Genomic DNA, 56303 nt, shown 5'->3' on the forward strand with positions numbered 1-56303 from the left:
GACCGAGCCGGTGACGGCGGCCGGCTGGCGGATGGAGCCGCCGGTGTCGGTGCCCAGCGCCAGCGGGGCCTCGAACGCGGCCACGGCTGCGGCGGACCCGCCGCCGGAACCGCCGGGGATCCGGTCCAGGTCCCACGGGTTGCGGGTGGGACCGAACGCGGAGTGCTCGGTGGAGGAGCCCATGGCGAACTCGTCCAGGTTGGTCTTGCCGAGCATCGGCAGGCGGGCGGCACGGATGCGGGAGATGACCGTGGCGTCGTAGGGGCTCATCCAGCCCTCGAGCATCTTCGAGCCGGCCGTGGTGGGCTGGCCCTTGGTGACGATCAGGTCCTTGATGGCAATCGGCACGCCGGCGAGCTCGTGCAGCTGCTCGCCGGCGGCGCGGGCCGCGTCGACGTCGGCCGCGACGGCGAGCGCCTCATCGGTGTTCACGTGCAGGAACGCGTTGACGTCGCGGTCCACCTCAGCGATGCGGTCCAGGTGCGCCTGGACCACCTCAACGGAGGAGACCTCGCGGGCGGCAAGCTTGTCGGCCAGCTGCGCGGCGCTGGCGGTGATCAGTTCACTCATGGTTCCGTCCTACTCCTCGTCCAGGATGGCCGGGACCTTGAAACGGCCGTCGGCGGCGTCGGGGGCGCCGGAGAGCGCTTCCTCGTTGCTCAGGGTCTGCCCGACGACGTCCTCGCGGAACACATTGGCCAGCGGGATGGGGTGCGAGGTGGCGGGGATGTCCGCGCCGGCCACTTCGCTTACGGATTTGATCGAATCCACGATGACGTCGAGTTCGCCGGCCATCTTGTCCAGCTCGTCGTCGGTCATCTCAATGTGGGCCAGCCGCGCAAGATGCGCCACGGCCTCACGATTGATCTCAGACATGCGTCTCCCATGCGTTCAGTGCAGTTTGGTCTTCGGCTTGCGCCGGTTCCGTTCCAGTCTACGGCGTCGGACGCGCCCGACGGCGGCGCAACGGGCCGGGCGGTCCCCCGCAGGCCCGCACCTTCCGGCGCCGTCGGAACCGGCCGGCGGCAGGCGGTCGGAGCGGCAGCCTCAGAGCCTGAAGCGGAAGACCATCAGCGGCAGGTCCATGCCCGGCACGGTCCAGTCCCGCTCGGGCTGGCGTTCGAAGCCCATGGCCAGGTAGAGGGCGTGGGCGCCGGTCATCGAGGGCATGCTGGTCAGGCTCACCGCTTCGATCCCGTCCAGGGTACGGGCATAGGCGATAACCGCTTCCACGATGGCGCGGCCCACGCCGCGGCGCCGCACCGCCGGATCCACGGCGAGCATCCGGAACTCCAGTTCGCCTTCGACGGCGATGTCCGTGTACGGCTGGCCGGTAAAGGTCAGGGCGGTGGAGCCCACCACGCGCCCGTCGAGCTCGGCCACCCAGAGGCCGGCGGCGTTGGCCGCCCGGTCCTCGACGTCCTCAAGCTTGGGCAGGTAGCCGTGGTCGGCGTCGATGTGGCCGTCCTTGATGTAGGCGTCACGGGTGATGCGGCGGATTTCGTCGAAGTCGGCGGGCACGGCTTCGCGGACGGTAATGCTCATGGCGGGTGCGGTGTCCTAACACGCAGGTAAAAGTCGGCCCTGCAATCCTACGCCTGGCCGTGGTCCGCCCCTGACCGGACGTGGGCCCCGTCTCAGGGGCCCGCCGCGGTGGAATCAGCGCCTGCGGGCGCCTGCGCAGGCCACGCAGGTCCGCGCCTCGGGCCGGATTTCAAGCCTCGCCGTCGGTATCTCGGAGCTGCAGCGTTCACAGATTCCGTAGGAACCGTGGTCCAGCCGACGTCGTGCCTCGGTCAGCTCGGCGAGCGAGGCCTCCGCCGCCGCCAGCATCGACATCTCGTTGGCCCGCTCAATGGTGACCGTGGAGCCTTCGGGGTCGTGTTCGTCGTCGGCCGGGGTGTCCTGGGCGGCGATGGTGACCTCGCGGATCTCGGCCAGCGCGGCGTCGATCTGCTCCCGGGCGTGCGCTGTCCGTTCATCGATCAGGGCCGCGAACCGTGCGGTGTCGAGGCCCTCCGGGGTGGGAACCGGACGGGCGGCCGGGCGGGCGGTGCCGCGCGCGGTCCGCCGGGTGGTGGTGGCTGTCTTCCTGGGCATGGTGCAACCTCCCTAAGCCGAAGCGGGCGTTCGATTCATTATCCGCTTCGGACCCGCAAAAAACCGGTCTGCCGGCCGGGTCTTCCCTGAGGGCTTAATGTGCCTTTGGCCGGCTCCGGGCCCAGGTTGCGGCCCGCTCTGGACCCGGCAGGGCCCGACTCCTAGACTGCTTGCCAAACGGGTCCGGCCCGGAGCCTCCGGCAGCTTCATGGTTCCGGTGCGGCCGTGCCCTTCCTGCTGCGAAGGATGGCTGCCGTGTCAACTGTCGAGTACACCGGTGACTCCGGCACGACCGTTCCGCCGCGGGTGGTTCCCGTCTCCCGGGGACGCATCGTCGTCGGCTGGCTGACGTCCACCGACCACAAGATCATCGGCAACATGTATCTGATCGCCTCCTTCGTATTCTTCTGCATCGGCGGAGTGATGGCGCTGATCATCCGGGCCGAGCTGTTCGAACCGGGCATGCAGATCCTGCAGTCCAAGGAGCAGTACAACCAGCTGTTCACCATGCACGGAACCATGATGCTGCTGATGTTCGCCACTCCCCTGTTCGCGGGATTTGCGAACGTGATGATGCCGCTGCAGATCGGCGCCCCCGACGTCGCGTTCCCGCGCCTGAACGCCCTGGCCTTCTGGTTCTTCCTGTTCGGCAGCCTGATTGCCATGTCCGGATTCATCACGCCCCAGGGCGCCGCATCCTTCGGCTGGACGGCCTACACCCCGTTGTCCAACACGACGTTCTCCCCCGGGCTGGGCGGTGATCTGTGGGTCTTCGGGCTGGCACTGTCCGGCTTCGGCACGATCCTCGGCGCGGTGAACTTCGTCACCACGATTGTGTGCATGCGCGCTCCGGGGATGACCATGTGGCGGATGCCGATCTTCACCTGGAACACCCTGGTGACCTCCATGCTGGTGCTGATGGCGTTCCCGCCGCTGGCCGCGGCGCTGTTCGCGCTGGGCATGGACCGGCGCTTCGGTTCGCACATCTTTGACCCGGAAGCTGGCGGAGCGATTCTCTGGCAGCACCTGTTCTGGTTCTTCGGCCACCCCGAGGTGTACATCATCGCGCTGCCGTTCTTCGGCATCATTTCCGAGGTGATTCCGGTGTTCAGCCGCAAGCCGATCTTCGGCTACAAGGGGCTGGTCTTCGCCACCATCGCGATCGCGGCACTGTCCATGACGGTGTGGGCGCACCACATGTACGTGACCGGGTCGGTGATGCTGTCCTTCTTCGCGTTCATGACCATGCTGATCGCGGTGCCCACCGGCGTGAAGTTCTTCAACTGGATCGGCACCATGTGGCGGGGATCGATCACCTTCGACACCCCCATGCTGTGGGCGATCGGGTTCCTGATCACGTTCCTGTTCGGCGGCCTGACCGGGGTCATCCTGGCCTCTCCGCCCATGGACTTCCACGTGTCCGACACGTACTTCGTGGTGGGCCACTTCCACTACGTTGTGTTCGGCACCGTGGTGTTTGCGATGTTCGCCGGCTTCTACTTCTGGTGGCCGAAGTGGACGGGCAAGATGCTGAACGAACGGCTCGGGAAAATCCACTTCTGGCTGCTGCTCATCGGTTTCCACCTCACCTTCCTGGTCCAGCACTGGCTGGGCGTCATGGGCATGCCCCGCCGGTATGCGGACTACCTGGTGGAGGACAACTTCACTGCGATGAACCAGGTCTCCACGGTGGGCTCCTACCTGCTGGGAATCTCCCTGATCCCGTTCTTCTGGAACGTGTATGTGACCTGGCGCCATGGCCGGAAGGTGGAGGTGGACGATCCCTGGGGGTTCGGCTGCTCGCTTGAGTGGGCGACGTCGTGCCCTCCGCCGCGGCACAACTTCGTCTCCATACCGCAGATCCGTTCGGAGCGCCCGGCGCTGGACCTGCACCATCCCGAGCTGCGGCCACGGCCGCAGGGCGCGGCGTCCGGCCCGGCGGACAAGCTGCTGGGTGCCGCCGATATGGGCACCACGGAGCCCCGCAACCCTGATCCGCGCCAGTAGATAAGCGGGCTGCCGGGCCTAGGGAAAAGCCGGCCCCGCCCTTGAGCGGGTCCGGCTTCCGGCTGCGGGATCAGTGTCCGGCAACCGCAGACCACATGGGCGTGGAAGGGTCGCGGGTGAGCTTCGTCCGGTCCACCACGATGACGTGCCCCTTCCAGTAGTGGAAGCTGTCCACCACGGCGTTGTCCAGCACCTGGGCGATGACGCCCAGCTTGCCGCAGCCGTCGCAGTTGCTCGCCCCGAGGACCTTCAGCTTTACCGTGCCGCCGACGCCCTCCTGCTGGACGACCATTCCCGGCACCAATCGGAGATCCCCCATCTCCTACCCCCATTTCGATAGTCCGCGGCCGTGAGCCGGCGGAAATTGTGTCTCCTGCCGTCGAAGTTCCCGATACCACGGGTATCGGATCATCGGGGCAGGCGCTGGTACAAACAGAGACGGATCGCCCATTTTTGAACGGACGGCCAGATCCATCGCTGATCAGGGCCCCTGACGGTCCCTTTCGGCAGACGATTCGTCAGCTGCGTGTACCTAAGTTGTACACCCGGAGAAGGTAAATGCACCTGCATGTGACCGGCAATAATACGTGTCGAAGACATATCGGCCGGGAGGATGTCAAAACGTATCGGCGGCGGGGAATATCGGGTGCACAATGACCGGCGACGGCGGTTTGTTACAACTGCGGAGTGTCACAGCCGACGATTGCTGCAGAGCTCCATTCCCGCTTTCCGAGCGGCGCCCCTCCACTTCGGATCCAGGCCCTCCACTTCGCGTATTTCCTCCGCCTGGAACCGGAGGATGTGCGCAAACCGGAGGGGAACCGCCCTCAAACCGGACGGGAACCGCCCCCGAACCGGACGGAATCCGCCCCGACCGGAGGGAAACCGCCGCACTCCTCGTCCGTCGGTTTCGGGTTTGAAGCTGCGGGGAGGACTAACCGGCGCTCATCACCCCGCCGGGTGCCTCCGGGCGGGCGACGGCGACGCCGGCCTCCTCAGCGATCAATGCGCCGGCGGCGTAGTCGTACTCGTTCAGGCCCTGTTCGAGATAGGCGTCCAATGTTCCGTCGGCGACCAGGCACAGGTCCAGGGCGGCGGAGCCCAGCCGGCGGATGTCGGCGAATCCCTCGGCCAGGGCAGGGAGGGCGGCGTACTGTTCCCGTCGTCGTGCGGCGTCGTACGAGAATCCGGTGCCCAGCAGCCGGCCCTTCCGCTCCGGATCCGGGCCGGTGAGCCGGGACCGGGCTCCCCCGGACTCCAGCCAGGCGCCCTGCCCGGCGGCAGCGTAGTAGATCCGGCCCAGCGCCGGGGCGTGCACAACGCCGGCGAGCCAGGCGCCGTCGTCGTCCACCGCCGCCACCGAGGTGGCGTAGAGGGGGATGTTGCGGATGAAGTTGGTGGTGCCGTCCAGCGGGTCGATGGACCAGCGGATGCCCGAGGGCTCCTCGGGGATGTGGACGGACAGCTCCTCGCCCCCGATGACGTCGCGGGGACGCAGGCGCAGCAGCACCTCGCGGACCGCTCTCTCTGCCGCGGTGTCAAAATCTGTGACCCAGTCCCCCGCCGCGCTCTTGTTGACGGCGTTCAGCTGCCCGGCGTCGCGCCCGGCCAGCACCGCGGCGCCGGCGGCGGCCGCCTCGCGGGCCACCGCGAGCAGCACCAGCGGATCACGGCCCGAACCGGTGTTCATGCCTCCCCCGCTTCGGCGCCCTCCGCAGGATCTGCCTCCGCTGCCGCATCGGCGGCGCCGTCGCCCGCCCCGCCCCCGGCCGGTTCCGCGGAGCCGGTTTCAAGCAGCACCCGGAAGCCGTCTTCGTCCAGGACGGGAACGCCCAGCTGCTCGGCCTTGTCCAGCTTGCTGCCGGCGTTCTCTCCGGCGACCAGGTAGTCGGTCTTCTTCGACACCGAGCCGGAGGCCTTGCCGCCGCGGCTGATGATGGCTTCCTTGGCCTCGTCGCGGCTGAAGTTCGGCAGTGTTCCGGTGACGACGATGGTCTTGCCTTCGAGCGTGCGGGGCATGGACTCGTCACGCTCATCGGCCATGCGGACGCCGGCGGCGGCCCAGCGCTCCACGATCTCCACGTGCCAGTCCTCGGCGAACCATTCCTTCAGCGCCGCGGCGATGGTGGGCCCGACGCCGACCACGTGGGCGAGCTGCTCCTCGGTGGCGGCGCGGATCGCGTCCATGGAACCGAAGCCGGTGGCGAGCGCCCGGGCCGCGGTGGGGCCGACGTGCCGGATGGACAGTGCCACAAGCACCCGCCACAGCGGCTGGCTCTTGGCCTTTTCCAGCTCGTCGAACAGCTTGCGGGTGTTGGCGCTGGGCTCGGAGGGCTTCTTGGCGGTGCCCTTGGTATAGAAGTACGGCACCAGCTCGGTGCCCTGCACCACGCCCTTGACCCGCTTGGGCCGCTCGATGCGCACGTCCGCCAGGTCCTCGATGCGCAGGTCGAACAGATACGCCTCGCTGGTCAGCGGCGGCTGCTCCGGCTCGGCCGGGGAGGTCAGCGCGATGGCGGCCTCCCAGCCGAGGGCTTCGATGTCGAAGGCGCCGCGGCCGGCCAGGTGGAAGACCCGCTCGCGCAGCTGCGCGGGGCAGGAACGCGCGTTGGGGCAGCGGATGTCGACGTCGCCCTCCTTGGCGGGCGCGAGTTCGGTACCGCAGGACGGGCAATGGGTGGGCATGACGAACTCGCGTTCGGTGCCGTCGCGGAGCGCGACGACGGGGCCCACGATTTCCGGAATGACGTCGCCCGCCTTGCGCAGCACCACGGTGTCGCCGATCAGCACGCCTTTGGCTTTGACGACGTCCTGGTTGTGCAGCGTGGCCATCTCCACGGTGGAGCCCGCGACCTTGACCGGTTCCATGACGCCGTACGGGGTGACCCGGCCGGTGCGGCCGACGTTGACCCGGATGTCGAGGAGCTTCGTATTCACTTCCTCGGGCGGGTACTTGTAGGCCACGGACCACCGCGGAACGCGGGACGTGTGGCCGAGGGCCCGCTGGAGGGCGAAGTCGTCGACCTTGATGACGATGCCGTCGATTTCGTGGCTGAGGTCGTGCCGGTGCTCGCCGTGGTGGGCGATGTAGGCCAGGACCTCCTGGTAGCTGTCGAACACCTTGTAGTACGGCGAGGTGGGCAGCCCCCAGGCCTTGAGCAGGTCATAGGTTGCGGACTGGCTGGCGGCGGTCAGGCCCTCGCGGGCGCCGATACCGTGCACGTACATGGTCAGCGGACGCTGGGCGGTGACCTGGGGGTCCTTCTGCCGCAGCGAGCCGGCCGCCGCGTTGCGCGGGTTGGCGAAGGGCGCCTTGCCGGCTTCCACCATGGACTCGTTGAGCGCCGCGAACTCCTTGGAGGGAATGAAGACCTCGCCGCGGATCTCCACTTCGGCGGGCACGTCGTCGCCGGCCAGCCGGCGCGGGATGGCCGCGATGGTCAGCGCGTTGTGGGTGATGTCCTCGCCGGTGGTGCCGTCGCCGCGGGTGGCGGCGCGGACCAGCTCTCCGTTGCGGTACAGCAGGTTGATGGCCAACCCGTCGATCTTCAGCTCGGTGAGCCACTTGATCCGCGTCCCGGGCGAGATCTGCTCGACGTTTGCCTCGGCCCGGTGCACCCAGGCATCAAGCTCTTCGAGGGAGAAGACGTCCTCGAGGCTGTACATGCGCTGCAGGTGCTGGACCGGGGAGAACGCGGCCGACACCTCGCCGCCGACTTCCTGGGTGGGCGAGTCATTGGTGACCAGCTCCGGATGCAGGGCCTCGATCTCCTCCAGCCTGCGGTAGAGGTCATCAAATTCGGCATCGGAGACCAGCGGCGCGTCTTCGTTGTAGTACGCGAACCGGTACTTGCGGATCTTATCCGCCAGTTCCTCGTATTCCCGGCGCAGATCGGCGGCGGGTGGGGCGTCGGTGCTGACGGATTCGACGGCGGCCTGGGTGTCCGCCTGCTCCGCGGAGGTCTTCGCTGTGCTCACCTAAACCATCTTGCCGTATCCGCGCCCGTGGAGGCAGTCGCCGGCAGGGCATGTAGAACTACCGACCCCCCCGGTCCGGCGGGGGCGATGCTTGCAGTACGGCGTGGTCCCTGCTAGGCCTATGGGTACATATACGACGGCCGACAGGACCTGCGGCGGCGGGGCCGACCAGTTGTCCGATGAAGGGAAGATCGCAGTGGCGAAGCAGAACCCCAAGGTGGAGGACGTTGACGAGAAGGACATAAAGGTCACGGGCAAACCCAAGGACTGGGCTGCAGGGGTTCCTGCCGTGTACCACTCCATGAAGCCGGCCATCGAGAAGATGGGGCTCTCCCGGGCTCTTGGCACAACCTTCCGCATGAACCAGAAGAAGGGCTTCGACTGCCCCAGCTGCGCGTGGCCGGACCCGAAGCACCGCAGCCCCTTTGAATACTGTGAAAACGGGGTCAAGGCGGTCACCTGGGAGGCCGCGCCCGTGATCATTCCCTCGGAGTTCTGGGCGGAGCACAGCCTCACCGATCTGCGCGAGCGCACTGAATACTGGCTGGGCATGCAGGGCCGGCTCACCGAGCCGCTGTACAAGGCGGCTGACGAGGACCACTACCGGCCGGTGAGCTGGGACCGCGCGCTCGGCATCGTGGCCGACAAGCTGAAGTCGCTGGACTCCCCCGAAGAGGCGGCCTTCTACACCAGCGGCCGCACCTCCAATGAGGCGGCTTTCCTCTACCAGCTCTTTGTGCGCGCCTACGGCACCAACAACCTGCCCGACTGCTCCAATATGTGCCATGAGTCCTCCGGCTGGGCCATGGGCCAGACCATCGGCATCGGCAAGGCCACCGTCACGTATGACGACTTCGGCAAGGCCGACCTGATCATTTTGATGGGCCAGAACCCGGGCACGAACCATCCCCGCATGCTCACCGCCCTTGAGGAGTGCAAGCGCAACGGCGGAAACCTCGTCGCCGTGAATCCGCTGCCGGAGGCGGGCCTGCGCCGCTACAAGAATCCGCAGAAGCCGCGCGGCGTCGCCGGCAAGGGCACCGAACTGGCGGACCAATTCCTGCAGATCCGCCTCGGAGGCGACATGGCGCTGCTGCAGGCCATCTCCAAGCGGGTCCTCGAGGCTGAGGAACGCAACCCGGGCACCGTCCTGGACCACGAGTTCCTGGAGCAACACACCGAGGGCCTGGCGGACCTGCGCGAGCACCTGGCCACGCTCGATGACGAGACCGTGCTGGAGGCCACCGGCCTGCGCATCGAGGAAATCGACGAACTGGCCGAGCGCTACCTCAAGGCCGAACGGGTCATCATCACCTGGGCCATGGGCATCACCCAGCAGAAAAAGGGTGTCGCCACGATCAAGGAAATGATCAACCTGCTGCTGCTGCGGGGCAACATCGGCAAGCCCGGAGCCGGCGCCGCCCCCATCCGCGGGCACAGCAACGTCCAGGGCGACCGGACCATGGGCATCTGGGAGCAGATGCCGCGGCACTTCATGGACGCGCTGGGCAAGGAGTTCGGCTTCGAGCCGCCCCGCGAGCACGGCGCTGACGCCGTGGAGACCTTCCGGCGGCTGCAGGACGGGCGGATCAAGTTCTTCATGGCGCTGGGCGGCAACCTGATCTCAGCGATCTCCGATACCCGGTTCGTTGAGCCCGCCATGCAGAAGGCGGAGATGTCGGTGCAGATTTCGATCAAGCTGAACCGCTCCCACCTCATCACCGGCAAGGAGGCGCTGATCCTGCCCGTGCTGGGCCGCACCGAGATCGACATCCAGGAAAGCGGCCGCCAGTTCGTCTCCGTGGAGGACACGGTCTGTGCCGTGCACGCCTCGCACGGCGGCGTCGAGCCGGTGTCCCCCAACCTGCTCTCGGAGCCGGCGCTGATCGCCCGGCTGGGGGCCCTGGTCATCGGGGACAGGATCAAGGCGGACTGGGCCGGCTATGAAAGGGACTACGACCTGATCCGGGACCACATCTCCCGTGTGGTGCAGGGCTGCGAGAACTACAACGAGCGGATCCGCCGCGAGGGCGGGTTCGTGCTGCCCAACGGCCCCCGGGATTCCCGCACCTTCAACACGCCCACCGGCAAGGCCATCCTCACGGTCAACGACCTGGAGCCGGTGGAGCGTCCCGAAGGCACGCTGATCCTGCAAAGCATGCGTTCCCACGATCAGTGGAACACCACGATCTACGGCCATAATGACCGCTACCGCGGCATCAAGGGCGGCCGGCACGTGCTTTTCATCAACCCCGAGGACCTCCAGGAACTGGGCCTGCGCGACGGCCAGTTCGTGGACATCCACGGTGTCTACAAGGACGGCGTGGACCGTGTCCTGCACAGCTTCCGGCTGGTCTCCTACCCCACCTCCCGGGGATGCGTGGCCGCGTACTACCCGGAGGCGAACGTGCTGGTGCCCCTGGAGCACGTGGCCGAAGGCAGCAACACCCCGGTGTCCAAGACGGTGATCGTCCGGGTGGTTCCGGCCGCTGCCGGTGAGAGCCCGGCACCCGAGGATAAGATGCGCCGCGCCCCTGCACCGGTCTGACGAGGCCGGCACCGGCGTAAAGGCCTGCAGGCCGGGAACCGTTCGTCCGGTTCCCGGCCTGCAGGCCTTATGGCTGGTGCGTTCCTACTGGGCAGAGCCCTTCCAGCCGGGAACGTCCGGGCCGTCCAGACCGGTCTCGGACAGCTGCAGCACAGTGTCCGCGGCCTTGTCCACGGCCTCGCCCGGCGCCTTGTGTCCGCTGCTGACCGTCAGAGCGGCGGCATAGCCGACCAGGAAGCTGCTGACGAGTCCGGCGTCGGGGCCCACGGAGCCTGAGCCCTTCTCATTCAACGTCCGCAGCAGGTGGAGATCCACTTCCAGGTCCAGGATCTGCAGCGCCTGTGTCAGCCTGCGGCTCCAGTCCGACAGGTTCATGTCTTCCATATCCGGTTCCGTGCTCATAGTGGCTCCTTTGCGGTGCGGTGACGGTCCTGCTGGTTCCTAGCTTTAGCACTCCCGGCGGCAGCGGCACAACGACCGCCGGCGGGTGGCGTTATTCCGCGGCGGGGTGCCGGGCGCCGTCGAACTGCTTCCGGCGGGCGGTGCCCGGGGCGCCGTCGGCCTCGTCACTGCCGGCCGCCGGCCCGCCTTCGACGTCGATGACCAGCACGGTCACGTTGTCCCGCCCTCCGGACCGCAGCGCCGCCTGGACCAGGTCGGCGCAGGCCTCCTGGGGCTCCGCGACGGAGGCGAGGATCTGGGCGATCTGCGAGTCGGAGACCTCACCGGTCAGTCCGTCGGAGCAGACCATGAGCCGATCACCCGGCTCAAGCGGGATCAGCCAGAAATCCGCCTCGGTGTCGCTGCCGGTGCCCAGGGCGCGCGTCACGACGTGTCGACGGGGATGCACGAGTGCCTCCTCCGGCGTGATCTGGCCCATGGCGACCAGTTCCTGCACCTCGCTGTGATCAACGGTGATCTGTTCGAAGACTCCGCGGCTGAGCCGGTAAGTGCGCGAGTCCCCCACGTTGAAGACCAGCCAGTGCGGTACGCCGGCTTCGCGGACCATGACGGCGCCGGTCAGGGTGGTGCCGGCACGTCCTCCGGAAGCGGCGCGGATGCGTTGATCCGCCTCCGCCAGCAGGGCTTCGAGCTCAGCGGCGGAGAGCTCGGGCAGGTGCTCTCCCACGATCGCGGATTCGGCAAGGGTCTGCACGCAGAGGCTGCTGGCAACTTCCCCGGCCTCATGGCCGCCCATGCCGTCTGCGACCGCGAAGATCGGATCAGCGGCGATCAACGAGTCCTCGTTGAGTTCGCGGCGCAGCCCCCGGTCGGAGGCGTAACCGTAAACGGCATGCAGATCCGTGTCCGGGGATGTCGTTTCGTCCGAGTTCATTCACGCCCTATCCGGCAGCAGTCCATTGAGACCCACGTTACGAGACCTCTTCCATACCCTAACCGACCCGGCCCCACGAGGACCGTGAATCCGGCGGCGGGTCAGCTTTGGCTCATGCCGGGCCGCGCCCCGGCACCGTGCTGAAGGCGGGACGTCCGCCGGATCAGTCCAGTACCAGGCCCTGCCCGGTACCGCGGGCCAGGGTCACCGGGTGGATCTCGCCGAAGCCGCGTACCGTCCGCGGCGGGTGCGGGATCAGCACGAACCGATCATTGCTGCGCAGCGCCGCTGCGGTGGACGCGTCGGTCAGGACGGTGCCCGGCTCCGCAAGGGACGTCAGCCGGGAGGCCAGGTTCACGGTGGGCCCGTAGATGTCGCCGAGCCGGGAGAGCACCCTGCCCCAGACCAGTGAGACCCGGGCAGAGGGCAGCAGCTCATCCTCGGTGAAGGCCTTCGCCAGGGCAAGCGAGATTTCGGCCCCGGCCTCGGGGGTCTCGGCGTTGAACAGGACTTCATCGCCGATGGTCTTCACCAGCCGGCCGCCGCCGACCGAGATGATCTCGGCGCACTTGTGCTCGAACCGCTGGACCATCTGGGCCAGGGTCTTTTCGTTCATCTGGCGGGAGAGGCTGGTGTAGGAGACGAGGTCGGCGAAGCCGACGGCGCGGGCCAGCGGCAGCGGGGCGTCGTCGGATCCGCCGCCGTGGCTCGCCAGGCCTGCCTCCGCCCGCAGGGCCAGGCGCTGCACCGCGGCGTTGAGCTGCCGCCGCCAGGCGTAGACCAGGGTCTTTTCCAGCGGCTCGATCAGGTCCGGGATCTCGGCGACCAGGGCCTTGCGGGCCTCGGCGTCGCTGATGCCGCGCTGGACAACCATTTCCTCGACCAGCGCCTCGATCTGCCACACCACCATGCGGTCCGTCATCTGCCCGATCGAACGCATGATCGAGATGGCGGCTTCCTCGGTGAGCTGCTCCTGGCGGACCAGGTCGATCACCGTGGACAGGGCCTCACGGTCCTGCTGCGTGAAGAAAACATCGTCGTCGTCGAGGTTGGGAAAGCCCATGGCGCGCCAGAGCTTGCGGGCGGAGAGCAGGGACACCCCCGCCTCGGCCGCCGCCTCGCGCCGCTTGAGCGTGCGCGGTCCACCGATCAGCCGCGCCTCGAGCCGGCGGACATCCTCCCGGTCGATTTCGGTACTCCGCCGTGCCTGCTCGGGCCGGGGCCGCGCGGACAGTGCAGGCATGGACAGGGTCAGCGGCTCCGGGTCAGAGCCGGGGCCGGGGCCTTCGGCTCCGTCCGTACGCTCCGCATAGGTGTAAAAGTCTCCGGAAGCATCGGGGCTGGCGCCCTGCTCATCCGGGTCCGCTTCGGCCCCGGGAACGGCATCCGCATCCCGCTGCGCGTCCTCGGGAACGGGCTCCGCAGCTTCGGCGGGGACGGCGTCGTCGGCCCTGTCCGGGCCCGGCACCCGGCCGTCCTCACTCATCGAATCCGCCTCCGTCCTCGTAGTCCCCATGCCCTTCCATATCTACACCATCGAACATGGCGGTCATTGGCAGCTGGCCTATGGCGGCGACCACAAGGGACCGGAAGCGGTGTACCTCCGGCACCCCGCGGTAGGGCACCACCCGGCCGTGCCCCAGATCCACCACCAGGGTTCCGGAGCGCTGCATGCGGTCGCTGACTCCCTGCCGGATCTCCAGCTGGTACACCGACGCGAGCGAGATTTCGTGCTCGCTGCGCCGCAGCACGCCGCTGCGGTGCAGCAGCCTCCGGCTGGTAAGGATGAACCGGGCCGCGGACCACTGCAGCGCCATGGGCAGGCACCAGCGCAGCACCACCAGCAGGGCGGCGGCCACCACGGCGAGCTGCAGATACGGGCCCCACCCGGACAGGGCGGGAGCAACCGAATCACGGCCGAGGAAGCCCACCAGGAAGCCCGCGGCTGCGCCGGCGAGCACAGTGACCGCCACAGGCCGCCAGAGCCGGCGGGCCGACGGCCGGCTGGAGACGATCACGCGCTCCCCCGGCGCCAGGTTCAGGCGCATGGAACCGCGGGCAGGGCCGTGGCCGTCATGGGCGCCTCCGTCACGGCTCCACCGGGCGCAGGTGCACGACGTCGGCGGCGTTGACCGTGTGCCGCTCCCCCTGGCCGTCCACCACCAGCAGCGCGCCGTGCCCGTCCAACCCGACCGCCCGGCCGGTGAGGAAACCGCCGTCGGGCAGTTCGGCACGCACCTGCCTGCCCAGGGTGTCCATCCGCGCGCGCAGGCGCTCCAGCAGGCTGGGGCCGTCGGCCCAGGGCGCCTGCGGGTCGCCGTCGACGGCACAGAACCCCGCGTAGGCGGCGGCGAAGTCGCTCAGGTAGGCGGCCAGCAGCACGTTCCGGTCGGTGGTGGAGGCGTACTCCATCAACAGGCTGGTAGCGGTGGGCACCGGCAGGTCCTCGTCGGTGAGGGAGACGTTCATCCCGGCACCAACCACCACCGCCGGAGGGTTGCCTCCGGTGCCGGGCACCAGCTGGGCCAGCACCCCGGCCAGCTTGCGGCCGTCCACCATGACATCGTTGGGCCACTTCAGCCGGGCCGCGACGCCGGTGCACCGGGACACCGCCTCGGCCAGCGAAAGCGCTGCAAGCAGGGAAAGCCAGCCGTAGGACTGGGTGGGCAGCGGGCGGCCGTGGGGGCCGTGGGGACGCAGCAGCACGCTGACGAACAGCGAACTGCGTTCCGGGGCCTCCCAGCTGCGGCCCATCCGACCCCGGCCTTCGGTCTGCAGCTCGGCCGTGAGCACACTGAAGTCCGGCCAGGCCTGCCCCGTTCCGGAAACGTCCAGGCGGGCTGCGTCGGCCAGATCGGTGTTGGTGGAGCCTGTCCGCTGCACCACATCGAGGCGGGAGACCGGACCGGCCGGAGCCACCAGCTGTGCCCTCAGGCCGGCTTCGTCCAGGCCCGGGCGTTCCATGGCCGAGTAGTGCTGTTGCATGGGTCCGATCTTACGCAACCGGGCCGACAACGCCCCGGGCCGGGACCGGCCGCCGGCTGCCCCCTAGAGGAAGAAGTCCGGCGCCAGCCGGTCCTCGGGGGCTCCCATGCTGTATTTGGTGAAGTCGGTGATGCCTTCCTCGCGCAGTACCTGCTCGTCGGTGAAGAACTGTCCGGTGGACTGCCGGGACGGGCGGGTGAGGATGGCGTGGGCGGCGTCGGCCATGATCTGCGGGCTGCGGGAGGCCTTGGCCACCTGCTCGCCCAGCACCGGAAGGTTGCGGATGGCGGCCGTGTCGATCGCGGTGCACGGCCAGAGCGAATTGACGGCCACGCCGTCCTGCTTCAGCTCCTCCGCGAGCCCCAGGGTCGTCAGGCTCATCCCGTACTTGGCCATGGTGTAGGCCAACTGCCCGCCGGCCCACTTGGGATCCAGGTTGAGCGGCGGAGAGAGGGTCAGGATATGCCCGTTGGAGGACCTGCGGAGGGCCGGCAGGGAGAACTTGGAGAGCATGAAGGCGCCGCGGGCGTTGATGTCCTGCATCAGGTCGTAGCTCTTCATGGTGACGTCGTCGGTTCCACGCAGGTCGATCGCCGACGCGTTGTTCAGGACGATGTCGATGCCGCCGAAGTGCTCGACGGCCTGCTCGACGGCGCCGGCGACGTCTTCGTCGCGCCGTACGTCCCCGATGATCGGCAGGGCCTTGCCTCCGGCTGCTTCGATGTCCTCAGCTGCGGTATACACAGTGCCCGGCAGCTTCGGATGCGGCTCGGCGGTCTTGGCCAGCATGACGATGTTCGCGCCGTCGGCGGCGGCGCGGAGGGCAATGGCGAGGCCGATGCCGCGGCTGCCGCCGGACATCAGGATGGTGCGGCCGGCCAGTGAACGGGGAGAGGCTGTGTTCTCGGTCATACGGACAGGGTAATTTATGTTACTGGTCAGTAACATCCGCAGGTGCATCACCCTCCCCGCCGCCCGGGCTGTGCAGCAGTCCGCCGGGGGGGCCTAGCTGTGCTGCCCGCGGGACCGGCCCAGCAGCAGCGTTCCCGCCGCCGCGACCAGCAGGCCCAGGCCCAGCACGCCCAGGTTCAGGGAGCCGGATCCGGCGTCAATGCCGGTGTCCGCCAGGGCTGTCTGGCGCACGCAGCCCGGAGGAGCGGGGCTGACCCCGGCCCGCCCCGGGGCGGCTGACTCCGCGCCACCCGGCGTCACGGCCGAATCCGCTGCCCCAGGTGTCACGGCCGACGGCGGGCAGATGCAGTATGCGGGCGTCGCCGTGCTGCCCGTCGCCGCCGTCCCCGTGGGTGTTCCGGCAGTGCCGGTGGGCGCCGGGCTTCCGGTGCCCCCCGTCGGCGTCGGGGTTCCCGTGGTCGGGCCGGGCGTGGGGGTTTCCGTCGTCGGGCCGGGCGTGGGGGTTTCCGTCGTCGGACCCGGAGTCGGGGTTTCCGTCGTCGGACCCGGGGTCGGGGCCGTGGTGGTTGGGGTGGGGGTCGGAGTGGGAGTCGGGGGCGTGGTGGTTGGGGTGGGGGTCGGAGTGGGGGTCGGCGTGGGACACGGCGGCAGCACGCACCCGTTGGCCAGGGCCCTGTTGTAGTAGTCCGGATCCGACTGCCACAGCGTGCTTCCGGGATAGCCCTCGAACGCGGGAATGATGTCGTTCGGATGGGAGTCGTGGCCCTGTCGATACACGGCGGCGGGATCCACGGTGAGGGACACGTAGGGATTGCTGGCCGACGACGTCGCGTGACAAAGCGTGATTTTCGCGCCGGGCGGTGCTCCCACCTGCGTGGGCATGGCACCCGCGTGGGCAGGGGCCGCCATGCCCAGGAAGATCAGGACGAAGGCCCCAATCAAGCCCAGGGCCCGGATTCTGAGACGCAGAGACTGGCTCATGGCGTGGTACTCCTCGCTGTTGACGGCCCTGGAAGTCCAGGAGCGGAGAACCTGACCAGCCGAGGGTACGTGTATACCGACCAGCAAAAGCAGGGTACGGAGCCAAACGGCCTGCGTAGTGATCCAGAATTCTGTAAGTAACCTGCACGTACTCTTTGTGAGCGCAGGAGAACAGCGCGCCGGTGCCCCAAGGGGCGTTCGGCGAAATTGTAGGGTTCCTACATCCGATGCGCGTGGTGGCCCTCACTAGACTGGTGGAATCGCGGGTTTGCTTATGCGGACCCTACTAAGGCAGCGGATGGCTGCAGCCCGACTTCCCCGAGGACGCCCATGAGCCTGGACCAGCAAACCGACCTGCACACCACCGCCGGCAAACTCGCCGAACTGCGGCGGCGGCAGGCCGAAGCGCTGGCTCCCGCCGGCCCCGAGGCGATCGGGAAGCAGCACGCGCGCGGCAAGCACACCGCCCGTGAGCGCATCGAGATGCTTGTCGATGCCGGCTCCTTCGTGGAGTTCGACGCCCTGGCAGTGCACCGTTCCACTGCCTTCGGGATGGAAAAGAAGAAGCCCCTCGGCGACGGCCTGGTCTCCGGCTACGCCACCGTCGACGGCCGCCAGGTGGCCCTGTACAGCCAGGACTTCTCCGTCTACGGCGGCTCGCTCAGCGAGGTCAACGGCGGCAAGATCGCCAAGGTCCAGGAATTTGCCCTCCGCACGGGCTGCCCGGTGATCGGCATCCTCGACGGCGGCGGCGCCCGCATCCAGGAAGGCGTTGCCTCGCTGGCCATGTTCGCGGACATCTTCCGCAACAACGTCCACGCCTCCGGCGTCATCCCGCAGATCTCCCTGATCATGGGCCCCTCCGCCGGCGGCGCGGCCTATTCCCCCGCCCTCACCGACTACGTGGTCATGGTGGACAAGACCAGCCACATGTTCATCACCGGACCCGACGTCATCAAGACCGTCACCGGCGAAGACGTGGATATGGAGACCCTCGGCGGGGCGCGGCAGCACAACACCACCACCGGCACTTCCGCCTATCTGGCCGCGGACGAGGAGGACGCCGTCGAGTTCGTGCGCGAGCTGCTCGACTTCCTGCCCTCCAACAACCTCGCCGAGGCACCGGTGGCCGCCTTCGCCCAGGACGAGGAGGCCAACGACGGCGACCTGGCCCTGGATACGCTCATTCCCGACTCAGCCAACCAGCCCTACGACATGCGCACGGTCATCGAGCAGGTGATCGACGACGGCCACTTCCTTGAAGTCTCCGCGCTGTACGCCCCCAACGTGATCATCGGCTACGGCCGGGTGGAAGGGCACACGGTGGGCGTGGTCGCGAACCAGCCGATGCAGTTCGCCGGCACCCTGGACATCGCCGCCTCGGAGAAGGCGGCCCGCTTCGTGCGCCACTGCGACGCGTTCAACATTCCCATTCTGACGTTCGTGGACGTGCCCGGCTTCCTGCCCGGCACCGACCAGGAGTTCAACGGCATCATCCGCCGCGGCGCCAAGCTGCTCTACGCCTATGCCGAGGCCACGGTGCCGAAGCTGACCGTGATCACCCGCAAGGCGTACGGCGGCGCGTACATCGTCATGGGCTCCAAGAAGCTCGGGGCGGACCTGAACCTGGCCTGGCCGACCGCGCAGATCGGCGTGATGGGAGCCCAGGGCGCGGTGAACATCCTGTACCGCGCTCAGCTGAAGGCCGCCGCGGCCGCCGGGGAGGACGTCGACGCCGCCCGCGAGGGCTACATCAACGCCTATGAGGAGGAACTGCTGAACCCCTACCAGGCCGCCGAGCTGGGCTACGTCGACGCGGTGATCGCCCCGTCCGAGACCCGGCTGCAGATCATCCGCGGGCTGCGGGCGCTGCGCGACAAGCGCGCCGCCCTTCCGCACAAGAAGCACGGGAACATCCCGCTGTGAGCGCCCACCCGATCGGGCTGCCGGAGCCTGAACAGTCCCCCGAACCGCTGTTCCGCGTGGTGGGCGGAAACCCCACCGCTGAGGAGCTGGCCGCGCTGACCGCCGTCGTCGTCGGCCTCACCGGTCCGGCACCCGAGCCCGCACCGGACCGCCGGGGCGCTGCCCGGGCCTGGACCCGCCGTCGCCAGCTGCGGCTGCTGCCGGCTCCCGGACCCGGCGCCTGGCGGCGCAGCTACCGCTGACCCCATCCTGCCCCGGGCCATCAACCGGGCAGCGGCGTCTCAACCTGCTGCGGCAGCACCCGCCTAGCGCCGTTACAGCCGGGAGTCAAGGTCGCTGCCGACTGATTTCGGCCGTGTTGCTGATTCCCCTTCCGTTGCGGTTAGGCTTCCCCTTGTGACCGAACAGACAACGCCTTCCGCCCTGCCCGCCGACGACGCCGCGCGCCGTCCGACCGCCATCGACGCCGTTGCCGATGCGCTGACCGAGCGCCTGCTGGAGCTGGATCCGACTTTCGCCACGTCCCTCGGCGTCCCGGGACACGAGACGGAGTATCCCGACTACTCCCCCGCCGGGCTGGAGAACTTCGCCGAAGCCGCCCGGGAGACTCTGGCGCGGCTCGAGGGCCTGGAGCCGGCAGACGACGTCGACCGCGTAACCCTCGATGCCCTGCATGAGCGGCTCGAACTTGAGCTGGAAATCCACGCCACCGGCTGGGATCTTGCAGACCTGAACAACATTGCCAGCCCCGCCCAGGGCATCCGCTCCGTCTTCGACCTGATGCCCACCGCCACGGTCGAGGACTGGCGCAACATCTGCGGCCGGCTCGGCAACGTCACCGATGCCCTTTCCTCCTACGTGACGTCGCTGCGCAGCGGTGCCGAACAGGGCCTGCTGCCCGCGGCCCGGCAGGTCCGGACCGTCATCGAGCAGTGCACCCGCTACGCCGAGGACGGCGGGTTCTTCGACCGCTTCGTCAGCGAAGCGGCGGCCGGGGACGGCACCGAACTGCCGCAGGACCTCGCCGCCGAGCTGCGCGCGCACGCCGAAGAAGCCCGCGCCGGCTACCGCGGTTTCGTGACCTTCCTTGCCGATGAGCTGCTGCCGCTGGCACCCGAGAAGGACGCCGTCGGCCGGGAACGCTATGCACTGATGTCCCGCCGCTTCCTCGGAGCGCAGATCGACCTCGAAGAGACGTACCAGTGGGGCGTCGAGGAGCTGGACCGGATCATCGCCGAGCAGGAGCAGGTGGCCAACCAGATCCGCGAGGGCGCATCGGTGGAAGAGGCCATGCGGATCCTCAACGAGGATCCCGCGCGCCAGCTGCACGGCACCGACGCGCTGCGCGCATGGATGCAGGACCTCTCCGACCGCGCCGTGGCCGACCTTGCCGACACCCACTTCGAAATTCCAGAGCAGATGCGGACGATCGAATGCATGATCGCGCCGACGGATGAGGGCGGCATCTACTACACCGGGCCCAGCGAGGACTTCTCCCGCCCGGGCCGCATGTGGTGGTCCGTGCCCGCCGGCGAGGACACCTTCAGCACCTGGAACGAAACCACCACCGTCTACCACGAGGGGGTGCCGGGACATCATCTGCAGATCGGCACCGCGACGGCCGCCCGGGGGCTGCTGAACTCCTGGCGCCGCAACGTCTGCTGGGTCTCCGGGCACGGCGAAGGCTGGGCCCTGTACGCCGAGCGGCTCATGGACGAGCTGGGCTACCTCGCCGATCCCGGAGACCGGATGGGCATGCTCGACGCCCAGCGCATGCGCGCCGCCCGCGTGGTCTTCGACATCGGCGTGCACCTGGAGCTGGAGATCCCCGAGCGCTGGGGCTCCGGCACTTGGACCGCCGAGAAGGGCTACGAGTTCCTCAAGCAGAACATCGCCATCTCCGAGGGCCAGCTGAACTTCGAGTTCACCCGCTACCTCGGCTGGCCGGGCCAGGCCCCGTCCTACAAGCTGGGCCAGCGGCTCTGGGAGCAGATCCGCGACGAGGTCCGTGCCCGTGAAGGCGACGCGTTCGACGCCAAGGCCTTCCACACCCGGGCGCTTCAGCTGGGTTCAGTGGGCCTGGACACGCTGCGCCGGGCGCTGCTGGACGGCTAGCACGGCTCCCCCGGGGCGTCATATTGATCCCACCCGGAAATGCGACATTTGTCACGGGCGGCGCGGGAATGCGCCGCCCGTCGGCGTCGGATCCCTTACCCGGAGCGGATCCTCCCTCACCGGCGGCCGCAGGACACCGGGAGGCGCGCGTAACATTTCGCAACTTTGAGGGTGCTCTGCTAGGGAAACTTCCCTAGCATCTTCTGGTGACCTCAGAAACCTCCTCCCCCATCAGCGCCCGACGGCGTCTGCCCGCCTGGGTGACCGCGTTCGGGCCCCAGATCATCGCCGCCCTGATCATCGGCCTGGCCCTGGGCCTGCTGGCCCGTGAGATGGGCGAGAGCGCGGACGGCGAGCCGAACTGGCTGACCACCACACTGAACACCGTCGGCACCAGCTACGTCTCGCTGCTGAAGGCCGCCGTCGTGCCGTTGATCTTCACCGCCGTCGTCAGCTCGATCGCGAACCTGCGCGCGGTGTCCAACGCCGCCCGGCTGGCCTGGCAGACCCTGCTGTGGTTCGCCATTACCGCGCTGATTGCCGTGCTGATCGGCATTGCCCTCGGTGTGATCCTGCAGCCCGGCGCCAACACGTCCGGCCTGCCAGAGGCCGGCTACGAGGGCGGCACCGGCAGCTGGATCGGCTTCCTCACCGGCCTGATCCCCTCGAACTTCCTGGGCCTGACCGCCTCCTCGACCGCCGTCGACCCGGAGACCGTTACCACCGCCCTGAACTTCAACGTCCTGCAGGTGCTGGTCATCGCCATCGCCGTCGGCATCGCCGCGCTGAAGGTCGGCAAGGCGGCCGAACCGTTCCTGGCCTTCAACGCCTCCGCCCTGGCCGTGATCCAGAAGGTGCTGTGGTGGATCATCCGCCTCGCCCCGCTGGGCACCATCGGCCTGATCGGCCGCGCCGTGGCCACCTATGGCTGGACCACCATCGGCTCGCTCGGCATGTTCGCCATCGCCGTCTACGTGGGCCTGGCCCTGGTGCTGTTCGTGGTCTACCCGGTGCTGATCAAGGCCAACGGCCTTTCCGTGCGGCAGTGGTTCTCCGGCGCGTGGCCGGCCATCCAGCTGGCCTTCGTCTCGCGCTCCTCCGTGGGCACCCTGCCGCTGACCCAGCGGGTCACCGAGCGGAACCTGGGCGTGCCGCGCGGCTACGCGTCCTTTGCCGTGCCGCTGGGCGCGACCACCAAGATGGACGGCTGCGCCGCCATCTACCCGGCCGTCGCCGCGATCTTCGTGGCCCAGTTCTTCGGCATCAGCCTTGACCTGGGACAGTACCTGCTGATCGTGCTGGTCTCGGTGCTCGGCTCCGCGGCCACCGCGGGGACCACCGGCGCCGTCGTGATGCTCACCCTGACCCTGTCCACGCTGGGGCTGCCGCTGGCCGGTGTCGGCCTGCTGCTGGCCATCGATCCGATCCTGGACATGGGCCGCACCGCGGTCAACGTCGCCGGGCAGACGCTGGTGCCGGCCATCGTGGCCAAGCGCCAGGGCATCCTGGACATGGACCTGTACAACACCCGCAGGCGCGGCGAGCCGTTCGCCGATGACTCCGACGAGCTGCTGGCCGAGCAGGCCCGCGGCGAGGCGGCGACCGACTCCGAGCGGACGGCTGCGGTGCCGACGGAGGAGACCGACGGGCGCGGCGTGTCCGTACCCGCCGGAGCGTCCGGGACCGGTTCCGCGCCCGACGCCGGTGCCGCCGCCCGCCGCGGCTGAGCCCCTGCAGGGCCCGGAGGGTGCAGATGTGTGACCTGCAGCGGTGCTGCCGAATTCGGCACCGTTGACAGGACACGCTAGGATTTCCTCATCTCGCACTTCCTTTGGCGAAGGCCGTCCCGCTGTCGGGGCGGCCTTCGCTGTATCCCGGCGGCTTTTCGGTGTGGCGGCGCTGCGGCGGGCTGCGGGGCGGGCGGCGGTGCGGCGCAGTGCGGCCCGGCGGGCCTGTCCCCCGGAATGCTTGGGCGCTTCCCAAGCCGGCTGCCCGCCCTGCAGCGGGCACGCCGTCGTCGTACCACCCCATCGCGCCCACCCCGTCCCGGGGGTTGGATAGGCTGGAGGGCGTGACTGACCTCAGCCTGATCCTCGCCTCCGCCTCCCCCGCCCGCACCAAGCTGCTGACCGACGCGGGCATCGCCCACCGCGTCCTGGTCTCAGATGTGGACGAGGACGCGGTCACGGCTGCAGCCGGCACCCCTTCCCCGGCCGAGACGGCGCTGCTGCTGGCTCGGGCGAAGGCGGAGTCCGTGGCCGCCTTGCCTGCTGCGGAGGGATCGCTGGTGGTCGGCTGTGACTCGGTGTTCGAGTTCCAGGGCGAGGCGCACGGCAAACCGTGGGAGCCCGACGTCGCCCGCGCCCGGATCCGGCGGATGAGCGGCACCTACGGGGTGCTGCACACCGGGCACTGGCTGGTGGACCGCCGGGCGGAGTCCGACGGCGGTTCCGGCACGTCCGCGGGCCTGCTCAGTTCCGCAGAGGTGCACTTCGCCGAGCTGACCGGCGCCGAAATCGACGCCTATGTGGCTACGGGCGAGCCGCTGCAGGTGGCCGGGTCGTTCACCATCGACTCGCTCGGCGGGGCGTTCATTGAGAAGGTCGTCGGCGACCCGCACGCCGTCGTCGGGCTGTCCGTGGTGACGCTGCGGAAGCTGCTGGCCGGCGCCGGCGTCTCCGTCACCGACCTGTGGGACCGGTAAGCCCTGCACCGTCCATGCGCCTTCGGGCCGCGTCAGCGGGAGGACGCCCGGGCAGCTTCCGTTGCGCAGCTCGTCCCGCCAACGACGGCCCCTCCACCGTCACGGCCATCCATTGCGCAGCTCGTCCCGCCAACGACGGCCCCTCCACCGTCACGGCCATCCATTGCGCAGCTCGTCCCGTTTACGATGGCCCCCTCCCTCGTCACGGCCATCCGTTGCGCAGATCGTCCCGCTTAGACCCGCGGTTAGGGGGACGAAGTGCACAAGAGCTTCGACTCTCGCGCCACGCGGCCGTCCATTGCGCAGCTCGTCCCGCCAACGACGGCGCCCTCCCTCGTCACGGCCGTCCATTGCGCAGATAGGCCCGCTTAGACCCGCGGTTAGCGGGACGAAATGCACAAGAGCTTCGACTCTCGCGCCACGCGGCCATCCATTGCGCAGCTCGTCCCGCCAACGACGGCGCCCTCCACCGTCACGGCCGTCCATTGCGCAGATCATCCCGTTGCTCCGGCCGCTCCCAGCCGCCCAGAAGCAACCCTCGCATGACCTTACCTGCGACCCATGGCCCTCCTTGCCGCATATCGGCCGCGTTGACCTTGACCTGATGCCAGCCAAGCTCAGCGACCATGAGGTCGCGATGATGGTCGGCGGTCTGTTGCTCCCGCGTGAGGTGATGTGCGCCCTCGTACTCAACGCAGGTCCGGTACTCGCGGCAGCCCAGGTCGGTCCACGCCACCGGGTACCCTGTCTCGTCCAGCAGCGGAAGGTTTGGGGTGAACGGCGGCAGCCCTGCCCGGCTCAGCATGAGCCGCAGATAAGTCTCCGGGGGCGAGTCAACGCCCACACGCAGCAGGTCAAGGGCAGCGCGCGCCTTCCGGATCCCGGCAACCCGTGGCGCCTGCCCGATGTAGGCCTGCAGCACCGGCAAGGGGACCAGGGGGATGCGGGGCTGTCCGAAGTGCCGTCGCAGCTCACTGATCAGACAGTCCCCGGCCGCCACCAAGTCGTCCGGGCGGAGGATCGAGGCCAAGTCCAGCCAGGTCCGCGCCGGCGCCGTCACGCGCAACCCGGGTACCGGACACAGCACTTCGTCCGGCGCCAGTGTCAGCCGGTGCCCCACCACGTGGCGGCGGCGCGGCGCGGCGCTGCCTGCCGGGCGGGTCAGGTGCAGGACGGGCTCCTTGGACTGCGCCTGCGGCAACGGCATGCCGTAGATCCGCGCTGCTGTGGTGTGGCTGACCACGGCATCAGGCTGAAGCTGCAGGTAAGGCCGACAACTTGTGGCGATCTCGACGGCGCCGGGCGGCACCCTGATGCCACGGCTCGGGCGGCGCAGATCCCCGGCCAGAAGGCGCTTGCGGCTGATACCCAAGTCGCGCGCCTGCTGCAGCGTGAATGGAACGGACAGCGGCTCAGGCAGCGGCTGGGGTTTGCGCATGCGTCTTTACTACCGGCCCGACTCCAGCGCTCCCGGCTTATCCACAAGCACTGCGTCCGCGGCCCGTGCGGTGGGGCGGGGTCGCGCTCTTGTCGCCACCGCAACGCGCTCATGCGATGCCCACTGACGCCCACCGATAGACACACGGCCACGGCCTGCCCGTCCACTCCCCGAGAGCCCGCGCCCCCGCGCGTCCGCGTCACCACGCCCACCCCGCCTCCAGCCCCCGCCCCATCACCCACACGAACCCCGCCCCATCACCACACAAACCCCCGCCTTGTAGGGTCCCCACAAACAATCCGGGCCCACTACGCCGGGATATGACGCATTATGGCTCGATGCCACAAAACCGGGTTAGGCTCCGAACAGATTCGAAGGAGCCAGTGCATCAATGAACATTCCCCCTGCCGCCGCCGACGGCGTTGAAACTCCGGGCAGCATCAAGCCGCTGACGAAGGTCCTGGTCGCCAACCGCGGCGAGATCGCCGTCCGGGTGATCCGGGCCGCCCGTGACGAGGGCGTTGCCGCGGTCGCCGTCTACGCCGAACCGGACCGCGATGCCCTGCACGTCCGCCTCGCCGACGAGGCCTACGCCCTGGGCGGGGAAACCGCCGCGGACTCGTACCTGGACATGGACAAGCTGCTCGACGCCGCGGCCCGCTCGGGCGCGGACGCGATCCACCCCGGTTACGGCTTCCTGTCCGAAAACGCGGGCTTCGCCCGCCGGGTGCTCGACGCCGGCCTGACCTGGATCGGTCCCTCCCCCGAGGCCATCGCGGCACTCGGTGACAAGGTGCAGGCCCGGCACATCGCAGCCAAGGTGGGCGCCCCTCTGGTGCCCGGCACCGCCGATCCGGCCTCCTCCGCCCGGGAGGTCATCGACTTCGCCTCCGAGCACGGCCTGCCGGTGGCGATCAAGGCCGCGTTCGGCGGCGGCGGCCGCGGCATCAAGGTCGCCCGCACGCTCGACGAGATTCCGGACCTCTACGAATCGGCGGTCCGCGAGGCGACGGCCGCGTTCGGCCGCGGCGAGTGCTTCATTGAACGCTTCCTCGACGCCCCCCGGCACGTGGAAACCCAGTGCCTGGCCGACGCGCACGGCAACGTCGTCGTGGTCTCCACCCGTGACTGCTCCCTGCAGCGGCGCAACCAGAAGCTCGTGGAGGAGGCCCCGGCCCCCTTCCTCTCGGACGAGCAGAATGCCCGGCTCTACGAGGCGTCCAAGGCCATCCTGCGCGAGGCGGGCTACCAGGGCGCGGGCACCTGCGAGTTCCTGGTCGGCCGCGACGGCACCATCTCCTTCCTGGAGGTGAACACCCGGCTGCAGGTCGAGCACCCGGTGTCCGAGGAGGTCACCGGGCTGGACCTGGTCCGCGAGCAGTTCCGGCTGGCCCGCGGCGAGAAGCTCGGCTACGGCGACCCGGAGATCCGCGGGCACAGCATCGAGTTCCGGATCAACGGCGAGGACCCGGGCCGCAACTTCCTGCCCGCCCCCGGCACCGTGCGCACCCTGCGCCTGCCCTCCGGCCCCGGCGTCCGCGTGGACACCGGCATCGAGGCCGGCGAAACGGTGTCCGGCGCCTTCGATTCGATGCTCGCCAAGCTCATCGTCACCGGTGCCACCCGCGCCCAGGCCATCGAGCGGGCCCGCCGGGCCGTGGCGGAGATGGAAATCAGCGGCATGCCCACCGTGCTGCCCTTCCACGCCGCGGTACTGCGGGAACCGGATTTTGTGCCGGCCGAAGGCCCCTTCCGTGTGCACACCCGCTGGATCGAGACCGAGTTCCGCAACGACCTGCCGGCCTGGATCGGGGACCGGGCCGCCGACGACGCCGACGACGAGGCCCGCCGCCGAGTGACGGTGGAGGTGGGCGGCAAGCGCCTCGAGGTCGTGCTGCCCGAGGCGCTCGGCGGCGCCAAGCCGGCCAACGGCAACGGCAACGGCCGGTCCCGCAAGGCCGGACGGGCCCGCACCGCTGCGGCTGCCGCCTCGGGTGATGAGCTCACCTCCCCGATGCAGGGCACCATTGTGAAGGTCGCCGTCCAGGAGGGCGCCGTAGTCGCCGAGGGCGACCTGGTGGTCGTACTGGAAGCCATGAAGATGGAGCAGCCGCTCACCGCCCACAAGGCCGGCACCATCACCGGCCTCTCCGCCGTTGCCGGCGCCACCGTCCCGGCGGGCGCAATCATCGCAAGCATCCTCGACCAGCCGTAGCCTGGCCGGCGAGGGCCCGACGGCGGTGCGAGCCGCCGTCGGGCCCGCCCTGGCACAGCAGAAGGACCAGGCCCCGTGCGGGACCTGGTCCTTCTGCTTTGCCGGGCGGCGGGTAACTGACCCCTAGCCGGCGTGGTTTTCGTAGTCGACGTCCTTGGTTTCCTTGGTGAGGAACAGGGCGATCAGGGTGAGCACCGCCATCGAGCTCAGGTACACACCGACCAGCCAGGTGCTGCCGTTGGCGGCCTGCCACAGCGCGACCGCAATGAACGGCGCCACGGCGGCACCGAGGATCGAGGAGACGTTGTACGCGATGGCCGAGCCGGTGTAGCGCACGTTGGTCGGGAACAGTTCGGGGAGGATGGCGCCCATGGGCCCGAAGGTCAGGCCCATCAGGGTGAAGCCGAGGATCAGCACGGCCATGGTGCCCACGAAGCCGCCACCGAACAGCGGGTCCATCAGGAAGCCGAAGATGAAGATTCCCACGGTGACCACGAGCAGGGTCTTGCGGCGGCCGAACTTCTCGGCCAGCGGGCCGGCGACCATGGTGAAGATGCCGAAGAACACGACGCCGACGATCAGCATGATCAGGAAGTCGTTGCGGGTGTAGCCCAGGCCTTCGGCGAAGGTGGAGGGGTCGAAGGTCTTCCCGGCGGCTTCGGCTGCGGCGCGGGCGTCCGCCTCGGACTTGGCGGCGGTGCCGTAGGTCAGGGAGAAGGTGGTCATCAGGTAGAACAGCACGTAGGTGGCCAGCATGATGAACGTGCCGGCGATCATGGCGCGCCAGCTGGTGCGGAACACGGTGCCCAGGGGCAGCTTGGCGACCTTGCCGGTGTCCACGGCCTTCTGGAAGGCGGGGGTCTCCACGAGCTTCATGCGGACGTACAGGCCGATGATGACCATCACGGCGCTGGCCAGGAACGGAATGCGCCAGCCCCAGGACATGAACTGATCGTTGGTCAGGTTGAAGCTGAGGATCAGGAACAGGCCGTTGGCCAGGATGAAGCCGATCGGGGCGCCCAGCTGCGGGAAGGTGCCATAGATCGCGCGCTTGTTGGCCGGGGCGTTCTCAGTGGCCAGCAGGGCCGCGCCGGACCATTCACCGCCGAGGGCCAGGCCCTGGGCGAAGCGCATGACCACCAGCAGGGCCGGTGCCAGGATCGCCCAGCCCGGAACCAGGGCGGTGGGCAGGCAGCCGATGAGGAAGGTGGCGATGCCCATGGTCAGCAGCGAGGCAACCAGGGTGCCCTTGCGGCCGTTCTTGTCGCCGAAGTGGCCGAAGACGATCGAGCCCAGCGGACGGGCAATGAACGCGACGCCGAAGACGGCGAAGGAGGCCAGCTGGGCGACGATGCCCTCCTGGCTCGGGAAGAACAGCGCGGGGAAGACGAGCACGGCCGCGGTGGCATAGATGTAGAAGTCGTAGAACTCAATCGAGGTGCCGACGAGGCTGGCGATGAGGACCCTGCCGCGCGGGTTGGCTGGTGCTGGTGCGGCTGTGGAGCCGGACGATGTTGTTGTCATGGCGGTCTTCCCAGTGAGAGTGCGGGTTCGAACAGGACATCATCGTAAAACCGGCAGTCCAACATACGGACATATGTCCATATAATGAGATACGGCCCCGAAACATTTGAGTTTTCCCGCCCAAATTGGGACGCCGGAGCGGCCCGAACGTACCCGGTCGGCACCGGACGGCATCCTGCCAGCAGGGGCTTAACCGCCGAACCGCCGACGGCGTCCGCTCCCCTGAAGAGGAGGAGCGGGACGCCGTCGGGGGCCGCTCTTGCCTTAGACCCGAGATGCCGGTGGCGTCGGGGCCCCCCACACCTCGGCGTATTCGGTCTCGTATCTGGGCCACACCTTCTTAAGGCCATCGTCTACTGAATGGATGCAGTCGGCGATGGGCGGTGAAAGCACGAAATCGTGCGGAATCACGCGACCTGCACTGTCCCTGCGTTGCTCCGGATCGAGGAAGCGCAATGCCACCCGAGCACCCACGCGGCGAAAGACCTCTGGTTCCTCCTCCAACCCCCCGAAAATGTCCTCGTACGTCAGCAGCGGATCACCAAGTCCTCCCGCACGCAGGAAGCGGAACCCCCATGTCCGTCCACGGGTGGCCCAGATGACACTCATCTCTGGCTCCTCAGCAAGACTCCCGCTTCCTCGCCCTTTTCCAAGTCCATGCGAAAACGGGTAAGAGTGGCAGTCAGCAGGTTTTGTTTGGCCACGGCTTCTGAGTTCACTTCCCGCAGGCGATCTCCCGCTAGTCGAAGAGCAGCTTCTACGGCGTCCTTTGACACCAAGCCTCCTACGAGCCGGAGGACGGGATTGGCTCCGAACGGTAGCTTCGCAAACTTGTTGACAAGCGCTCCGGCCACAAGGCTAGCCCCCATGCCCACCAAGTTTTCGGCAACCCGCTTCGGGAGTTGTTTGGCTTTAACCCACCGAAGGTGGCGTTCGAAAGGAACGATTGCCGCCAGAGGAAGAACTAGTTCCAGACCCACGCTCCTTGCAACGTCAATCTTGTTGGCACTAAATTCTGCGGAAGAAATCAGGAGAAAATCTTCGCCTACGGCAAGTGCACTGCTGCCCTCCACCATGCCAGCGAGCACCTCTTGAAGCTGGCTGATGTTCTCGCCGGCTTTTTCTATCATGAGGTCGCGAAAACCAACCACGTCCAAGTCGGGCAGCAGGTCTGCCTTAGAGAGGGCAAGGAACCAGACCCGGGGGAACTCAACGAGGGGCTTCCCGTCTTCCAAGAGCTCATCTTTAAGCGAAAGAAGTCCATTGCCGAAGCTCGTAAGAAGGGACTTAAGATACCTTTCCTCTTCACCCGCGTGATCCAAAATCTTCTGAGCGTCCACCAGGAGAAAGGCCACGTCGGAAGTGAGTAGGGACCTAAAAGTATCGATGCGTCGTCGAGCTTCCTCGACCCCGCCGACATCTTGATTGAACCATTCGCCGGGATAGTCGTGCCAAACTAGTCGCAGTGCGTCAAAGGGCCGGGACTTGGCTGCTTTAGCATCTGCACTGTCCTTGAGCTTAGCGGTGAATGCGTAGGGGGTCCCAGCGAACCTGGTCATGGCTGGAACCTGCGCCGTGTTTCGCATTTTTAGGTAGTTGCTGTGAAGGCGAGTTCCTTGGCCAAGATTATCTGCCAGAAGATCATACAGACTCTTATGCGGATACTGAGGTTCCTGCGCAGCCCCGTAAAAGGACGAAATCATGACTGTCTTGCCGCTGCCGCTTTCACCGAAGACGGCGATGTGTTGCTCCAGCGCTCTGCTTAGTTCCATAGCAGCACCCTATACGCGCCCGATGGCCTTTTCGTTTCAGCACCGAAACGGAGGGCATCAAAACGCCGACGGCGCCCGCTCCCCGGAAGAGGAAAGCGGACGCCGTCGGGCATCGCAGGAGAAAAGGGCTACATATGCACGTGAAGCCGCCGTGCCGCCTCCGAGATCGATCCCGTCAGCGACGGGTAGACGGTGAACGTGTTCGCCACGTCGTCCACGTGCAGCTTGTGCGTGACAGCCATGGCGATCGGGAAGATCAGCTCGGACGCGCGCGGGCCGACGACGACGCCGCCGATCACGGTGCCGGAGCCCTTGCGGGAGATGATCTTCACGAACCCCTCGGTCACGTCCATCATCTTGGCGCGCGGGTTGGTGTGCAGGGAGAGCTTGATGACGTCGCCCTGATAGCGGCCGGCGGCAATGTCCTGCTCGGAGACGCCTACGGAGGCGATTTCCGGAGAGGTGAAGATGTTGGAGGCCACCTGCTTCAGGCGCAGCGGCTTCACGCCGTCGCCCATCAGGTGCGCGACGGCGATCCGTCCCTGCATGGCGGCCACCGAGGCAAGGTTGAACACGCCGGTGCAGTCGCCGGCGGCGTAGACGTTCGGCGCGGTGGTGCGCGAGACGCCGTCAACCTTGATCTGGCCGCGCTCGTCCAGCTGCACGCCGGCCTCCTCGAGGCCGATGCCGGCCGTGTTCGGGATGGCGCCGACGGCGACGAGGCAGTGGCTGCCCTCCACGGTGCGCCCGTCGGAGAGGGTGACCAGCACGCCGTCGCCGGTGTTCACCACCGAGTCGGCGCGGGAACGGTTCAGGACGGTCATGCCGCGGGCCTGGAAGACGTCCTCCAGCACGACGGCGGCGTCGGCGTCCTCGCCGGGCAGCACGCGGTCGCGGCTGGAAATCAGCGTGACCTTGGTGCCGAGGCCGTTGTAGGCGGAGGCGAACTCGGCGCCGGTCACGCCGGAGCCGATGACGATCAGGTGCTCGGGCACCTCGGTCAGGTTGTAGATCTGCTTCCAGTTGAAGATGCGTTCGCCGTCCGGCTTGGAGCTCTCCAGCTCGCGCGGGTTGGCGCCGGTGGAGATCAGCAGCGCATCGGCTTCGACGGTTTCGGTGCCGTTCTCGGTGACCGCCTCGATGGTGCGGTGGTCCAGCAGCCGGCCCTCACCGATGATCACCTTCGCGCCCATCCGCTCCAGGGTGCGGCGGATGTCGTTGGACTGTTCCTTGGCCAGGGCCAGCAGGCGGGCGTTGACCACCTTCAGGTCGGCGACGACGGGCGAACCGTCGGCCAGCTCCACACCGAGGTTGTGGGCGGCGACCAGGCGGGTCATGATGTCGGCGCTGGCAATGAGCGTCTTGGAGGGAACGACGTCGGTCAGCACCGCGGAGCCACCGAGCCCGTTGCGCTCGACGACCGTCACCTCGGCACCGAGTGAGGCGGCGACCATGGCGGCTTCGTAGCCGCCGGGGCCTCCGCCGAGGATCGCGAGTTTGCGGGCAGTAAAGTCAAGATGGCTGGTCACAGCATCCCATTCTGTCCCATCCGTCGACAGCGCTCAAACAGTGCGCGGTGGAACCTTGCCCGCCGGCCCCGCGCCCGGCTTTAGCCAGCAGCGCCGGGGGGCGGTAAGTTGGTGCCGTGACCAACGATCCCTTTGAACTGGCCCGGCAGGCCGCAGCACACATTGCGGCAGAGACCGGCGTGGAACAGCATGATCTTGCCCTGGTGCTCGGCAGCGGATGGGGTGAGGCGGCGGAGCTGATCGGCGAGACGACCGCCACCCTCCCGGCCGACACCATTCCCGGCTTTACCGCTCCCGCGGTGGCCGGCCATGTGGGCACCATCCGATCCATCCGCACCCCCGATGGCAAGAACGCCCTGGTGCTGGGGGCGCGCACCCACTACTACGAGGGCCGCGGCGTGCGCGCGGTCGTGCACGGGGTCCGCACCGCGGCGGCCGCGGGCGCCAGGACCATGGTCCTGACCAACGGCTGTGGCGGGCTGAACCCGGCCTGGGCGCCGGGCACTCCGGTGCTGATCAGCGACCACATCAACCTGACCGCCGCCTCCCCGCTCGAGGGCGCCACGTTCGTGGACCTCACCGATCTGTACTCCTCCCGGCTGCGCGGCATTGCCCGCGAGGTGGATCCGAGCCTGGACGAGGGCGTCTACGCCCAGTTCACCGGCCCCCACTATGAGACTCCGGCGGAGGTCCGCTACGCCAAGACCATCGGCGCCGACCTGGTGGGCATGTCCACCGCACTGGAGGCCATCGCTGCCCGGCACGCCGGGATGGAAGTGTTCGGCATCTCCCTGGTGACCAATCTGGCGGCCGGCATCAGCCCGGTGCCGCTGAGCCACCAGGAGGTCATCGAGGCCGGCCAGGCCGCCGGCCCCCGGATCTCCAAGCTGCTGGCCGAGATCATCGGACGCATCTAGACTGCGTCGGCGCGGAGCTTCGGCTCCGCGCCTTCCCTTTTGCCGCCGCAACCCACCCAGAAGCCAAGGAACATGAGCCTCACCCCCACCGCACTGCACGACCTGGCCTCCGCCGCCCGGACCTGGGCCCGGGAGGACCCGGACCCGGAGACGGCCCGCGAGCTGCGCGACCTCCTCGCCGGGCTCGACGGCGGTGAAGCGGAAGCCGCCGACGCGGCCCGCGAGCTGGCTGACCGCTTCTCCGGCACCCTGGAGTTCGGCACCGCCGGGCTGCGTGCCGCCCTGGGCGCAGGACCGATGCGGATGAACCGCGCCGTCGTCCGCCGCACCGCGGACGGGCTCGCCAGCTTCCTGCTCGATGCCTCCGCAGGCCGCTGGCAGCCCAGCGCGGTAATCGGCTACGACGGGCGCCGAAAGTCCATCGACTTCGCCGAGGAGACCGCTGCGGTGTTCACTGCCGCCGGCATCGAGACCCTGGTGCTGCCGTGCATGCTGCCCACCCCCGTGCTCGCCTACGCGGTCCGTGCCCTCGGCGCCGACGCCGGCGTCATGGTCACCGCCAGCCACAACCCGGCCGCGGACAACGGCTACAAGGTGTATCTGGGCGGACATACCGTCAAGGGCCCCGGCCAAGGCGCGCAGATCGTGGCTCCCTACGACGCGGAGATCGCCGCCCGGATCGACTATGGGAAGCCCCTGTCCAGCATCGACGTCGCCCCCGAGGGGTGGGCGGAGGTCTCGGAGTCGCTGGTGGCCGACTACATCAACGCCATCACCCGCCTGGCCAGCCTCAAGGGCTACCCGAGCCGTGACCTGGCGATTGTGCACACGGCGATGCACGGCGTCGGCGGCGAGACCATGGTCTCGGTGCTGCGCGACGCCGGGTTCGGCCCGGTGATTCCGGTGGCCGAGCAGTCCCGCCCGGATCCGGATTTCCCCACCGTCGCCTTCCCCAATCCGGAGGAGGCCGGCGCGCTGGACCTCGCGCTCGCCCTGGCCCGGGAGCGCGACGCGGACCTTGTGCTTGCCAATGATCCCGACGCCGATCGCGCCGCCGTCGCCGCCAAGGACCCGGCGACCGGGGAATGGCGGATGCTGCGCGGCGACGAGGTCGGAGCCCTGCTGGGAGCCCACCTCGCCCGGCGCATCAAGTCCGGGCACGTGAAGTTCCGGGGCAAGGCCGCCAATGAGCCGGTGGTGTTCGCCAACTCCATCGTCTCCTCCCGGCTGCTCGCCCGGATCGCCGACGCCGCCGGCTTCCGGCACGAAGAGACCCTCACCGGCTTCAAGTGGATCTCCCGGGTACCAGGGCTGACCTTCGGCTACGAGGAGGCGCTGGGTTACTGCGTCGCCCCGCACCTGGTCCGCGACAAGGACGGCATCTCCGCCGGGCTGCTGATCGCCGAGCTCGCCGCCACGCTGAAGGCGGAGGGCCGCACGCTGTTCGACGAGCTGGACGCCCTGGCCCTGGCCCATGGCCTGCACGCCAGCGACCAGCTCTCGGTGCGGGTGGACAACCTTGCGCTGCTGGGTGAGATGATGGCCACCCTGCGGCAGCAACCGCCCGCGGCGTTCGCCGGCTCTCCCGTGCGCTCCGCCGTCGACCTGGCCGAAGGCAGCGCCGCGTTGCCGCCGACGGACGGCCTGCTGTACCTGACCGAAGACGACACCCGGGTGATCATCCGACCCAGCGGCACCGAGCCGAAGCTCAAGTGCTATCTCGAGGTCATCAGGCCGGTCAGTGGCCCGCAGGCGCTGCCGGCTGCCCGCGCCGCCGCCCGCGAACAGCTGGACGCCGTGCTGGCCGATGTACGGGCGTCACTCGGCCTCTGATCGTCCACGCTCCTCCCCCGGCCCCTCCGCAGGGTACGCTCCGCTCAGCATAATGACGGCGCACGGCCGGGCTCTGCCACCTGCAGCTGCCGGCACGTCCGCACCAGATCCAAGGACGTGCTGGCATGCTCAAGGAACAGGACCCGGTGGATATGACAGGCGACGGCGAAACGCAGCTGCGCGGCGCCGCCCGCCGCCATGTCGGGCGGCGTGATCAGGCACAGGCACGGCCCGGGTCTGCCAGCCGCGGCCGCGGCTGGGCTTCCGTGCTGCTGGTTCCCTACATCCTGGCCCTTGCCATGGTTGCCCTGTGGCCGGGTCCCGTGGATGGCGGGTTTGCCGGCCCGCTGGCCCGGGTCCTGGCCGCCCTGCAGGAGCGCGGTGCGCCGGCCTGGATTGACTACGGCTTGGTGGAGGCGGCGGCGAACATCGCCCTATTCGTCCCGATGGGCCTGCTGGGCGCCGTCTGGCTCGGCAGGCGATGGGCGTGGAGCGCTGCGCTCTGGGGCGCCTGCGGGTCAGCCGGCATCGAGCTGGCGCAGGAAATGCTGCTCCCCGCCCGGCACGGCACCTTACAGGATGTGCTGGCCAACTCGTTGGGCGCCTGCCTGGGTGCCGTGCTTGTCTGGGCGTGGCAGTCCCGGGAGGCGCCGCCCTCGGACCGGCAGTTGAGGGGCTGAGCCCCTGGTCCGCGGGGCGTGCCTGTTGCGGCCGGTTGTTCAGGGGCGGGCTGCCGGCTTCATGGGCAGCCGGGCGCCGCTGCGCAGCAGCTCTGTGGCCGCTTCGGCGCTGAGGGGCCGGCTGAAGTAATACCCCTGCCCGCTGCAGCACTCCATGCGCTGAAGCTGCCGGGCCTGTTCCGTGGTCTCCACGCCTTCGAAGACCGCATCCATGCCGGCGGCCCGGATCAGCCCGTGCACAGCGGATACGAACTCCAGCTGCTGCTCATCCTCCGCGATGTCCTTGATCAGTGCACGGTCCACCTTGACGGTCGAGGCCGGGAGCCGGCGCAGGTAACTGATCGACGAGTAGCCGGTGCCGAAGTCGTCGATTTCGATCCGTACGCCCAGGGCATTCAGGGCCTTCAGGCTGTAGGTCTCGACGTCGCCGCCGGACACGAATGCGCTCTCGGTGATTTCCAGGATCAGGTTTTCCGGCGTTGCCCCGCAACGGCGCAGCGCCAGGCGGACCGTGTCCACCAGGTCGATGCGCTGCAGTTCCATGGCCGACAGGTTTACCCGCAGGCTGAACTCGGCACCCACCGCACCGTCCGCCAGCCATTGGCCCAGCTGTTGCAGCGCCGTCTGGAGCACCCAGGCGCCGACGTCGGCGATCACGCCGCTCTCCTCGGCCACCGGAATGAACTCCCCCGGCGGGAGAAGCCCGCGGGTCGGATGGTTCCAGCGCACCAGCGCCTCGACGCCCTGCACCTGCCCGGAGGTCAGGGACACCACCGGCTGATACTCGAGGAAAAGCTCGCCGCGCGTCACGGCGTGACGCAGTTCGGCGGAGGTCTGACGGCGCAGCTGCCGCGCGTAGAGCATCACGGGTTCGAACACGGCGATTCGGCCCCGGCCCTGTTCCTTGGCGGAGTACATGGCGACGTCGGCGCGGAGCATGATGTCCTCGGCCTGCTCGCCTTCACGCGCCACATGGACGCCGATGCTGGCCCGCGGCCAGACGTCCAGTTCCTCCAGCCGGATGACGCTGCTGAACGCCTGCTGTATGTCCTCAGCGACGGACAAGGCGGATCGCGTGTCCGTATTCGGCAGCAGGACGGCGAATTCGTCACCGCCCAGGCGGGCTACCGCTGCCTTCCTGGGAACGGCGGACACGACTCTCTCCGCTACCTTTATCAGCACTCGATCACCTATCAGGTGTCCGAAGCTGTCGTTGATTTCCTTGAACGCGTCGAGGTCCAGCATCAGGACACCGGGACGCCCCGCCGCGCCGTCAAGCTCGTGCAGAAGGATCCGGGTGAGGGCCACGCGGTTGGCTGTTCCGGTCAGGGCGTCGGTGAGCGCCATCCGCTCCATCTCGACATGGGCGGCTTGAAGCTCCGCCGTTCGCGCCTCCACCCGCTGCTCAAAGTCCGTATACACGGAATTGAGTTCCTCGGCGAGCAGGTTAATTCCGGTGATGACAGCGTCCACCTGGTCACGGGCTCGGGACCGGGGAATAGGTGTGGCGAGGTCGCCGGAAGCGATACGGACGATGCCCTCGATCACCTGAGTGAGGCGTGCGTCAGCCTCTTTATTGCTGCTGGCCAGTCTTCCGCTGGGGGCCCTGCTGCTCACTCGGGTTGTTCCTCCAACCAATCGCGGGCTCTGGTCTCAGATGAGAAATAGCGGGTGGGAAAAGGCGGCTTGACCCCGCCGCCCAACAGGAACGTCGCGATCACCTTGTCCACAGGACCTGCCCCCAGGACAGCAACGGCAGCGAGGTTGGGAACCTTACCGAACACGTTGCGGGCTTCCCTGCTGATTGATTCCACTCCGGCCAGTCCGAGCAGGACACGCACGTGGCGGTCTCCGGTCAAACGGACAACGTGGGCCGCCGCTGCCGCGGCAATATCGCCCGTAATCGGCCGCCCTGGCGGCAGATCCAGACGCACGACGCCGTCCTCCTGCAGCTCGACAAGGATTCGGGCTTTTTCGTCAGCCCACGCCTCGGCCCGCGATTCGTAGGGGCCCGTTCTCACGGTCCGCCCTGTCATCGGGAGACCGCAGATAGGGCTTCCGCCTTGCCGCCGGCCTTGTCCTTTACGGCCGTCTCTTTCCTGTACACGTCCACCCCCAGTTTCCGTGCCGAGCGTCGTCTCCCCCTCAGGGGGAGGTCCTATGCGTGATACGACCGAGCGGGTCGAACATCAGCAGCGGACAGATGATTATGCATGTTCTTTTACAAAACTGTCAATGAGTTCCTCTGACTTCAGCCGCCGGGCCTCCGCGCCCGTTTGGCCGAAAAGTCCCGCCGCCGTTTTCGCACAGTCAATGGCCGCCGGCAGGTCTCCGGCCTTCGCGGCCGCCAGCGCCCGCATGTACCAGGTCTCCCCTATTGCGAAGACAGGCACAGAGAGGTCTCGGGCCAGCAACTCATCAAGGCGCGCCATGGCCTTTTCCGGTTGCCCTGCCAGGATTTCCCAATGTGCTCGCAGAAGAGCAACCTCAAAAACGTCTCGGGGGTTTCCCCCGGTTACTGAAATCGCCACCTCCGCCCGCTCTATGCAATCGAGGGTGTCATCGTTCACGAGGCCAACCATTAGCCGCATGTGAGCCGATCCCTTATTGAACAGAGCCCAGCCACCAACGTCGCGCTGGGACGACAGGTTCTCTGCGGCCAGGTTATGGAAACGCACGGCATCGTCATGCCTGCCAATCATGAAGGCTACGTTGCCAATCGTCCAGTACGACTTGCCCAGTATCACCGCGTCCGAGGTGCCGGATATCAATGAGGCCAGCTCCTGGGCGGAGACCCATGCTTCTTCCAGCTCCCCGCTTTCGGCGAGAGCGGCTATGAGGACCCAGTGCAGATCCACAGAGGCGGGCAACCCGTTTGCCACCTTCGATGCCTTCTCGATGGTGCTCCTGGAGTGCTCCACTGCTTCTTCGATACGCCCCAGGCCGTGCAGGGCCACGATCTTGAGTTTTTGACCTTGAAGCAGCAACAAAGGATCAGCCCTGCCCGGCAGTGAATCCAACCGGTGTGATGTCGCAATGGCGTCTTCGTAGTCCCCTGCATCTATCTGGCTCTGCGCACACAAAACCAACATCCGGGCAGCACTGTCCGCCGCGCCTGCCTCCACCGCCGCAGTTGCACCAGCCAAAGCCGTGGCTATGGCCGCACCGTACTCCCGACGCTCCCAGAACTGCGTAGCTTGGAATTCCATTGCCACGTAGTCATCTTGGTTTCCCAACGGCCACCGGTTCTTTCTCGTTCGTCTCTTCGAGTCTGCATTCTGCCATCGGTCGGACCCCGGCCGGGAACGTTACGAAACCCGCATAAAAGGTGCATGATGGCGCCGGCTCTCCAATCTATCAAGCCGCCCCGTGGTGACGTATGATTCCTTCGTCAGATGCACCGTCTGCGGAGAGAGAATGGGGAAATAACATGAAGAAAAAACTGGGGGCCTCCCTCCTGTTGGCCGCGACGATCGCTTTGTTCGGCGCAGCACCGGCATCGGCCGCGTCCAACATCAGCGACGGCACCGTCGTTAAGCCGCTGGTCAGCTACTGGCCGCACTAAGTTTGGCCGCCCGTGGCCGTGGACGAAATGTTCCACGGCCACCTGGGTGCCCTCTCTGCAGAAGAGCCGGCGGCGCCGCGAGCCCCCACGTTCCCCCACCGCCCCTGTGGCAAAATGGAAGCCATGACTGAGCTCGCCTCCTACATTGACCACACCCTCCTCAAGCCCGAGGCCAGCCGGGAAGACATCCTCAAGGTCTGCTCCGAAGCCATGGAGTACAACTTCAAGTCCGTCTGCGTGAACCCGATCTGGGTCAGCACCGTCCACAACGAGCTCAAGGGCAGCGGCGTGCTCACCTGCTCGGTCATCGGCTTTCCGCTGGGGGCCACCACCACGGAGGTCAAGGCCTTCGAAGCCCAGGGCGCGGTGGCCGACGGCGCGGACGAGATCGACATGGTGATCGACATTGCCGCAGCCCGTCGGGGCGACCGCGAGGCGCTGGTCCGCGACATCGCCGGCGTAGCCGCCGTCGTGCACGACGGCGGGGCGATCCTCAAGGTGATCATCGAAACCTCCCTGCTCACCGACGAGCAGAAGGTGCTGGCCTGCGAGGCAGCGGTGGAAGCCGGGGCAGACTTCGTCAAGACCTCCACCGGCTTCAACGGCGGCGGAGCCACCGCGGAGGACGTGGCCCTGATGCGCGCAGCCGTCGGCCCGGCCATGGGCGTGAAGGCCTCCGGCGGCGTCCGGAACGCCGAAGATGCCCGTGCGATGATCGAGGCGGGCGCCACCCGAATTGGCGCCAGCTCGGGAATCGCTATTGTTAACGGTGGTAATGCCGCCTCTGGCTACTGAGCCACACGGCTGCTGAAGAACTTTCGAAACGGAGAACACCATGGCAGGCACCCGCGCCAAGGAACCCACCCACTCGGGCGAAGGCCACCTGGCCAGCAACCTGATCACCTTCATCCTGATGTTCGCCCTCTTCCTGGTCGGCATCTACACCCTGACCTGGCTGGACTTTGACAACATCTGGCCTCTGGGCACCTGCCTGGCCGCCTTCACCCTGGCCTACTTCGTGCCGATGTTCATGGGCCGCTCCGACAGCGCCCGTGAACTGGCCGAGGGCCGTCCGGGCGACGAAGGCCGGTAATACCCTTACGCAGCATCAAACCAGGAGGGGCACCCGCATCGGGTGCCCCTCCTGCGTGTCTTCAGGGCGTCGTCGGCGCGGGGCAGGTAGCCCCGCGGCGAGGTAAACGAGTAGTGGGCCCGCAGCGGGCACGTGACAACTACTCTTAAACCTCCCCCGGGCCGGTTCCTACAGTCACGCACATGAGCACAACCATGACCCGCAGGGACCTGCGCCTCGAGCGCCGCCGCCGCCGCCGTGTAAACCAGATCGGGTACGGCGTGGTGGTGGCCGTCCTCGCCGCCGTCGCGGTGGCCTTCGCCGTCACCCTGGCCGCGGGCTGACGCCTATGCGCCGGCCTTGACCGGCTGTTCCAGGAAGATCGCCTCCACCACCTGGCGCGCCCACGCCAGGATTTCGGCGTCCACCAGGTCCCGTCCGCCGATCCGGGCGGTCTTTGGCTTGGGCACCAGCACGGCGTCGAGCGCGGGCTTCACCTGCGCGCCCGGGTACATGCGCTGCAGGCGCATCACCCGCGACTCGGGCAGGCTGGAGGCCGGGGCGAACTTGATGAAGTTGCCTTGGACGGCCACATCGGTCAGCCCGGCGCTGCGGGCCAGCACCCGGAACCGTGCGACCTCGATCAGGTTCAGCACGGCCTGCGGCGGGGTGCCGTAGCGGTCGGTGAGCTCCGCGAGCACCTCGTCGATGGCCTCGTTGGTCAGCGCGGCGGCCAGCTTCCGGTAGGCCTCCAGCCGCAGCCGCTCCCCGGGAACATACTCATGCGGCAGGTGCGCGTTGACCGGGAGCTCTATCTTCATCTCGGCCGCCTTCTGCTCGGCCTCGCCGCGGAAGTCCGCCACGGCCTCCCCGACCAGCCGGATGTACAGGTCGAAGCCCACGCCGGCGATGTGGCCGGACTGCTCCCCGCCGAGCAGGTTGCCGGCGCCGCGGATTTCCAGGTCCTTCATCGCCAGCTGCATGCCCGCACCGAGCTCGTTGTGCGCGGCCACGGCCTTCAGCCGCTCCAGCGCCACCTCACCCAGCGGTTTCTCCGCCGGGTAGAGGAAGTACGCGTACGCCCGCTCCCGTCCGCGGCCCACCCGCCCGCGCAGCTGGTGCAGCTGGGACAGGCCGAAGTTGTCCGCCCGGTCCACGATCAGGGTGTTGGCGTTGGAGATGTCCAGGCCGGTTTCAATGATGGTGGTGCAGACCAGGACGTCGAACTTCTTTTCCCAGAAGTCCACGATGATCTGTTCCAGGCGCGCCTCGCTCATCTGGCCGTGCGCGACGGCGACCCGCGCCTCCGGCACCAGCTGCTGGAGGTGGGAGGCGATCCGCTCGATCGAGGACACCCGGTTGTGCACGAAGAACACCTGGCCTTCGCGCATCAGCTCGCGGCGGATGGCCGCCGAGGCCTGCTTGTCCGTGTACGGGCCCACATAGGTGAGCACCGGGTGGCGCTCTTCCGGCGGGGTGGCCAGCGTGGACGTCTCGCGGATCCCGGTCAGCGACATCTCGAGGGTGCGCGGAATCGGGGTGGCACTCATCGCCAGCACGTCCACGTTGGTGCGCATCTTTTTCAGCGCCTCCTTGTGTTCTACGCCGAAGCGCTGCTCCTCGTCCACGATGACCAGGCCGAGGTCCTTGAACTGGATCTCCTGGCTGAGCAGCCGGTGGGTGCCGATCACCACGTCGACGGAGCCGTTGCGGATCCCCTCGGTGACTTCCTTGGCCTCCTTGGCGGTCTGGAAGCGGGACAGGGACTGCACCCGGACCGGGAAGCCGGAGAACCGCTCGGTGAAGGTCTCCATGTGCTGCTGGGCCAGCAGCGTGGTCGGCACCAGCACCGCCACCTGCTTGCCGTCCTGCACGGCCTTGAACGCGGCGCGCACGGCAATCTCCGTCTTGCCGTAGCCGACGTCGCCGGAGACCAGCCGGTCCATCGGGACCTCGCGCTCCATGTCGGCCTTGACCTCGTTGATCGTGGTCAGCTGGTCGGGGGTCTCCACGTAGGGGAAGGCCTCCTCCAGCTCGCGCTGCCAGGGGGTGTCCGGCCCGAAGGCGTGCCCGCGGGAGGCCATCCGCGCTGAGTACAGCCGGATCAGCTCGCCGGCGATCTCCTTGACCGCCTTGCGTGCCCGGGACTTGGTCTTCGCCCAGTCCGAGCCGCCCATCTTGGACAGCACGGGCACGTCCCCGCCCACGTAGCGGGTGATCTGGTCCAGCTGGTCCGTGGGCACGAACAGCCGGTCCCCCGGCGCGCCGCGCTTGGCCGGCGCGTACTCCAGCACCAGGTACTCGCGCACGGTCTTGTTGGCGCCGGCGCCGGTGGCCCGCTGGATCAGCTCCTTGAACCTGCCGATGCCGTGCTGCTCGTGAACCACGAAGTCGCCCTCGCGCAGCTGCAGCGGGTCGACGGCGTTGCGCCGCCGGGAGGGCATCTTGCGCATGTCCCGGGTGGAGTAGGCGGTGGCCCGGCCGAGCAGGTCCGCCTCGGTGAGCAGCCCGGTCTTCAGCGAGTCGAAGACGAACCCCCGGCCGGCGCTGGCCGTGGTGATCTCAATGATCCCCGCCTGCGGGGCGGTCTCCAGGGAGTCCACCCGGGCGGCGGGCAGCTCGTGCTCGTGGAACAGTTCGGCCAGCCGGGCGGCCGGGCCGGGGCCCTCGGTCACCACCACGACCTTCCAGCCGTCCCGGACCCGGGTGCCGATGAAGTCCATCATTTCCTGCACGTCGCCCTGGTAGCCGCGCGGCTCCCGGGCGTTGATGGTCAGGGTGTCGATATCCAGGACGGTCTCCTCGTCCTGGTTCAGCGAGGTGACCGACCACCACGCGACGTCGTTGGCCAGCGCCGCGGAGCGGGTGTCCGTCAGGGACCGGAAGCCGGCCGATTCCAGCTCCGCGCTCACCTCGCCGGACAGATCCACCGGCGCCGCCCCGCCGTCGGACGCGGTGGCCCACGCGGCGGCCAGGAACTCGGCGTTGGTCTCCTCGAGGTCGTGGGCGCGGGAGCGTACCTTCTCCGGTTCGACGACGACGGCGATCGATCCGGGCGGCAGCTCGCCCATCAGCGGGACCATGCCGTCCACCAGCACCGGAGCCAGGGATTCCATACCCTCGACGGCGATGCCGCCGGCGATCTTTTCCAGCATGTCCGCTGCGGCCGGCATCTGCGGCTTGAGCTTGGCGGCGCGGCTCATCACGGCGGGAGTGATCAGCAGCTCACGGCACGGCGGGGCGTACAGCTCAGTGGGGTGGGTAACGTTCTCACCGGTCAGGGTGCGCTGGTCGGCGACGGCGAACCAGCGCATGGACTCCACTTCGTCGCCGAAGAAGTCGATGCGGATGGGATGGTCGTCGATCGGCGGGAAGACATCCAAGATGCCGCCGCGCACGGCGAACTCCCCGCGGTGCGTGACCATGTCCACCCGGGCGTAGGCAGCGGCGGAGAGGGCCTTGACCACGTCGTCGAAGCTCCGCTCCTCCCCTGTCTTCAGGGACACCGGTTCCAGGTCGCCCAGGCCGGCGACGAGCGGCTGGACGACGGCGCGCACCGGTGCGACCACGACCTTCACCGGCGTCGGGCCGGGGTGGGCGAGACGCCGCAGCACCGACAGCCGCCGGCCGACGGTGTCCGAGCGCGGGGAGAGCCGCTCGTGCGGCAGCGTTTCCCAGCTGGGGAACTCCTCGATGGCCTCGAGCGGCAGGTAGCTGCGCAGCGCGGCGGCCAGGTCTTCAGCCTCTCGGCCGGTGGCGGTGACCGCGAGCACGACGGGCGGGCGGGCGGCGTCGGAGGTGTCGGCGTCGGCCAGCCCGTCCACCATTTCCGCGACCAGGGCCGCACGCATCCCCTGCGGGGCGCTGATCTGCAGGTCCTCACTGCGCTGTTCCGGTGCACGGGCCGCCCCGGCGCGGACGCGGGCGTACGAGGGGTCCTCGGCGAGCGCGGCGCGAAGTCCGTTCAGGCTCATGGGGCAGGGGTCTCCTTCAGCTGCACGGCAAATACCCGAAGTCCGCACAGGCGGGCCCCGGGGCTTTTTGTTTTCCACCCTACCCCCGCGCCGGGACAGGTGCGGGCGGTACCGCTGAGAGCTGATTTTCGGCACGCGGGGCAGGGGGTTCAGCGGCGCAACCGGACGCCAGCGGAAGTCGGAGAAAACAGCGGGGAGGCCGCATCAGCGGCCTCCCCGCACCGGTTCATTGCCTCCGGCCGAGCCCGGGCGCAACGAACGGTCTTCAGCGGCGGCCCGGCCTCTCCGGGCCGCCGTCCGCCTGACTCAGCGCCGCCACAGGTGGCCCTGGCGTGCCGGCTGCTCGGCCGTGAACGACCGGGCAGAGGGTCCCGCCGGCTCCCCGGCGCGCAGGTCTGCGTCCGTCTGGGCGAAGGTCAGCGTGGCGTGGGCAACGGCGTCAGACATTTCATCGAGCACCTGCCGGTTGATGTTGCTCAGGTCATCACACGCCGAGTGGTAGCAGGGATCGTAGGACTCCCCTGCTGTGCCCCCGAACAGAGCGGCTTCCTCCGCCGTCTTCACGCCCTCCGCCCCGGTGAACAGCCCGCCGGCCGGAATGCCGTTGCTGATGAATCCGAAGTAGTCGGACCGGCCGTCGAACTCCGTGGGGGCCGTGGCCAGCCCCTGTTCGGCAAAGTACTCGGTGAACACGCCCTCGATCACGTCCGAGCCGGTGGGCCCGGCGGTCCCGAAGGCGTCGCCGTCGCCGTCGTACACAAACCGGACGAAGTTCGGGGAACCGACCATGTCGAAGTTCAGGTTCAGGAGCGTGTTGTCCAGCCCGGCCTGGTCCAGCTGGGAGACGTAGTAGTCGGAGCCGACCAGCCCGTCTTCCTCACCGCCCCAGAACGCAAAGCGCACCTGGTTCTCCAGTTTGAACTTGCTGCCGGAGCGCTGCAGCTGGATGGCGGTCTCCAGGATCGCCGCGCTGCCGCTGCCGTTGTCGTTGATGCCCGGCCCCTCGAGCACCGAATCGAGGTGGGCGCCGACGACGACCTGACGCCCGGGGTCTCCCTGCCGGGTGTCGGAAAGGATGTTGAAGGTGTCCACGGTGCGGATCGAGGCGTCAACGCTCAGGCGCAGCACGGCTCCAGGGGTGCCGGCCAGTTCCTCGCCCAGGGCGAAGGTGGCGCCGACGGCGGGAATCGCAGACAGTTCGCTGCCCAGGGTGCCGTTGACCAGGCCGGACCGGTCATCGCCGGGCGCATCGTTGCCTTGGTTGAAGACCACCGCGGCTGCGGCGCCCGCAGCTGCGGCGTTGGCGACCTTGGTGCCGAAGTCGCAGGTGCCGCGTTGCAGCAGGGCGATGCTGCCGGCCTGAAAGCCGGCGAAGTCGGTCGCCTCGCAGCCGCTGGTGCTGGCGCGGTTCCCGGCGAGATTGATGTCCACCGGCACGACGGCGGCGGTCACGTCCCCTGCGGCCGAGTAGGACATGGCGGTGTAGTCGGTGCCTGCGGTGTAGGTCTCCTGGTTCGGCTCGACCTGTGCCAGCTCCTGGCCGGCGAGCACGTACTGGTCGTAGGAGAAGTACTGGCGAACGGGGTTGTAGCCGGCCCGGCGCAGCTGGCCCTCGATGTAGGCGGCGCCGGCCTCATAGCCGGGTGTCCCGGCGGCGCGGTTCCCGCCATTGGCTTCAGCGGTGCGCTGCAGGGCTGCCAGGTGTCCGAAGACGTTCTGCTCCGTCACCGACTTGCGCAGCTGTGCGCTCTGGTCCCGTCCCGGTTTGTCCGGCTTCCCTGGCTTGCCCGGATCCCCCGGCTTGCCCGGTTTCCCCGGTTTCCCCGGTTTGTGGTCTCCGTGCCCGCCCGGCTTACCGGGGCCGTGCTGTCCGCCGCCCTGCCCGTTGGCATCGGCGGCAGCGGCGGGAGCAGCGGAGGCCGCGGTCAGAATGAGCGCAGCGGCCAGGGCGGCGCCGCGCAGGGTTGATCTGCTCTTCATGGTTCCCCTCAGAGTGCGAGTGATGAACTGCGGGTGGCGTGCAGCCCCGCTCCCCCAGGCCGGGCCGTGGGCCTGAGACTAAGGTGCGGCCCTCCTGCACGGAAGCGTTTTTCCGATCGTGGAGGCAGTTTCGGCCCGACCCGCGCGAATCCCGGGACCCCACCTTCCCACCCCCGTCTTCTGCCCATAGGGTTCGTGCTCGCCGTCGGGCCCGAACGCCGTCGCTGTCAACTGACCCCGGCCGCACGGCAGACCTTGGCATTGGCGGGACAGGCTGCCACGCTGGAATCCCGGGACGCAGCACGACAGTCCCCACCGCAGCAGCGACCCAAGGACGGTTCCATGGCACGCGCAGCTAAGTCCCTGGCCACCCTCGCGGCAGCAGCAGCCCTTCTGCTCGCCGGCTGCGCGGACGACGGCGACGGCGGGGCAACCGACAACACCTCGGCTTCCTCCCCGGCCGCCGGCACGTCGCAGCCCTCCGGTTCCGCATCGTGTTCAGGCGATGACGACGACTGCCAGGCCGCCCCCGGTGACGGCGAGACCGTGGACCCGGGCCGGTGCAGTTCCACTGAGCCCAGCGCGATCGCCTCCGGCCTGATACAGGGAACCTTCGGGCCCTGGTGCGAGAACGCCGTCGCCACCAGTTACGACACGGCACTGATTCCCGACGGCGCGTCGGTCAGCGCCACCGTACGGGAGACCGAGGCGGACACCACCGTCGAGCTGGTGCCGCAGGGTTTTGCGCCCAATACGACGTACACGGCGCTGATGCATGCTGACGACTGCGGCGATGATCCCTCGGATGCCGGAGAGGTGTATCAGGACCGCAACACCTCGGGGCAGCAGGGCCGGCTGTCAGTGGACTTCACCACCGACACGTCGGGCAACGCCGATGCGAGCACCACCGTCCCTTGGCTGGTGCCCGACGACGGAGAGGGCAAGTCGCTGCTCATCAGCTATGAGTCCTCGGAGCAGGGCGGGACGCCTGCAGCCGCCGCCGGCACCGTCGTCGGCTGCATCACCCTGGAGGGGTAGCCGGATCGGTTCAGGGGCTCCGGCCCCATAGGATGGTCTCTGGCCCGGCGGGCGCTGCCCGCCGCACCCGAGACAACCTATGGAGGACCCATGGCCCTGAGCGCATCGACCAGCCTGCCCCACGACGTCGAAACCGTCACCGCAACCTTCACCGATGAAGGTTTCCTGCGCAGCGTCAGCGAACATGTGGGCGGCGCCCTGCAGTCCCTGGAGATCGACGGCGAGGTGGCCGGCGCGTTTGTCCTGACGGCTGTGCGTACCCTGCCCACCACCCGGATGCCGGACATCGCCCGCAAATTCGTCGGCGACACGCTCAAGGTGACCCAGCGCGAGCAGTGGTCGGCGCCGACGGCCGACGGTTCCCGGACCGCGGTCATCGAGCTGTCCGTGGCCGGCGTGCCCCTGAAGGTCAACGCCGAGCAGCGGCTGGTGGCGGGCGACGCCGGCACCACGGTTGAGGTGGAGGGCACCGTCAGCTCCTCCATTCCCTTCCTGGGCGACAAGATCGCCAAGGCGGCGGAGCCGATGATCGGCAAGGCGTTGACCATCCAGGCCACGCAGGCCGGCAAGTGGATCGGGGCCAACTAGGTGGAACTGCCCCCCGTACTGGCCGGCGTGCTGGTGGTCGCCGGCCTCTGGAACATCGTTGTCTGGCCTCCGTTCCTGCGCAAGGCGATCACGGACCCGGCCTCCCGTGAGGAAAACGGCGCCATGACCCGGTCCCTGATGGTGACCCTGATGCTGATCAGCACCTCGATGGTGTTCGGCCTGGCGACGGTGATCATCGGCGTCCGGGCCCTGATGGGCTAGCTCCTCCCTAAGGCCGAAGTACGACGGCGGGGACCGCGGTTTGCTTTCCGCGGTCCCCGCCGTCGTCGTTTGGGCAGCCCGGGGTGCCTGTCCCGCCGCCCGAGCCTAGACTGGCCGCACGTGTTGGGGGTTGGCCGCATCCCACCGAGAGGAGCCCTCATGGGCCCACCGGAGCCTGCCCGCGGAGCGCACCGGGTGGTGCTGGGGCCGGGCAGCTACCGTGAGCATCTGCGCATCGGGGAGATCCTGCGCCAGGAGACCGTGGGCGGGTTCCTGCTGCTGGCGGCCACCGTGGTGGCCCTGGTGCTGGCCAACACCGGCGCCGCCGGCTGGTACTTCGGGCTGCGGGACACCGAGCTGGGCTACGAGCCGTGGCACCTGCGCCTCACTGTGGGTGAGTGGGCGGCCGACGGGCTGCTGGCGGTGTTCTTCTTCATGGTCGGGCTGGAGCTCAAACGTGAGTTCGTGGCCGGGGACCTGCGGCAGCCGGCCAAGGCCGTGGTGCCGATTGCCGCGGCGGCGGGGGGCGTGGCGGTGCCGGCGCTGATCTACGTCGGGGTGAACCTTGCGGCCGGTTCGGACGGGCTGCGCGGTTGGGCGATTCCCACCGCCACCGACATCGCCTTCGCGCTGGCGGTGCTCGCGGTGATCGGCTCCCACCTGCCCGGCGCGCTGCGCATCTTCCTGCTCACCCTGGCCGTGGTCGATGACCTGATCGCGATCGTCATCATCGCGTTCTTCTATTCTGCCGACGTGTCCCTGGGTCTGCTGGGCTGGGCGCTGCTGCCGCTGGCCGCCTTCGCGGTACTCGTGCAGACCGTCCGCCCGTTCCTGGCGAGGCATCCGTGGGTCGCGCTGATCGTGCTGCTGCCGCTGGCCCTGGCCACCTGGGCGCTGGTGCATGCTTCGGGAGTGCATGCGACGGTCGCGGGCGTGCTGCTCGGCTTCACGGTACCGGTGCTGCGCCGGGGGCGCGACGGGCCGGAGCCGCCCATTGCCGGCAGGCCCGGGCTCGCGGAGATTTTCGAGCACCGCATCCGGCCCTTTTCCAGCGGTTTCGCGGTCCCGGTGTTCGCGTTGTTCTCCGCCGGCGTCGTGCTCAGCGGAGGCGTGACCCGGGCGGTCAGCGATCCCGTGGCCCTGGGGGTCGTGCTCGGCCTGGTGCTGGGCAAGCCGCTGGGGATCCTGCTGACCACCTGGCTGCTCACCACCGTCACCCGGGCCCGGCTGGACACAGATCTGCGCTGGGTGGACCTCGCCGGTCTGGGCGTGCTGTCCGGCATCGGGTTTACCGTCTCATTGCTGGTCAACGACCTGAGCTTCGACCCCGGCACCGGCTCCAACACCGACGCGAAGCTGGGCATCCTCACGGCATCACTGCTGGCGGCGGCGGCCGCGTCCGCTATCCTGCTCGCCAGGAACCGCCATTACCGGGTGCTTGAGGAGCGCGAGCGCCGGGACACGGACCGGGACGGGATCCCGGACGCGTTTGATGATGACGACGAGGGGCAGGGCTGAGCTAGGCGTTCCAGGGCTTGTCGCAGCTGAAGTCGGCTATGGCCGCGCCCTGCATGTACCACAAGGTCCTGGACGGGTTGTTCTGTGAGGTCAGCAGTGCCGTCTGCCTGCCCGCCCGCTCAGGCGCGGTGACGTAGGTGGGGAAGACCGCCGTCGATACGGTGACGTTCAGCTGGCGCCACCAGCCTTCGCCAAAGACATCCCGAAGGCCGTGCCGATAGTCGGAGAGCTCAATGCGCAGCGTTTCCTGCGGCAGGATGTAGCTCACGGAACGGTTTCCTGCCGAGAACGTCAGCAGGTAGTTGGTCCCCTGCGGATTCCCTGCCGCCGCCGGCCATGACAGCTCCGTCCGCTTGTGCCAGGGGGAACTGCACTGCAGCGGCTGCTGCACCGGAGCCAGTACCGGCTGGGTCGAGGCGGTGATGTCGGCCCGCGCCGAGGCCTGCCAGTAGGCGTAGGCCGCACCGCCGCCCAGCCCCAGCACCAGGGTCAGGCAGAACGCGACGGCTGCCGCTTTGAAACCCGGCTGTGCGCGAAGCCGTGTCAGCCACTGTGCCTTCATCTGCCCGGCCCCCTCCCGGTTGTGCATGCCATCATGACGCATTATTCCTGATCCGCAGCACCGCCGCCGCGCAGAACGCGGCGCCCAGAACCAGCATGAGCGCACCCTGCAGGGTGCGGGCAATCGGCTCCACGGTGCTTTCGAAGGACGCCGGCGCCAGGGACGGCAGCGAGCGTCCGTACTTATCCAACACGGCACCGCCCGGCTGCAGGGGTTCGGTTCCGGCGGCGACGGCCGCCACGGCTTCCCCTGGAGCTGCCTGGCGCGGCCCCCCGGCCGGCGTCATCCCTTCCGGGCCTGTGCCGCCGTCCGTACCGGTGCCGATGACGGTGGCGTCCCGGGTCCCGGTGCCCTCCGTCTCCTGGCCGCTCCCGGGCTCGGGCGCGGGCTCCGGTGCGGTGTAGCTCCTGCACGCACCGCCTTCGCCGGCGGCCGCGGAGGGTTCAAGGAGGAACAGCAGGTCGAAGTCGGCGGTCGAACTCTTCGTCGAGTTGGGGGCTGACAACGGCAGCAGCGCTTCCACGTCGAGTCGGAGGACTTCTCCGGGCGCGAGCTCCCAGTTCCGGGCCAGCTCTGCGCATTGTCCCGCCTCGCCCATGGGCACCCGATCGTAGTCCTCACCGGAGGCACGGGCGCCGATCTCCAGGATGCCCGCCAGCCCGCCGCCGGAGCGGGTGGTCACTGCGGCCATCGAGAGCACAGCCGGCTCGTTGGCGCTGCTGCGCACCCAAAGGGCGGAGCCGGCGGCTGCGCCCGGCACGAGCCTCAACTCGGCGGCAAAGACGGGATCGGTCAGGACCGAACGATAGTCGGTCCCGTTCCCGCTGACTTCAAGGTACTGCCCTTCGGCCTGGGCAGAAGCTCCGGAGGCCAGGGACAGCGTTCCGGCGAGTGCCGCCGCCGCCCCGGCGGCGAGAAGCCTCCTGGTACCGCGGCGGCGGGGTGTGCTCGGCTGCATCAGACGGCTACCCTCCGCTGGTGCAGGGACCGTGAGTCGTCGTGGTGGTCGGCACCGCAGTCGCAGTCGCCCAGGACCGGGTCCGCGTGGTCCGTATCCGCGTGGGCACCGGGCTGCCGGCCGGCGTGCAGGTGATGGATCTCCGAGGTGCGGATCTCCTCGGCCGCTTCGCCCTCCGCCTCCGGGCTGCTGCCCTTCCGCCTGCGGCTGAGCGCTCCGCGCACCAGGGTCACGACCCCGTAGCCCAGCAAACCGACGGCGGCCCACTGCACGGCCGCCCCGCGGTCCGTGTTGCCCAGGGCGTTCGCGGCGAAACCGACTAACGGGACGGCGTAGAAGAGCTTGCCGCGGACCTGGAGTTCGGTCACCGGCTGCTCGTCCGCGATGTCGTTGTTGTCGCCCTTGGTGATCAGGGTACGGTTGCCGGCCTGGTCGGCGCCGAAGGAGATGATGCGGTGGGTGATGACGGCCGGCTTGCCGGACTCCATCTGGTAGGTGACCACGTCGCCGACCTGCAGTTCGTTATACGGGGTCGGCTTGACGACCAGGAAGGTGCCGGGCGCGTAGTGCGGTGCCATCGAGCTGGTCAGCACGCTGTAGGTCTGGGATCCGGTCAGGAGCGGGACCACGATCAGCACCAGCGCCGCCAGGACGGTGATGCAGAGGGCGACGTAGCTCAGCAGTGAGCCGACCAGGGCCAGGGCCGAGCGCTTGGCTGCTTTACCGTTCGACATGGGATCCTCTTCCAAGGGTGTTCTAGGCCGCGGGGACCTGGTCGAAAGTGACGATGACCGGAATGGAGAGCCGGGGAGCGGAGGCCAGCAGGCTGGCCGGTGCGTCCTTCTTCAGGAGCACCTGGACGCAGACGCGGCCCGTGGTTCCCTGCTCGATCCGGATGGGAGGCGGTACCGCGCCGACGGCGCCGTAGGCCTGTGCGGCGCAGGCGCCGGGCCGCAGGACGGACGCGGCGCGGACCTCGACCCACTGCTGGTAGCCGGGAGTGGCCGCTGCGAGGCGCGGGCCGGCTCCGGAGGAGAGCGTGGCGGTGACCGCCATCGGCGACCCGGCGTTATTGTAGTTGCCCACCGGCACCTCCAGGTAGGAGGCGGTGCCCGGGGTCAGCTGTCCCAGGTCCAGGGCCAGCGGCACGGCGGCGGAATTGGCCGGCTGTCCGTTGACGGTCACGTTGAAATCGGCGGCCTGGACCGTGCCGTAGCCCGCCGGCTCGAAGGCGTTCCACATGGCGTAGCTTCCCGAAGCGGTCAGGAGCCCCAGCACGACGGCGGCGGCGACAAGTGCCGCGGCCTTCAACGTCCTGATGATGCGCATCTGATCTCTCCTGAAAGCGGGCTGCGCGCGGCGGGTCCTGTGCCGCGCGCAGCCGGGGAACGCCTGGGTGGGAAGGAACTACTTGGAGACCGGCAGCTGGGTCAGCTTGTAGCCGATCTCGGAGAGGTTCAGCGACGCGTTGGTGGCGACCCGCTCGTTGGCATCGAAGGTGACCGAGCCGGTCACGGTGACCGTGCCGTTGTTCTCGGCGTCCAGCACCTTGTCCAGCGGGGCGCCGTTCTGGGTGACGGTGACGTCCCCAAGCTTCAGGGTGTTGAGGAAGTCTCCGGTGCTGGAGGGGATGCCGGTGAACTCGAACTTGGCCTGCATGGCGTCGCCCACCAGTGCGACGTCGACGTTCTGGGTGAAGGTCAGGGTCTGACCGGGGACGATCTTGTAGGCGTTGATATCCGCGATCTCCTGGCCGTTGACGGTCCAGGTACCGGGGTTGGCGGTGAGCTTCAGGTCACCCGCGGCGATGGTGCCGGCGTTGGTACGGGCCGTGTCGTTCCAGACGGCGAGGGTTCCGCCGCCGCCGATCAGCAGCGCCACGCCGAGGCCGGTAGCCAGTGCACCCTTGGTCATCTTGTTCATGTCGTTCCCCGTTCCCTGTCAGGCGGCGGGGTCCCTCCCCGCTGCTGAAACCAGATTCCGGCAAACGGCTCAAGAATCGGGCGCTGCTGTCCGCAGGGTTCATGAAACATTCCGGCAACGCTCAAGCGCCCCGCAAGGACGCCTCAACAACGGGTACGGTTCCCCTTCCCCACCGGCGTTTTCGACACCGAGCCGGCTGCGGGCGACGTATTCGGCCCGTACGCGTACGCGTGTTTCCCAACGGAGGCGAAACACGCGAAGATGAGGGAACTCACAGGAACGATAGGAGCAGGACGTGACCGCCACTTCCACCACCCCCTCCAACCGCAGCACCGCCTACCGGGTGGTCAACCCCGCCACCGGTGAGGTGCTGGAGGAATTCCCCACGGCCACCGACGACCAGGTGGCGCAGGCCCTCACCGGCGCCCAGGCCGCGTTCGAGACCTGGAAAGACGTCCCGATCGAGGAGCGTGCCAAAGTCGTCACGCGCATCGCGGAACTCTTCACCGAACGCGCTGACGAGCTGGCCGCCATCATTACCGAGGAAATGGGCAAGCCGTTGTCCGAGTCCAAGGGCGAGGTCGAATTCTGCGCGGACATCTTCACCTATTTCGCGGAGAACGGCCCGGAGCTCGCCGCCGACCAGCCGATCAAGCCGATCAACGGCGGCCGCGCCGTGATCCAGAAGCTGCCCGTGGGGGTGCTGCTGGGCATCATGCCGTGGAACTACCCGTACTACCAGGTGGCCCGCTTCGCCGCCCCCAACCTGATGCTGGGCAACACGATCATCCTCAAGCACGCCGAGAACTGCCCGCGCTCCGCGTTGGCGCTGCAGCAGCTGATGGACGACGCCGGCGTCCCGGCCGGCGGCTACACCAACGTCTTCGCCACCCACGGGCAGGTCGCCGACATCATCGCCGATCCCCGTGTGCAGGGCGTGTCGCTGACCGGTTCGGAGCGGGCGGGTGCGGCAGTGGCGGAGATCGCCGGCCGCAACCTGAAGAAGGTGGTGCTCGAGCTTGGCGGCTCGGACCCCTACATCATCCTCGACACCCCGGATGTGAAGGCCGCCGCTGAGGCCGCGTTCGCCACCCGTATGGGCAACACCGGCCAGGCCTGCAACTCGAACAAGCGCATCATCGTGACCGAGGACCTCTTCGAGGGGTTTGTCGCCGAGCTGGCTTCCCTCGCCAAGGGCCTGGTTCCGGGCGATCCCATGGCCGAGGAGCCCGGCACGTTCGCCCCGCTGTCCTCCGCCGCCGCCGCGGACGCCCTGGTCGCCCAGATCAACGACGCGGTCGAGAAGGGCGCCGTCCTGCACGCGGGCGGGCGGCGGATCGACGGGCCCGGGGCCTACGTGGAGCCGGCCGTGCTGACGGGCATCACGCCTGAAATGCGCGCCTACCGCGAAGAGCTGTTCGGGCCGGCCGTCGTGGTCTACCAGGTGGCCGACGACGACGAAGCGGTGCGGCTGGCCAACGACAGCGACTACGGGCTCGGCGCCGCCGTGTTCAGCACCGATGAGGACCGCGCCCGCGCCGTGGCCAACCGCCTCCAGTCCGGCATGGCGGCCGTCAATGCGGCGGAGGGCGAAGGCGCCGACATGCCCTTCGGCGGCGTCAAGCGCTCCGGCTACGGCCGGGAACTGGGCCCGCTCGGCATGGACGAGTTCGTCAACAAGCGGCTGCTTTACATCGCCGACTAAGGTACGCGCTGCCAGCGGCGCCGGTTCCCCCTGCGGGACCCGGCGCCGCCGTCGCCCGCCAAAAGGCGCTGCGCGGGGAGTGCCAAAGTTGCAGCGATCTTGAGCGTTACGTGGATCAGCGTTGAGGCTGCGATGGCAGGCTGGCAGGGCAATTCCCATCGACCAAGGTGAAGGGGCCCCCACCATCCACCTCCCATCCAGCTCCGCCTGCTGCCGTTCCGGGCCGGCCGACCCGTCCCAGGGCCGGCTGTGATGACCCGCGAAGAGCGGCCTCCCCTGCTTGCCCGGGCCCTGCTGCAGGAACTGCACGAGCAGATGGGCACGGAGGCCACGGCTGCCTTCGTACGGAACTACATCAGCATGTGGGACAGCCGCTACGCTCGGCTGGAAACTGCCTGCCTCGAAGATGACGCCGCGGCCGCCATGGATGTGGTCCTGTCCATCAAGACCGCCAGCCATATGGCCGGGGCGGCCCGCCTCTCCGCGCTGGCTTCGACGGCCCAGCACCATCTGGGAAGCTACGACGTGGCTGCGGTCTCCGCCATGCTCGGCTGTTTCCGTTCCTGCGGCGCCGAAACCATGCTCTCGCTGGCAGCCCGCACCGGCTGCGCCTGATCCCGCGGTACCTGGCGGGGCTCACCTACGTACCGGCGCCGGTGGCGCCCGATCAGCCCTGTTCCGGAGCCAGGCGGTAACCCACGCCGCGGACAGTCTCAAGCCAGCGGGGCGCCCGGGAATCATCACCGAGTTTGCGCCGCAGGTTGCCCACGTGGACCTCGATGGTCCGTTCATCGGCGTCGCTGATGTACGAGCCGGTGTCGTATTCCTCGCCCCGGAGCCGGCGCACGAGGTCCGGCTTCGTACGGACGCGCCGACCGCCGGAGAGCAGCGCTTCCAGCAGGTCGAATTCGGTGCGGGTCAGGGAGATCTGCCGCCCGCCGATCTCGGTGCTGCGCGTACCGGAGTCGAGCACCAGGCCGTTGTGGCGGTACACGCCCTCGTTGGCGGAGGGAACCATGGCCGGGACCTGCGCGGGAGCAGCGGTACCGGGAGTCCCCTGCCCGCCGGCCGGTTCGGCTGCGGTGCGGGGGCGGCGGAGCATGGCGGAGATTCTGGCCCGCAGCTCGCGCGGCCGGAACGGTTTGGTCACGTAGTCATCGGCTCCGGCTTCGAGGCCCATCAGCGTGTCCAGCTCCTCCGCCCGAGCGGTGAGCATGACGATATAGGCGTCGCTGAACTGCCGAAGCTGCCGGATCACCTCGAACCCGTCGATGTCCGGCAGGCCCAGGTCCAGGGTCACGACGGCGGGGTTGTGGCGGCGCACCGCCTCCACTCCTTCGCTGCCGTTGGGGCTGGCGTGGACTTCGAATCCGGACTGCTGCAGGACGGCATGCAGCAGGTCGCGAATGTCCGTGTCGTCCTCAATGATGACCGCGACGCGCTGTGATTCCATGAATGTAGGTTTTTCCTGTCCTGCGTGACCCTGCGGGGTTCCCCGCCCCCGCTGCGCGTCATTCTACAGGTAATCCGGGTAATGTGGGCGGATCAGCACGTAGTTCGGAAGGGTTTTCACCCGTATGTCCAGTTCTCCACACGGCACCCGGAATGTCCTGGGCATACGTTGGCAGTTCCATGAAATGAACCTGCGTTGGCGCGTTTTTGTCAGTCAGCTCCCGCTGGCCCTTACCGTCCTGCTGG

The 56303-nt window shown here is 68.4% G+C and carries 52 protein-coding genes (2 of these 52 only partly in view); 22 read left to right on the plus strand and 30 right to left on the minus strand.

All coding sequences use genetic code 11. From position 1 onward, the window contains the following. The 4 genes from gatA to AC5RUW_RS08890 form a co-directional block, all read right to left on the minus strand. Positions 1–570 carry the start of an Asp-tRNA(Asn)/Glu-tRNA(Gln) amidotransferase subunit GatA gene (gatA, locus tag AC5RUW_RS08875; protein ID WP_494160360.1) on the minus strand. Its footprint begins 933 nt before the window's first position, so the window shows 570 of its 1503 coding nt (coding positions 1–570); the start codon lies at positions 568–570; the stop codon falls past the left edge of the window. A 9-nt stretch (positions 571–579) separates the two neighbouring features. Continuing rightward, positions 580–876: an Asp-tRNA(Asn)/Glu-tRNA(Gln) amidotransferase subunit GatC gene (gene gatC, locus AC5RUW_RS08880; protein WP_494007572.1), complete on the minus strand. Its 297-nt coding sequence runs from the start codon at positions 874–876 to the stop codon at positions 580–582. Between the two features lie 171 nt (positions 877–1047). Continuing rightward, positions 1048–1545: a GNAT family N-acetyltransferase gene (locus tag AC5RUW_RS08885; protein WP_494160361.1), complete on the minus strand. Its 498-nt coding sequence runs from the start codon at positions 1543–1545 to the stop codon at positions 1048–1050. 114 nt (positions 1546–1659) lie between these two features. After that, positions 1660–2100, minus strand: coding sequence for a TraR/DksA family transcriptional regulator (locus tag AC5RUW_RS08890; RefSeq protein ID WP_494160362.1), 441 nt, complete (start codon positions 2098–2100; stop codon positions 1660–1662). A 255-nt stretch (positions 2101–2355) separates the two neighbouring features. Here AC5RUW_RS08890 and ctaD point away from each other — a divergent pair, with 255 nt between their 5' ends. Further along, positions 2356–4107 carry an aa3-type cytochrome oxidase subunit I gene (gene ctaD / locus AC5RUW_RS08895; protein ID WP_494160363.1) on the plus strand — a complete coding sequence of 584 codons (1752 nt, stop codon included), beginning with the start codon at positions 2356–2358 and terminating at the stop codon, positions 4105–4107. A 70-nt stretch (positions 4108–4177) separates the two neighbouring features. Here the strand turns inward: ctaD and AC5RUW_RS08900 are convergent, their stop codons facing one another. The 3 genes from AC5RUW_RS08900 to ligA form a co-directional block, all read right to left on the minus strand. Beyond that, positions 4178–4399 carry a hypothetical protein gene (locus AC5RUW_RS08900; protein ID WP_494160364.1) on the minus strand — a complete coding sequence of 74 codons (222 nt, stop codon included), beginning with the start codon at positions 4397–4399 and terminating at the stop codon, positions 4178–4180. 642 nt (positions 4400–5041) lie between these two features. After that, a complete protein-coding gene (locus AC5RUW_RS08905) occupies positions 5042–5797 on the minus strand; it encodes an inositol monophosphatase family protein (protein WP_494160365.1) in 756 nt (251 codons plus the stop codon). Continuing rightward, entirely contained in the window at positions 5794–8085 is a 2292-nt protein-coding gene (gene ligA / locus AC5RUW_RS08910) for an NAD-dependent DNA ligase LigA (protein ID WP_494160366.1), read from the minus strand. Before ligA ends, AC5RUW_RS08905 begins: the two co-directional genes overlap by 4 nt. 196 nt (positions 8086–8281) lie before the next feature. Between ligA and AC5RUW_RS08915 the strand changes: the two genes are divergently transcribed. After that, positions 8282–10633 (plus strand): FdhF/YdeP family oxidoreductase, encoded by a 2352-nt coding sequence (locus tag AC5RUW_RS08915; RefSeq protein WP_494160367.1) that lies wholly within the window; start codon positions 8282–8284, stop codon positions 10631–10633. An 84-nt stretch (positions 10634–10717) separates the two neighbouring features. Here AC5RUW_RS08915 and AC5RUW_RS08920 read toward each other — a convergent pair whose 3' ends face one another. From AC5RUW_RS08920 to AC5RUW_RS08950, 7 genes are all read right to left on the minus strand, one after another. Next, complete coding sequence (locus AC5RUW_RS08920) at positions 10718–11035, minus strand: DUF6457 domain-containing protein (protein ID WP_494160368.1); 318 nt, start codon at positions 11033–11035, stop codon at positions 10718–10720. Positions 11036–11126: 91 nt separating this feature from the next. Continuing rightward, positions 11127–11969 carry a PP2C family protein-serine/threonine phosphatase gene (locus tag AC5RUW_RS08925; protein WP_494160369.1) on the minus strand — a complete coding sequence of 281 codons (843 nt, stop codon included), beginning with the start codon at positions 11967–11969 and terminating at the stop codon, positions 11127–11129. A gap of 163 nt (positions 11970–12132) precedes the next feature. Beyond that, positions 12133–13455: an adenylate/guanylate cyclase domain-containing protein gene (locus AC5RUW_RS08930; protein ID WP_494160370.1), complete on the minus strand. Its 1323-nt coding sequence runs from the start codon at positions 13453–13455 to the stop codon at positions 12133–12135. Then, positions 13448–14017, minus strand: coding sequence for a PH domain-containing protein (locus tag AC5RUW_RS08935; RefSeq protein WP_494160371.1), 570 nt, complete (start codon positions 14015–14017; stop codon positions 13448–13450). The genes AC5RUW_RS08930 and AC5RUW_RS08935 overlap by 8 nt, the downstream gene beginning before the upstream one ends. Before the next feature lie 40 nt (positions 14018–14057). After that, a complete protein-coding gene (locus AC5RUW_RS08940; RefSeq protein WP_494160372.1) occupies positions 14058–14954 on the minus strand; it encodes a biotin--[acetyl-CoA-carboxylase] ligase in 897 nt (298 codons plus the stop codon). A gap of 63 nt (positions 14955–15017) precedes the next feature. Then, the gene (locus AC5RUW_RS08945) at positions 15018–15866 is read right to left on the minus strand and encodes an SDR family oxidoreductase (RefSeq protein WP_494160373.1); all 849 of its coding nucleotides are present in this window, start codon (positions 15864–15866) and stop codon (positions 15018–15020) included. A gap of 93 nt (positions 15867–15959) precedes the next feature. Continuing rightward, positions 15960–16847 (minus strand): hypothetical protein, encoded by an 888-nt coding sequence (locus tag AC5RUW_RS08950; protein ID WP_494160374.1) that lies wholly within the window; start codon positions 16845–16847, stop codon positions 15960–15962. Between the two features lie 330 nt (positions 16848–17177). On the opposite strand from AC5RUW_RS08950, the gene AC5RUW_RS08955 reads away from it, so the two are divergent. The 5 genes from AC5RUW_RS08955 to AC5RUW_RS08975 all read left to right on the plus strand — a co-directional run bounded on the left by AC5RUW_RS08955 (position 17178) and on the right by AC5RUW_RS08975 (position 23592). Next, a complete protein-coding gene (locus tag AC5RUW_RS08955) occupies positions 17178–18773 on the plus strand; it encodes an acyl-CoA carboxylase subunit beta (RefSeq protein WP_494160375.1) in 1596 nt (531 codons plus the stop codon). Next, positions 18770–19015 carry an acyl-CoA carboxylase subunit epsilon gene (locus tag AC5RUW_RS08960; protein WP_494160376.1) on the plus strand — a complete coding sequence of 82 codons (246 nt, stop codon included), beginning with the start codon at positions 18770–18772 and terminating at the stop codon, positions 19013–19015. Before AC5RUW_RS08955 ends, AC5RUW_RS08960 begins: the two co-directional genes overlap by 4 nt. Positions 19016–19169: 154 nt before the next feature. Continuing rightward, positions 19170–20888 carry a DUF885 domain-containing protein gene (locus AC5RUW_RS08965; protein ID WP_494160377.1) on the plus strand — a complete coding sequence of 573 codons (1719 nt, stop codon included), beginning with the start codon at positions 19170–19172 and terminating at the stop codon, positions 20886–20888. Between the two features lie 203 nt (positions 20889–21091). Next, positions 21092–22615 carry a dicarboxylate/amino acid:cation symporter gene (locus AC5RUW_RS08970; RefSeq protein ID WP_494160793.1) on the plus strand — a complete coding sequence of 508 codons (1524 nt, stop codon included), beginning with the start codon at positions 21092–21094 and terminating at the stop codon, positions 22613–22615. A 344-nt stretch (positions 22616–22959) separates the two neighbouring features. Then, positions 22960–23592: a Maf family protein gene (locus AC5RUW_RS08975; RefSeq protein WP_494160378.1), complete on the plus strand. Its 633-nt coding sequence runs from the start codon at positions 22960–22962 to the stop codon at positions 23590–23592. Between the two features lie 472 nt (positions 23593–24064). On the opposite strand, the gene AC5RUW_RS08980 is transcribed toward AC5RUW_RS08975, so the two are convergent. Then, a complete protein-coding gene (locus tag AC5RUW_RS08980; RefSeq protein WP_494160379.1) occupies positions 24065–25030 on the minus strand; it encodes a hypothetical protein in 966 nt (321 codons plus the stop codon). A gap of 391 nt (positions 25031–25421) precedes the next feature. Between AC5RUW_RS08980 and AC5RUW_RS08985 the strand changes: the two genes are divergently transcribed. Beyond that, positions 25422–27245 (plus strand): acetyl/propionyl/methylcrotonyl-CoA carboxylase subunit alpha, encoded by a 1824-nt coding sequence (locus tag AC5RUW_RS08985; RefSeq protein ID WP_494160380.1) that lies wholly within the window; start codon positions 25422–25424, stop codon positions 27243–27245. 123 nt (positions 27246–27368) lie between these two features. Here the strand turns inward: AC5RUW_RS08985 and AC5RUW_RS08990 are convergent, their stop codons facing one another. The 4 genes from AC5RUW_RS08990 to AC5RUW_RS09005 all read right to left on the minus strand — a co-directional run bounded on the left by AC5RUW_RS08990 (position 27369) and on the right by AC5RUW_RS09005 (position 32070). Next, positions 27369–28769 (minus strand): MFS transporter, encoded by a 1401-nt coding sequence (locus tag AC5RUW_RS08990; RefSeq protein ID WP_494160381.1) that lies wholly within the window; start codon positions 28767–28769, stop codon positions 27369–27371. Positions 28770–29033: 264 nt separating this feature from the next. Next, entirely contained in the window at positions 29034–29378 is a 345-nt protein-coding gene (locus tag AC5RUW_RS08995; RefSeq protein ID WP_494160382.1) for a hypothetical protein, read from the minus strand. Next, entirely contained in the window at positions 29375–30541 is a 1167-nt protein-coding gene (locus AC5RUW_RS09000; RefSeq protein WP_494160383.1) for an ATP/GTP-binding protein, read from the minus strand. Before AC5RUW_RS09000 ends, AC5RUW_RS08995 begins: the two co-directional genes overlap by 4 nt. 128 nt (positions 30542–30669) lie before the next feature. Next, positions 30670–32070, minus strand: a complete 1401-nt coding sequence (locus AC5RUW_RS09005; RefSeq protein WP_494160384.1) for an NAD(P)H-quinone dehydrogenase — start codon at positions 32068–32070, stop codon at positions 30670–30672. A 116-nt stretch (positions 32071–32186) separates the two neighbouring features. Here AC5RUW_RS09005 and AC5RUW_RS09010 point away from each other — a divergent pair, with 116 nt between their 5' ends. The 3 genes from AC5RUW_RS09010 (at position 32187) to AC5RUW_RS09020 (ending at position 35500) form a co-directional block, all read left to right on the plus strand. Further along, entirely contained in the window at positions 32187–32987 is an 801-nt protein-coding gene (locus AC5RUW_RS09010; protein WP_494160385.1) for a purine-nucleoside phosphorylase, read from the plus strand. A gap of 72 nt (positions 32988–33059) precedes the next feature. Continuing rightward, a complete protein-coding gene (locus AC5RUW_RS09015) occupies positions 33060–34820 on the plus strand; it encodes a phospho-sugar mutase (protein WP_494160386.1) in 1761 nt (586 codons plus the stop codon). 125 nt (positions 34821–34945) lie between these two features. Continuing rightward, positions 34946–35500 (plus strand): VanZ family protein, encoded by a 555-nt coding sequence (locus AC5RUW_RS09020; protein WP_494160387.1) that lies wholly within the window; start codon positions 34946–34948, stop codon positions 35498–35500. A 39-nt stretch (positions 35501–35539) separates the two neighbouring features. Here the strand turns inward: AC5RUW_RS09020 and AC5RUW_RS09025 are convergent, their stop codons facing one another. The 3 genes from AC5RUW_RS09025 to AC5RUW_RS09035 all read right to left on the minus strand — a co-directional run bounded on the left by AC5RUW_RS09025 (position 35540) and on the right by AC5RUW_RS09035 (position 38715). After that, positions 35540–37117: a putative bifunctional diguanylate cyclase/phosphodiesterase gene (locus AC5RUW_RS09025; protein WP_494160388.1), complete on the minus strand. Its 1578-nt coding sequence runs from the start codon at positions 37115–37117 to the stop codon at positions 35540–35542. Continuing rightward, entirely contained in the window at positions 37114–37521 is a 408-nt protein-coding gene (locus AC5RUW_RS09030) for a DUF7793 family protein (RefSeq protein WP_494160389.1), read from the minus strand. Before AC5RUW_RS09030 ends, AC5RUW_RS09025 begins: the two co-directional genes overlap by 4 nt. A gap of 186 nt (positions 37522–37707) precedes the next feature. Further along, positions 37708–38715 (minus strand): hypothetical protein, encoded by a 1008-nt coding sequence (locus AC5RUW_RS09035; protein ID WP_494160390.1) that lies wholly within the window; start codon positions 38713–38715, stop codon positions 37708–37710. A gap of 215 nt (positions 38716–38930) precedes the next feature. Between AC5RUW_RS09035 and AC5RUW_RS09040 the strand changes: the two genes are divergently transcribed. From AC5RUW_RS09040 to AC5RUW_RS09055, 4 genes are all read left to right on the plus strand, one after another. Then, positions 38931–39065, plus strand: coding sequence for a hypothetical protein (locus tag AC5RUW_RS09040; protein ID WP_494160391.1), 135 nt, complete (start codon positions 38931–38933; stop codon positions 39063–39065). Between the two features lie 114 nt (positions 39066–39179). After that, the gene (gene deoC, locus AC5RUW_RS09045) at positions 39180–39860 is read left to right on the plus strand and encodes a deoxyribose-phosphate aldolase (protein ID WP_494160392.1); all 681 of its coding nucleotides are present in this window, start codon (positions 39180–39182) and stop codon (positions 39858–39860) included. A gap of 40 nt (positions 39861–39900) precedes the next feature. Then, positions 39901–40158 carry a hypothetical protein gene (locus AC5RUW_RS09050; RefSeq protein WP_494160393.1) on the plus strand — a complete coding sequence of 86 codons (258 nt, stop codon included), beginning with the start codon at positions 39901–39903 and terminating at the stop codon, positions 40156–40158. Between the two features lie 182 nt (positions 40159–40340). Beyond that, positions 40341–40481, plus strand: coding sequence for a hypothetical protein (locus tag AC5RUW_RS09055; protein ID WP_494007604.1), 141 nt, complete (start codon positions 40341–40343; stop codon positions 40479–40481). A gap of 3 nt (positions 40482–40484) precedes the next feature. Here AC5RUW_RS09055 and mfd read toward each other — a convergent pair whose 3' ends face one another. Together mfd and AC5RUW_RS09065 are read right to left on the minus strand one after the other, a co-directional pair. After that, complete coding sequence (mfd, locus tag AC5RUW_RS09060) at positions 40485–44111, minus strand: transcription-repair coupling factor (RefSeq protein ID WP_494160394.1); 3627 nt, start codon at positions 44109–44111, stop codon at positions 40485–40487. A 306-nt stretch (positions 44112–44417) separates the two neighbouring features. Further along, positions 44418–46091 carry a M28 family peptidase gene (locus tag AC5RUW_RS09065; RefSeq protein ID WP_494160395.1) on the minus strand — a complete coding sequence of 558 codons (1674 nt, stop codon included), beginning with the start codon at positions 46089–46091 and terminating at the stop codon, positions 44418–44420. A 342-nt stretch (positions 46092–46433) separates the two neighbouring features. On the opposite strand from AC5RUW_RS09065, the gene AC5RUW_RS09070 reads away from it, so the two are divergent. The 4 genes from AC5RUW_RS09070 to nhaA all read left to right on the plus strand — a co-directional run bounded on the left by AC5RUW_RS09070 (position 46434) and on the right by nhaA (position 49457). Further along, the gene (locus tag AC5RUW_RS09070) at positions 46434–47129 is read left to right on the plus strand and encodes a hypothetical protein (RefSeq protein ID WP_494160396.1); all 696 of its coding nucleotides are present in this window, start codon (positions 46434–46436) and stop codon (positions 47127–47129) included. Between the two features lie 90 nt (positions 47130–47219). Continuing rightward, complete coding sequence (locus AC5RUW_RS09075; protein ID WP_494160397.1) at positions 47220–47717, plus strand: DUF2505 domain-containing protein; 498 nt, start codon at positions 47220–47222, stop codon at positions 47715–47717. Continuing rightward, positions 47718–47939: an SCO4848 family membrane protein gene (locus tag AC5RUW_RS09080; RefSeq protein WP_494007609.1), complete on the plus strand. Its 222-nt coding sequence runs from the start codon at positions 47718–47720 to the stop codon at positions 47937–47939. 159 nt (positions 47940–48098) lie between these two features. Beyond that, entirely contained in the window at positions 48099–49457 is a 1359-nt protein-coding gene (nhaA, locus tag AC5RUW_RS09085; RefSeq protein ID WP_494160398.1) for a Na+/H+ antiporter NhaA, read from the plus strand. A 1-nt stretch (position 49458) separates the two neighbouring features. On the opposite strand, the gene AC5RUW_RS09090 is transcribed toward nhaA, so the two are convergent. The 5 genes from AC5RUW_RS09090 to AC5RUW_RS09110 form a co-directional block, all read right to left on the minus strand. Then, positions 49459–50046, minus strand: a complete 588-nt coding sequence (locus tag AC5RUW_RS09090; protein WP_494160399.1) for a hypothetical protein — start codon at positions 50044–50046, stop codon at positions 49459–49461. 4 nt (positions 50047–50050) lie between these two features. Beyond that, positions 50051–50977 carry a hypothetical protein gene (locus tag AC5RUW_RS09095; protein ID WP_494160400.1) on the minus strand — a complete coding sequence of 309 codons (927 nt, stop codon included), beginning with the start codon at positions 50975–50977 and terminating at the stop codon, positions 50051–50053. After that, the gene (locus tag AC5RUW_RS09100) at positions 50977–51711 is read right to left on the minus strand and encodes a signal peptidase I (RefSeq protein ID WP_494160401.1); all 735 of its coding nucleotides are present in this window, start codon (positions 51709–51711) and stop codon (positions 50977–50979) included. The genes AC5RUW_RS09095 and AC5RUW_RS09100 overlap by 1 nt, the downstream gene beginning before the upstream one ends. 22 nt (positions 51712–51733) lie before the next feature. Continuing rightward, entirely contained in the window at positions 51734–52306 is a 573-nt protein-coding gene (locus AC5RUW_RS09105) for a hypothetical protein (protein ID WP_494160402.1), read from the minus strand. Positions 52307–52384: 78 nt separating this feature from the next. Continuing rightward, positions 52385–52900, minus strand: a complete 516-nt coding sequence (locus AC5RUW_RS09110; RefSeq protein ID WP_494160403.1) for an alternate-type signal peptide domain-containing protein — start codon at positions 52898–52900, stop codon at positions 52385–52387. Between the two features lie 295 nt (positions 52901–53195). Between AC5RUW_RS09110 and AC5RUW_RS09115 the strand changes: the two genes are divergently transcribed. Next, a complete protein-coding gene (locus AC5RUW_RS09115) occupies positions 53196–54605 on the plus strand; it encodes an NAD-dependent succinate-semialdehyde dehydrogenase (RefSeq protein WP_494160404.1) in 1410 nt (469 codons plus the stop codon). A gap of 252 nt (positions 54606–54857) precedes the next feature. Next, a complete protein-coding gene (locus AC5RUW_RS09120; protein ID WP_494160405.1) occupies positions 54858–55220 on the plus strand; it encodes a hypothetical protein in 363 nt (120 codons plus the stop codon). A 52-nt stretch (positions 55221–55272) separates the two neighbouring features. On the opposite strand, the gene AC5RUW_RS09125 is transcribed toward AC5RUW_RS09120, so the two are convergent. Beyond that, positions 55273–56058 carry a response regulator transcription factor gene (locus AC5RUW_RS09125; protein ID WP_494160406.1) on the minus strand — a complete coding sequence of 262 codons (786 nt, stop codon included), beginning with the start codon at positions 56056–56058 and terminating at the stop codon, positions 55273–55275. 124 nt (positions 56059–56182) lie between these two features. Between AC5RUW_RS09125 and AC5RUW_RS09130 the strand changes: the two genes are divergently transcribed. Beyond that, positions 56183–56303 carry the start of a sensor histidine kinase gene (locus AC5RUW_RS09130; protein WP_494160407.1) on the plus strand. It continues 1601 nt past the right edge of the window, so only the first 121 of its 1722 coding nucleotides appear in the window; it begins with the start codon at positions 56183–56185; its stop codon lies beyond the right edge, outside the window.

The organism is Arthrobacter sp. Y3222053, from assembly GCF_059092805.1.

What these genes read in the sequence shown, in the direction of transcription:
- gatC (WP_494007572.1), bottom strand. Translation starts at nt 876, where the DNA reads ATGTCTGAGATCAATCGTGAGGCCGTGGCGCATCTTGCGCGGCTGGCC.
- AC5RUW_RS09020 (WP_494160387.1), top strand. Translation starts at nt 34,946, where the DNA reads ATGCTCAAGGAACAGGACCCGGTGGATATGACAGGCGACGGCGAAACG.
- AC5RUW_RS09120 (WP_494160405.1), top strand. Translation starts at nt 54,858, where the DNA reads ATGACCCGCGAAGAGCGGCCTCCCCTGCTTGCCCGGGCCCTGCTGCAG.
- AC5RUW_RS08930 (WP_494160370.1), bottom strand. Translation starts at nt 13,455, where the DNA reads ATGAGTGAGGACGGCCGGGTGCCGGGCCCGGACAGGGCCGACGACGCC.
- AC5RUW_RS09070 (WP_494160396.1), top strand. Translation starts at nt 46,434, where the DNA reads ATGGCACGCGCAGCTAAGTCCCTGGCCACCCTCGCGGCAGCAGCAGCC.
- deoC (WP_494160392.1), top strand. Translation starts at nt 39,180, where the DNA reads ATGGAAGCCATGACTGAGCTCGCCTCCTACATTGACCACACCCTCCTC.
- AC5RUW_RS09065 (WP_494160395.1), bottom strand. Translation starts at nt 46,091, where the DNA reads ATGAAGAGCAGATCAACCCTGCGCGGCGCCGCCCTGGCCGCTGCGCTC.
- AC5RUW_RS09095 (WP_494160400.1), bottom strand. Translation starts at nt 50,977, where the DNA reads ATGCAGCCGAGCACACCCCGCCGCCGCGGTACCAGGAGGCTTCTCGCC.
- AC5RUW_RS08900 (WP_494160364.1), bottom strand. Translation starts at nt 4,399, where the DNA reads ATGGTCGTCCAGCAGGAGGGCGTCGGCGGCACGGTAAAGCTGAAGGTC.
- AC5RUW_RS08940 (WP_494160372.1), bottom strand. Translation starts at nt 14,954, where the DNA reads ATGCAACAGCACTACTCGGCCATGGAACGCCCGGGCCTGGACGAAGCC.
- AC5RUW_RS08995 (WP_494160382.1), bottom strand. Translation starts at nt 29,378, where the DNA reads ATGAGTGTCATCTGGGCCACCCGTGGACGGACATGGGGGTTCCGCTTC.
- AC5RUW_RS08905 (WP_494160365.1), bottom strand. Translation starts at nt 5,797, where the DNA reads ATGAACACCGGTTCGGGCCGTGATCCGCTGGTGCTGCTCGCGGTGGCC.
- AC5RUW_RS08945 (WP_494160373.1), bottom strand. Translation starts at nt 15,866, where the DNA reads ATGACCGAGAACACAGCCTCTCCCCGTTCACTGGCCGGCCGCACCATC.
- AC5RUW_RS09050 (WP_494160393.1), top strand. Translation starts at nt 39,901, where the DNA reads ATGGCAGGCACCCGCGCCAAGGAACCCACCCACTCGGGCGAAGGCCAC.
- AC5RUW_RS09040 (WP_494160391.1), top strand. Translation starts at nt 38,931, where the DNA reads ATGAAGAAAAAACTGGGGGCCTCCCTCCTGTTGGCCGCGACGATCGCT.
- AC5RUW_RS08990 (WP_494160381.1), bottom strand. Translation starts at nt 28,769, where the DNA reads ATGACAACAACATCGTCCGGCTCCACAGCCGCACCAGCACCAGCCAAC.
- AC5RUW_RS08955 (WP_494160375.1), top strand. Translation starts at nt 17,178, where the DNA reads ATGAGCCTGGACCAGCAAACCGACCTGCACACCACCGCCGGCAAACTC.
- mfd (WP_494160394.1), bottom strand. Translation starts at nt 44,111, where the DNA reads ATGAGCCTGAACGGACTTCGCGCCGCGCTCGCCGAGGACCCCTCGTAC.
- nhaA (WP_494160398.1), top strand. Translation starts at nt 48,099, where the DNA reads ATGGGCCCACCGGAGCCTGCCCGCGGAGCGCACCGGGTGGTGCTGGGG.
- AC5RUW_RS09000 (WP_494160383.1), bottom strand. Translation starts at nt 30,541, where the DNA reads ATGGAACTAAGCAGAGCGCTGGAGCAACACATCGCCGTCTTCGGTGAA.
- AC5RUW_RS09015 (WP_494160386.1), top strand. Translation starts at nt 33,060, where the DNA reads ATGAGCCTCACCCCCACCGCACTGCACGACCTGGCCTCCGCCGCCCGG.
- AC5RUW_RS08950 (WP_494160374.1), bottom strand. Translation starts at nt 16,847, where the DNA reads ATGAGCCAGTCTCTGCGTCTCAGAATCCGGGCCCTGGGCTTGATTGGG.
- AC5RUW_RS09055 (WP_494007604.1), top strand. Translation starts at nt 40,341, where the DNA reads ATGAGCACAACCATGACCCGCAGGGACCTGCGCCTCGAGCGCCGCCGC.
- AC5RUW_RS08980 (WP_494160379.1), bottom strand. Translation starts at nt 25,030, where the DNA reads ATGCGCAAACCCCAGCCGCTGCCTGAGCCGCTGTCCGTTCCATTCACG.
- AC5RUW_RS08920 (WP_494160368.1), bottom strand. Translation starts at nt 11,035, where the DNA reads ATGAGCACGGAACCGGATATGGAAGACATGAACCTGTCGGACTGGAGC.
- AC5RUW_RS09105 (WP_494160402.1), bottom strand. Translation starts at nt 52,306, where the DNA reads ATGCGCATCATCAGGACGTTGAAGGCCGCGGCACTTGTCGCCGCCGCC.
- AC5RUW_RS09110 (WP_494160403.1), bottom strand. Translation starts at nt 52,900, where the DNA reads ATGAACAAGATGACCAAGGGTGCACTGGCTACCGGCCTCGGCGTGGCG.
- AC5RUW_RS09125 (WP_494160406.1), bottom strand. Translation starts at nt 56,058, where the DNA reads ATGGAATCACAGCGCGTCGCGGTCATCATTGAGGACGACACGGACATT.
- AC5RUW_RS08935 (WP_494160371.1), bottom strand. Translation starts at nt 14,017, where the DNA reads ATGCGCCTGAACCTGGCGCCGGGGGAGCGCGTGATCGTCTCCAGCCGG.
- AC5RUW_RS09075 (WP_494160397.1), top strand. Translation starts at nt 47,220, where the DNA reads ATGGCCCTGAGCGCATCGACCAGCCTGCCCCACGACGTCGAAACCGTC.
- AC5RUW_RS08985 (WP_494160380.1), top strand. Translation starts at nt 25,422, where the DNA reads ATGAACATTCCCCCTGCCGCCGCCGACGGCGTTGAAACTCCGGGCAGC.
- AC5RUW_RS09090 (WP_494160399.1), bottom strand. Translation starts at nt 50,046, where the DNA reads ATGCACAACCGGGAGGGGGCCGGGCAGATGAAGGCACAGTGGCTGACA.
- AC5RUW_RS09100 (WP_494160401.1), bottom strand. Translation starts at nt 51,711, where the DNA reads ATGTCGAACGGTAAAGCAGCCAAGCGCTCGGCCCTGGCCCTGGTCGGC.
- AC5RUW_RS08890 (WP_494160362.1), bottom strand. Translation starts at nt 2,100, where the DNA reads ATGCCCAGGAAGACAGCCACCACCACCCGGCGGACCGCGCGCGGCACC.
- AC5RUW_RS08925 (WP_494160369.1), bottom strand. Translation starts at nt 11,969, where the DNA reads ATGAACTCGGACGAAACGACATCCCCGGACACGGATCTGCATGCCGTT.
- AC5RUW_RS08885 (WP_494160361.1), bottom strand. Translation starts at nt 1,545, where the DNA reads ATGAGCATTACCGTCCGCGAAGCCGTGCCCGCCGACTTCGACGAAATC.